Raw genomic sequence first — 57,091 nt, forward strand, 5'->3', positions numbered from 1 at the left:
CTACAGCGCCCGGTTCCTCTGGGGCGCGTTCGGCGACAGGCCCACCGTCTCCGAGCGCTCCTTCGACGCGCCCTCCGCGGCCTTCATCGCCGCCCCCGTGGCGCTGGCTGCCCTCAGCCTCGCCCTGGGCGCGGTCCCCGCGGCAGCCGACGCCCTCGCGCAGGGCTACGCCCACGCGCTGCCGACCGGCGAGAAGCCGTACCACCTGGCGCTATGGCACGGGGTGACGCCGCCGCTGCTGCTGACCGCCGCCGTGGTGGCCGCCGGCGTGCTGCTGTTCGCCAAGCGCCGGACGGTGGGCCGGATCCAGAACGCCATGCCGCGCTGGCCCGACGCCGAGTACGGCTACCACCTGTTCATCCACGGCATCTACAGCGTCGCGCTGAGCGTCACCCGGCGCACCCAGAGCGGCTCGCTTCCGGTGTACCTGGGCATCATCCTGGCCGTGCTGCTGGTGCTGCCCGGCGCCCGGCTGGCAGCGGGGCTGATCACCGGCGAGATCGCCGTCCCTGGCACCGACGAGGGCCTGCGGATCTGGGACAGCCCGCTGGAGCTGCTGGTGACGGCGGTCATCGTCGTCACCGCCGTGGCCACCGTGCGCGAGCACCGGCGCTTCCCGGCACTGATCCTGCTCAGCGTGCTGGGATTCGGCATCGCCGGGCTGTTCGTGCTGCACGGTGCACCCGACCTCGCGCTGACCCTGGTGCTCGTCGAGACCCTCACCACGATCATCCTCGTCTTCGTGCTGCGCCGACTGCCCTCCACCTTCAGCGTGCGGCCCGACGGCTGGGGCAAGCGGCTGACCGTGCTGCTGTGCGCGGCGGCGGGCACCTTCATCGCGCTCGCGCTCTGGCTGATGACCGCAGCGCGCACAGCCGACCCGGTCTCCGCCGAGTACGCCGACCTGGCCGAGAAGGCCGGCGGCACGAACCTCGTCAACGTGATCCTGGCCGACTTCCGCGCGCTGGACACCCTCGGCGAGATCGTGGTGCTGGCCACGGCGGCGGTCGCGGTGGCGTCGCTGGTGCTGCTGAACCGGCGCGACCGGATCGTCGACGAACCTGCGGCCGAGAACGAGAACGAGAACGAGGGCGAAGGCCCCGATGGTGCGGTGAGACCGGCCGGGCCCGAGCCCGCGGGCACGGGCGCGCTCGCGCTGCGGCGCCGCGCCGCGGACGCCGAGGCCCCCGGGACGGAGCCCTCCGAGCACGATCCTGTACGCGAGGGGGAGGCCGGCGCCGCGGACGCCGACGAGGCCTCAAACACCGGCACCGGCACCGGCACCGGCACGGGAGCCGACGACGAGGGGAGCGACGATGACCGAGCATGAACCGGTCCGCCCCGAGCCCAGCCCCGGGCGCGCCGACGGGGAGTGGGGGCGCTCCGACCGCAGCGGCGCGCCGCCCGAGGACTGGGAGGCGCCCCGGGAGCGCTGGCTGAGCACGGGTGTGCGGCCGGCGTTCGGACCGCGCTCGGTGATGCTGGAGGTCTCCGCGCGGCTGCTGACTCCCGCCATCCTCACCTTCTCCGTGTTCCTGCTGGTCTCCGGGCACGACCGGCCGGGCGGGGGGTTCGCCGGCGGGCTGGTGGCCAGCATGGCCTACGTACTGCGCTACATCGCCGGCGGCCGGCACGAGCTGCGTGCGGGCATGCCGATGCTTCCCAACAGCCTGCTCGCCCTGGGGCTGCTGCTGGCCTGCGGCACCGCGGCCGCTCCGCTGCTGCTGGGGCACCCGGTCCTGGAGGTCCACAGCTACACCGCACACCTGCCGGTCTTCGGCAAGGTCAAGTTCGCCAGCTACCTGCTATTCGAATCGGGGGTGTTCCTCATCGTCGTCGGGCTGGTGCTCTCCGTCGTGGCCGCGCTGGGCGCGCGCATGGAGGCCGAGGAAGAGGAGGCCCGCGACGGCGCGGGCGCGGGCGCGGGGGGAAACCCCGGATGAGCGCCCCCGGCTTCATCCTCATCGTCGCCGTCGCCGTCCTCTACTCCAGCGGGTTCTACCTGCTGCTCCAGCGCTCCCTGATGCGCGTGGTCTTCGGGATCGTCGTCCTCGGCCACGCGGCGAACCTCTCGCTGATGCTCACCGACCGCGCGATCACCCTGCCGCCGCTGCTGACCGGCAAGGAGGGCCCCATCTCCGACCCGATGCCCCAGGCTATGGCGCTGACAGCCATCGTGATCACGTTCGGCGTGACGACCTTTCTCCTGGCGCTGGCCTACCGGGTGTGGCTGGGCGACGACAACGACGAGGTGCCCGCCGACTTCGAGGACCGCCGCATCGGGCGACTCTCGGAACCGGAGGACTCCTCGTGAACGTGCTCCTCGCCGTACCCGCAGTGGTTCCGCTGCTGGGCGCCGCCGCAACGCTGCTCCTGCGGCGTACCCCCCGCCTCCAGCAGGGGGTGGCCGTGGCCGCGCTGGCCTCGGTCGCAGCGGCCGCGGCGCTGCTGCTGCACGCCGCCGCCGACGGCACGGTCCTGACCAGCCAGGCAGGGGGCTGGAAGGCGCCGCTGGGCATCACCCTCGTCGCCGACCCGCTCTCGGCGCTGCTCCTGGCGGTGTCGGCGGTGGTGCTGCTGGTGGTGCAGTTCTACGCCATCGGCCAGGACACCGCCGGGCTGAGCCGCGCCATGCCGCAGGTGTTCCACCCCATCTACCTGGTCCTGACCGCCGGGGTATGCCTGAGCTTCCTGGCGGGCGACCTGTTCAACCTCTTCGTCGGCTTCGAGATCATGCTGACGGCCAGCTATGCGCTGATCACCCAGGCGCCCACCCGGGCGCGGGTGCGCGCCAGCATGATCTACACCGTGGTCAGCCTGACCTCCTCGATCCTGTTCCTCACCGGGATCGCCCTGGTCTACGGGCTGACCGGCACGGTCAACCTCGCCGACATCGCGGTGAAGCTGGGCGGCGCCCCGGCCGAGCTGCGCATGGTCCTGGCGCTGCTGTTCCTGGTGGTGTTCGGCATCAAGGCCGCGCTCGTACCGATGCACTTCTGGCTGCCCGACAGCTACCCGGTGGCCATCACCCGCATCTCGGCGATCTTCGCCGCCCTGCTGACCAAGGTCGCGGTCTATGCGATCATCCGCAGCCAGACCCTCCTCTTCGGCCGCGACGACATCTCCGCGGTGCTGCTGTGCATCGCGGTCGCGACCATGGTCGTAGGCATCCTCGGCGCGCTGGTGCAGGACGACATCAACCGGCTGCTGTCCTTCGCGCTGGTCAGCCACATCGGGTTCATGATCTTCGGCCTCGGCCTGAACTCGGTGGCCGGCATGGCGGGGGTGATCATCTACCTGGTGCACCACATCGTGGTCCAGGCCAACCTGTTCCTGGTCAACGGGCTGATCCGGCAGTTCGCCGGGCACTCCTCGCTGCGGTCGATGCGCGGGATGACCACGGTCTCGCCGATGCTCGCTGTGTTCTTCTTCCTGCCTGCCATGAGCCTGGCCGGACTCCCGCCGATGTCCGGCTTCATGGCCAAGGTCGCCCTGTTCCAGGCCGGCGTCGGCGCCGGCGGCTGGCTCGTCTACACCGCGATCGCCGCGGGGGTCGCCACCAGCCTGCTGACGATCGTGGCGATCTTCCGCGTCTGGGTCCGCGGCTTCTGGGGCACTCCGATGCCCGACATGATCGAGGCCCGGGTGCGCCTCAAGAGCGGCGCCCACCTGGGCGGGCTGCGGATCATGGCGATGGCGACGGGGGCGATGGTGGCCTTCGGGCTGTTCGTGGCCGCGGCGGCCGGCCCGCTGTCGGAGCTGGCCTTCGTCGCCGCCCACGATCTGATGAACGGAGCCGCCTACATCGAGGCGGTGCTGGGAGAGGGGGCGCGGTGAGCGGGCGGCGGCCGACGGGCGCGGCGGCGCGCAGCCTTCCCCAGCGGCTGCTGAGGCGGATGGCCACCGTGGTGTGGCTGACCGCCATGTGGGTGATCCTGTGGGGCGACGCGAGTCCGGGAACGGTGCTGGCGGGCGCGGGCGTGGCTTCGGGGTGCTACGCGGCGGCGCGGCTGCCGGACCTGCCCGTCCGGCTGACCGTCCGGCCCCTGCGCACGCTGCTGCTGCTCTGGCACATCGCCGCCGACCTGCTGACGTCGAGTCTGCGCGTCGCCGTCCACGTGCTGTGGCACCCCAAGCGCATGCGCGGCGTGATCGTCGAGGTGCCGATGCGCACCGACTCCGACCTGCTGCTTGCGCTGACCGCCGCCGGGCTGTCGCTGATCACGGGCAGCCTGGTCATCGAGCTCAACCGCGAGGAGGGCGTGCTGTACGTGCACGGCACCCCGATCCACTCGGAGCGGTCGGTGCGCAACCTGCGCCGGCAGGTCCGCCGGACCGAGGAGCTGTTCGTGCGCGCGTTCGGCACGTCGTCCGACATCGAGCAGTTCGAGCGGGAGGAGCGGCTGATGCTGGAGGCCGAAGCGGCCGATCCCGCCGAGGGGGAGGCATGAACATGCTGGACTACGCCTACACGGCGACCTTCGCGCTGCTGGGGGCTGGGGTGCTGCTGACCATGTACCGGCTCGTGCGCGGGCCGTCGGTGATGGACCGGATCGTGTGCCTGAACACCACATCGGTGCTGCTGGTCAGCTTCATCGCGGTCGAGGTTGCGCTGCGCGGCGACACCGCCTATATCGGCGTGGTGATCACCTTCGCGCTGCTGGGGTTCGTCGGCTCCCTGACGGCGGCCCGCTTCGCCGAGAGGAGGGCCCATGACCGGGGCTGACATCGCGACCGCGGTGCTGCTGCCGCTGGGAGCGGCCTTCGCGTTCGTCGGAACGCTCGGCCTGGTGCGCTTCCCCACGCTGCTGGGGCGGGTGCACGCCGCCACCAAGCCCGACACCGTGGCCCTGGTGCTGATCCTGGCGGGCGCGGCGTTCCAGCTGGACGACGTCCGGGGCGCCGCCTGGCTGGGTCTGGCTGCGCTCTTCCAGTTCCTCACGGTCCCGGTGCTGGCGCAGACGCTGGGCCGCGTGGCCTACAGCCGCGGCGAGATCAGCTCCGAACACCTCGTCGCCGACGAGCTGGCCGACGCGGTCGAGCGGTCGCGCGAAAGGGGCGACGGCGGCGGTGCCTGAGGGGCAGCGGCGGCGGTCCCCGGCGGACGCCTGTGCACAGCCGCCGCGTTCGGACACCGGACTCTGGTAGCAAGGGTGCCATGGTGACCCCTGCGCCCTCCGGGGCGGAACCCGCGTCTGTGCCTCCCGCCGACCCCGCCGCGGCGGTCGCGGACCCCGCCGCCGACGCCGCGCTGCGTGAGGCCGCCGAGGAGCGCCTGCGCGCGCTCGCCGGCGAGTCCGCGCGGCTGCGCGAGGACCAGTGGAGCGCCATACGCGCCCTGGTGGCGGAGCGCCACCGCGCCCTGGTCGTCCAGCGCACCGGTTGGGGCAAGTCGGCGGTGTACTTCGTCGCCACCGCGCTGCTGCGCGCCGCCGGCGCGGGGCCCACGGTCATCGTCTCCCCGCTGCTGGCTCTGATGCGCAACCAGATCGCCGCGGCCGAGCGCGCCGGCATCCGCGCCCGGACCGTCAACAGCGCCAACCTGGACGACTGGGAGGCGGTCTACACCGAGATCACCGCGGGCGAGGTCGACGTGCTGCTGGTCAGCCCCGAGCGGCTGAACAACCCCGACTTCCGCGACCGCGCGCTGCCCCGCCTGGCGGAAGGCGCGGGCCTGCTCGTCGTCGACGAGGCCCATTGCATCTCCGACTGGGGCCACGACTTCCGCCCCGACTACCGGCGCATCCGAACCCTGCTGCGCGGTCTGCCGCCGCAGACGCCGGTGCTTGCCACGACCGCCACCGCCAACGGCCGTGTCACCCGCGACGTCGCCGAGCAGCTGGAGACCGGCGACGGCGCCGCCACCCTGGTGCTGCGCGGCGGGCTGGACCGGCCGAGCCTGCGCCTGTCGGCGGTCGACCTGCCCGACACCCCCGCCCGATGGAGCTGGCTGGCCCGCCACCTGGCCGAGCTGCCGGGCTCGGGCATCGTCTACGCCCTCACCGTCGCCGCGGCCGAGGACACCGCCGCCTTCCTCACCGAACTTGGCTACGACGTGCGGGCCTACACCGGCCAGACCGACCCCGAGGAGCGCCGCCGCGCCGAGGACGCCCTGCTGGCCAACCGCACCAAGGCGCTGGTGGCCACCAGCGCGCTGGGCATGGGCTTCGACAAGCCCGACCTCGGCTTCGTGGTGCATCTGGGAGCGCCGCAGTCGCCGATCTCCTACTATCAGCAGGTCGGCCGCGCCGGGCGCGGCCTGGAGCGCGCCGAGGCGGTGCTGCTGCCCGGCCGCGAGGATCGCGAGATCTGGTCCTACTTCGCCTCGATGGCGTTTCCCGCCGAGGAGACCGTGCGCCAGGCTCTGGACGTGCTGGCCGAGGCGGGCGAGCCGATGTCCCTCCCGCGCCTGGAGACCCGGGTCGACCTGGGGCGCAACCGCCTGGAGCAGATGCTCAAGGTCCTCGACGTGGACGGCGCCGTGCATCGGGTGCGCGGCGGGTGGACCGCCACGGGCCGGCCGTGGGAGTACGACTCCGAGCGCTACGCCGCGGTCGCGGCCGCGCGCCGCCGCGAGCAGCAGGCGATGCTCGACTACATCGGCACCGACACCTGCCGCATGGAGTTCCTGCGCCGGCAGCTCGACGACCCCGGGGCCGAGCCGTGCGGCCGGTGCGACAACTGCGCGGGCTCCCCGTTCGCCGCGTCGGTCGCCGCCGAAGACCGCGACGCCGCCGCCCGCCACCTCGACCGGCCGGGCGTGGCGGTTGCCCCGCGCAAGCAGTGGCCCACCGGTATGGCCGCGCTCGGCGTCGATCTGTCCGGCAAGATCCGCGCCGAGCGGCGGCCCGCCGAGGGGCGCGCGCTGGCGCGGCTCACCGACATCGGCTGGGGTACCGAGCTGCGGCGGCTGCTGAACCCCGAGACCGCCGACGCGCCGATGGGCGACCACGTGTTCAAGGGCGTCGTCGACGTGCTCGCCGCCTGGCCGTGGGAGCGCCGGCCCGCCGGCGTGGTGGCGCTGCCGTCGCTCACCCGCCCGCGGCTGATCGCCGACCTCGCCGAGCGGCTGTGCGGGGTCGGCCGCCTGGAGCCGGTCGGCGCACTCGCCTACGCCGAGCCCGAGGCGGGCACCGGAGCGCGCCGCCACAACCGTGCGCAGCGGTTGGCGCAGGTGTACCGGGCCCTCGCCGTGCCGCCGGAGGTGGCGGCGGCGGTCGGCCGACTGGGCGGCCCGGTCCTGCTGGTCGACGACCACACCGACACGGGCTGGACACTGGCGGTGGCCGCCGGCCTTCTCAAGGACGCGGGCGCCGAGGAGGTCCTCCCCCTGGTCTTGGCCGCCAAGAGCTGACAGCCCCGGGGGCCGGCCTAGTCGCCCAGGTCGGGGCGGGCCCCGGGTTGGTGGAGGGCGCGGGCGGCGAGGGCCTGCGCACGGGTGAGCGAGTCCTTGGGGTGCTTGCCGGCCAGCCAGGACGGCAGGAACCCGGCGATGAAAGCGTCGCCGGCGCCGATCGAGCCCGGCGAGGGCTCCACCGGTTCGGCCGGTACGGTCTCCAGGTCGTCGCGGGTCTTGGAGGCCCACAGGGCGCCCTCGTCGCCCAGCTTGATCACGACGCTGGGGTACCAGGCGGTCAGCACCTTGGCGGCCGCCTCGGGCTCCTCGCGGCCGGTCAGCACCTTCGCCTGCTGGGGGTTGGCGAACAGCAGCCGCGCCCCGTTGGTCCAGTCCAGGAAGTTCTCGGCTCCGGCGCGCTCCAGCGGGGCGTGCGAGCCGCCGTCCACCGAGATCGACATCCCGGTCTCGCGGGCCATCCGCAATGCCATCCGGGCAGCCCGGCGCGAGTCGGGGTTGATCAGCGTAAAGGCGGACATGTGAAGGTGGCCGTCGGGGCCGAACACGTCGCGGGGCAGGTCCTCGGGCTGCAGGCGCGCGTTGGCGCCCGGATCGCTGAGCATGGTCCGGTCGCCCTTGTGGGTGATCATGACCACGCAGGTGCCGGTCGGCCGCTCGGGGTCCATGACGAGCCGGGAGTCGATCCCGTAGCCCATCAGCTCCATCTCGCGGGTGCGTCCGGTGATGTCGGATCCGCGCCGGCCCACGAAGGTGGTGTCGACGCCCTCCATCGCGAGCCAGGCCGCCACGTTGGCGCCGGACCCGCCGCCGTAGGTCTGGACCGAGGAGGGGGTGTCGCTTCCGCGTGCGAGCGGGTAGAAAGCCCGCGCGACGCTGTCGGTCATGAGGTCGCCGATCACGACCACTCGTGCCATTGCCTTGCCCACCACCTTGCGGTCCCGAATGGGGGACTATGCGCGACCATGCCCGAAGAGCCTGTGTGCTGACAGACGTTAACAGGTTAGGGGGAGACGTCGGGTAACGAAGTGGCAGAGCTGCGTGATATCGGACCCGCTGCCCGAAAACTCGTCGGTGGTGACCGGATCGCGAGCCCGGACCGAACGGGCGGCATGACGTCCGCCACGGGCTCCGACGACTCGAATAGGCTCAAAACGTGCAGTCATACCCGAACCACTGGGAAGCCGACGTGGTCCTCACCGACGGCGGCACCGCGCACCTGCGCCCCATCACCCCTGATGACGGCGACCTGCTGCGCGCGTTCCACAGCCGCCTGTCGCCGGAGACCATCTACTACCGCTTCTTCGCGCCCTACCCCAAGCTCTCCGCGCGCGACGTGGACCGCTTCACCAACGTCGACTACGAGAACCGCGTGGCGCTCATCGCCACCATCTCCGACGTCATGGTGGCGGTCGTGCGCTACGACAAGGTGGCCGAGGACGAGGCCGAGGTCGCCTTCGTGGTCGAGGACGGCCACCAGGGCCGCGGTCTGGCCTCCGTGCTGCTGGAGCACATCGCCGCGGCCGCCCTGGAACGCGGCGTGAGGCGGTTCATCGCCGACGTGCTTCCGGAGAACCGGCGGATGATCAACGTGTTCCGCGAGGCCGGGTACACCGCCCAGCAGTCCTTCGACGAAGGCGTCATCCGCCTCACCCTGGACCTGGAGCCCACCCACGACGCCGAAGAGGTCATGCGCGCCCGCGAGCAGCGCGCGGAGTCGCGCTCGATCGCCCGGCTGCTCTTCCCCGGTTCGGTCGCGGTGATCGGCGCCAGCCGCACCGCGCACACCATCGGCCAGTCGGCGCTGCGCAACCTGCTCGACGGCGACTTCAAGGGCCCCGTGTACCCGGTGCACCCCACGGCCAAGGCGGTGGCGGGCGTGCGGGCCTACGCCAGCATCCTCGACGTCCCCGACACGGTCGACCTCGCGGTGGTTGCCGTCCGCGCCGACACGGTCGTCGATGTGGTCGAGGAGTGCGCGCAGAAGGGCGTCCACGGGCTCGTGGTCGTCAGCTCCGGGTTCGGCGAGGCCGGTCCCGAGGGGCGCGAGCGCCAGGACGAGCTCGTGCGCACCGCCCGCGCCGCCGGCATGCGGGTGATCGGCCCCAACTGCCTGGGCATCGCCAACACCGACCCCGAGATCTCGCTCAACGCCACCCTCGCGCCCTATGTGCCGCCGCGCGGGCCCATCGGGTTCTTCTCCCAGTCCGGCGCGCTGGGCCGGGCCATCCTGCAGAGCGTCGCAGGGCGCGGCATGGGGTTGTCGACGTTCGTCTCAGCCGGCAACCGCGCCGACGTCTCCGGCAACGATCTCGTGCAGTACTGGCAGGAGGACCCCGCAACCAAGGTCGTGCTGCAGTACCTGGAGTCGCTGGGCAACCCCCGCAAGTTCACCCGGCTGGCGCGGCGGCTGGCCAAGCAGAAGCCCGTGGTGGCCGTGCGCAGCGGCGGCTCGTCCCAGGGTGTGCCCAGCGGGCACGCCGCAGGCGCGCTCGCCCTGCCGGACTACGCGGTCACCTCGCTGTTCGAACAGGCGGGGGTGGTGCGCGTGGAGGACATCACCCAGATGTTCGACGTAGCCCAGCTCTTCGCCTACCAGCCCCTCCCGTCGGGGCCCCGGGTGGGCATCGTCGGCAACTCCGACTCCCTGGGGCTGCTGGTCAAGGACGCCTCCGTGCGCCAGGGTCTGCGCCCCCGCGAGCCGGTGGCCCTGGGCCCCAACGCCACCGCCGAGGACTTCGACGAGGCGCTGACCGCGGTGCTGGCCGACGACTCCGTCGACGCCCTGGTCGTGGTCTTCATCCCCGCCCTGACCCCCATCTCCGACGACGTCGCCGAGGTCATGCGGGCCAAGGCCGCCGCGGCGGACAAGCCCATCGTCACCACCTATCTCGGCTACCAGGGGCTGCCCGCCGAGCTGCGCCGGATCGGCGAAGGAGGCGAGACCGCGGCCGGCTCCGTCCCCTCCTACCCCGCGCCCGAGGACGCCGTGCGGGCGCTGGCCTACGCCACGCGCTACTCGCTGTGGCGCAACCGCGAGAGCGGCCGCCACCCCGAACTGGCCGACATCGACGGCGCGCGCGCCCGCTCCATCGTCGACCGGGCGCTCGGCAAGCGCGGCGAGGAGCAGCAGGAGAAGGACCAGACGATCTGGTTCACCAGCGAGCCCGTGCAGAACGAGGAGTCCGCCGCCGACCGCGAGACCGCCTACGCGCTGCTGTCGTGCTACGGCATCGACGCCGTGCCCTACATGCCGGTCGCCACCGAGCAGGAGGCCGTTCGCGCCGCCGAGGAGCTGGGCTACCCGGTCGTGGTCAAGGCCAACGCCCCCGACCTGCGGCTGCGCGCCGGCGGCACCGGCATCCGCGCCGACCTGCGCTCGGCAACCGACGTGAGCGGCGCGTTCACCGCCTTGAACGACCGGCTGGGCGCCGACGCCGACCTGGTGGTGCAGCCCATGGTCGTGCCGGGCGTGCCCACGGTCGTCCGCGCCGGCGAGAACCCCTCGTTCGGCTCGGTCGTGGGGTTCGGACTGGCCGACGTGACGGCGGAGCTGCTCGACGACCGCGCGTTCCGTCTCGCCCCGCTCACCGACACCGACGCCGCGGACCTGGTGCACGCGGTGCGCGCAGCGCCGCTGCTGTTCGGCCTGCCCGCCGGAGCGACCAGCCTGGCCGAGCAGCCCAACGTCGAAGCGCTGCAGGAGACGCTGGTGCGGGTCTCGCGGCTGGTCGACGCCTTCCCCGAGGTCGCCCACATCGAGTTGGACCCGGTGATCGTCAACTCCGAGGGCGCCCACGTGCTGGGCGCGCGTGTGTGGCTACGGGAGCCGCCCGACCGGCGAATGGACTCCGGGCCGCGGCGGCTGCGCAACATCACGTTCTAGAAGGCCGGCCCGCCTGTGCGGCCGGGTCGGCCGGTGTACCGGCCGATCAGGCCGGTTCGGGCTGGGGTTCGGGCTCCGGCGGCAGCGGTCCCGGCCCGGGGCCCGGTCCCGGGTCCGGAGGATCCGGGACCGGGTCGGGCGGCAGCGGCCCCGGCAGGGGCGGGCCGCCCGGCTCCGGAGGGTCCGGCACTGGTGGCACGGTTGCGTACATGCCACGGGGACTACCCGCAATCGCGGCGGTTTCCACTTCCGCGCGCCGTCCGACGTGCGGGTGTCGGCCGGGCGCGCGACGATCCGCCGGGGCGAGCGGGTGCGATCCGTCCTCAGAAGAAGGCAGGATGGAACCATGAGGAAAACGCGTGCCGTGTCCACCGACTGGCGCTTGGAGGTCGAGCGCAGCGGCTACTACCCCGCCCTGGTGATCGACGCCGTCGCCACAGCCCTCGGCGACGAAGGGGCCGAGGCCTTCGTCGTCCACCACGAGGCCACCTTCGACCCCGCTCTGGAGATGCGGCGGCACATCACCGTTGTGATCCTGACCCCGACCCGGCTGGTCGTCTGCCACACCGACGAGCACCCGCCCGCTGAAACGGGGGGCCGCCCGCACGCGTCGACCACCACCGACGCGATCCGGCTCGGCAACATCCAGTCCGTGGCGCTTACCCGGGTGGTCTCCGACCCCGCGAACTACGTGCCGGGCACCATGCCCAGCGAGGCGGTCCTGAGCATCGGCCTGGGCGTCAGTCCCGGAGCCATCGCCAACGTCGACCTCGAACCCGCCTCGTGCAACGACGAGTCCTGCGAGCTCGACCACGGCTACACCGGCGCCATCACCGCGGAGCCGCTGACGGTCCGGGTCAGCCAGACCGCGGACGGCGCCGAATCGGTGACCAACCTGATCCACTTCACCGACGCGCTGTGTGAGGCCACCGGTACCTGAGGAGCCCCCGCGTGCGGGCGCGGCCGTGCGCGCCGGAACGGGGACGACGGGACCCGGATCCGCGGGCGGGCGGAGCGGACCGGGGAGCGCGGCCGGACGGCCCGGACCGCCACGCGTGCCGCTGCGCGATCCGAGCCGTGCACCACGGGGCAAGCAGCCGCCAGGCGACACGAGTGAGAGTGAAGGGAACTCCTGTGCCCGTCCGCACCGACGACCTCAGCACACCCCGCTACGAGGCCTCGCTGGCCTCGCTGACCACGTCGGTCCTGGCATCCCTCGGCGTCGCGGGAGAAGCCGATCCGCTGGGCCTGCCGCCGGTGCGGCGTGCCTGCGTCCTGCTGGTCGACGGGATGGGCTGGGAGCAGCTGCGCGAGTACCGCGTGCACGCGCCGTTCCTGGCGGCCCTTCTGGAGTCCGGCGCCGCCATCGCCGCCGGGTGCCCCACCACCACCGCCACCAGCCTGGCCACTGTGGGCACCGGTCTGGTGCCCGGCCACCACGGCATCGTCGGCTACCAGGTCGCCGTCCCCGGTACCGAGCGCCTGCTCAACCAGCTGCGGTGGGGTGACCCCGAGGTCGTCCCGGAGGACTGGCAGCCGCACGCCACCGCCTACGAACGCGCCGAACGCGCCGGTGTGCGCACCGCCTACATCGCCGACGAGGCCTACCGGGGCAGCGGGCTGAGCCGCGCCTCGGCGCGCGGCTCCCGCTACGTGGGCGCCGACAGCATCACCGAGCTGGCCGTGCGCGCCGGCGAGGCGCTGGCGGGCGACGACCGGGTGCTGGCCTTCGTCTACCACTCCGACCTCGACTCCTACGGCCACCTTTGCGGCGTCGACTCCCCGTACTGGCGGCTGCACCTGGGCTACGTCGACCGCCTCGCCGAGCAGATCGCCGACTCGCTGCCGCCCGACACCGCGCTCTACATCACCGCCGACCACGGCATGGTCGACACCGCTCACGACACCCGCATCGACATCGAGGCCGGGCCCGCATTCAACGCGGGGGTGCGCCTGCGCGCCGGCGAGCCGCGCCTGCGCCAGATCTACACCCGCCAGGGCGCGGCCGCCGACGTCGCCGCGGCCTGGCGCGAGCTGCTCGGCGCGCGGGCCCGGGTCCTCACCCGCGACGAGGCGCTGGCGGAGGGCCTCTTCGGCGACGTCGACGAAGCGGTGCGGCCGCGCATCGGCGACGTCCTCGCCTTCGCCCGCGGCAACACCGCCCTCATCGCACCCGAGTCCGAGCGTACGATCAGCCGGCTGGTCGGCCACCACGGCTCCCTGACCGCCGCGGAGCTGCGCGTGCCCCTGCTGCGCGTCACCACCGCGCGTTAGGTGGGCGGGCGGCGGACGAGCCGGGGCGCGGTGCCCCTCTTCTGCGGAGTCGGCCGCGCCGTCTAAGGTGGCGGTCGTGGACACTGTGGACATCGGAGCCCCCGCTCCCGACTTCGAGCTGCATGACCAGGACGGCACGACCCGCACGCTGCACGGGATGCTGGCCGAGGGCGGCCCGGTGGCGCTGTTCTTCTACCCTGCGGCGATGACGGCCGGGTGCACGGCCGAAAGCTGCCGTTTCCGCGACCTCGCCGCCGAGTTCGCCGAACTCGGCGCCCAGCGCGTGGGGATAAGCGCCGACGATGTCGCCACCCAGCGGGCCTTCGCCGAAAAGAACGGTTTCGACTACCCGCTGCTGTCCGACCCCGGCGGCGCGGTCGCGCGCGCCTACGGCGTCCGCCGCGGGGGGCCGCTGGCCGCGCTGTCGCCGACCCGCCGCAGCACGTTCGTGATCGGCACCGACGGACGGATCCACCACGTCGTGCGGAGCGAGGTGCGCATGCAGGCCCACGCCGACGGCGCCCTGCGCGCTCTGCGCGAGCTCCGCCGGCGCGGCGACGCGTCGCAAGGGCGCGAGGACTGAGGCGGCGGCCGCACAGCGGGCCGCACCCCCGTCGGCGCCTCCACCGGCCGCCGATCGGGTCCGGGGCCCGGCCCGCACGGCCGCGGCCCCGCAGACACCGGCGAACCCGCCGGTGGGCACGGGTCAGCGAACACGGAAGGGGCCGCCGGAACATGGCGGAGCAGAACGAGGCGGCGACCGGGTCCCCGGCCGCGGCGTCCGGAAACCCGGGAAGCGGCGCCGGAGGCGAACGGCCCCCGGTGCGCAGGACAGCGGAGCGGGGCGTCGCGGTGATCACCCTGGACTCCCCGGCCAACCGCAACGCGCTCTCCGCCCGCCTGCGCGCCGGCCTGGCGGCCGAGCTGGCGGCCGCGATGGCCGACGACGCCGTGCGCGCGGTGCTGCTCACCGCCGAGGGTCCGGCCTTCTGCGCCGGTGCCGACCTCAAGGAGATCGCAGCCGAACGCGCCGGGAATCCGCCGGCCGTCTCCGCGCCGGGCATGCCCGAGCTGTTCTCGGCGATCATGGACGCCCCCAAGCCGGTGGTCGCCAAGCTCAACGGCCCCGCCCGCGCGGGCGGAATCGGGCTGGTCGCTGCGGCCGACATCGCCATCGCCCCCGAGGACGCCACCTTCGCGTTCACCGAGGTGCGCATCGGCGTCGTTCCGGCGATCATCTCGGTGCCCGTCGCCGCCCGCATGCACGACCGGCAGCTCGCCCGCTACTTCCTCACCGGCGAGACGTTCGGCGCCGCCGCGGCGGCCGACGCCGGCCTGGTCACCTCGGCGGTCCCCCGAGGGGAGCTCGACCAGGAGGCCGAGGCCGTGCTGGGCGGCTTCCGCAGCGCGGCGCCGAGCGCGCTGAGCCGGACCAAGCGGCTGCTGGGCAGCACCGGCCCGGCGGGGCCGGACGCGCGCGCGGCCGCGTTCACCCGTATGGGCGAGCTGTCGGCCGAGTACTTCGCGAGCGAGGACGCGGCCGAGGGCCGTGCAGCGTTCCGGGAAAAGAGATCGCCGAGTTGGGTGCTGTAATGGACGACGTGACTTACTCAGGAGATACGCGGGTCGGCGGACCCGCCGACGTACGTGAACTGCCGGAGCTCACCATCAGCAAGCTGGCGGTGGGGCCCATGGACAACAACGCCTACCTGCTGCGGTGCCGCCGCACCGGCGAGGCGGTGCTGATCGACGCGGCCGCCGAGGCCGACCGCATCCTGGAATCGCTCATCGGTGAGGACGGCCTGGCCCGCGCCATCACCACCCACCGCCATCCCGACCACTGGGGTGCGCTGGCCGAGGTGGTCGGCACCACGGGCGCACGCACCGTCGCCCACCCCGACGACGCCGACGAACTCCCGATCTCGGTGGACGAGCCCGTCGCCCACGGCTCGCGCATCCCCGTCGGCGAGTCCGAGCTGCGGGTCGTCCACCTGCGCGGGCACACCCCCGGCTCGATCGCGCTGCGCTACGACGAGCCCGGCGGCCGTACGCACCTGTTCACCGGGGACAGCGTGTTCCCCGGCGGTGTGGGCAAGACCTCAAGCGCCGCCGCGTTCCGGTCCCTCATCGACGACGTCGAGGAGCGCGTGTTCGGTGTCCTCGGCGACGACACGTGGGTCTACCCCGGCCACGGCAAGGACACCACCCTCGGCGCTGAGCGTCCCAGCCTGCCCGAGTGGCGCGCGCGCGGCTGGTAGCGCAGGCCTTCGGCGCCCCGGTGGTCGCCCGCCCGGGCAGGCGACCACCGGGCGGAACCGGGGTCGTTACGGGAGCCCGTGGGGCTCCTCGGACTCGTCCTCCTCGCGGACCGCACTCTCCTCGGCGCTGTAGGCCCGGCGGTCGGCGCCGGCGTCGCGCGCGACCATGGAGTCCTCGCGGTCCTCGCGCACGCCTTCGTCGGACTCGACGATGCGCACACCGCCCGTGTCCTGCTCGGGACCCGGGGGTGGGGACGCCTCGGCCGGGCGGGCCGTGCTGCCGAGGGCGCCGGGCACGTCGGGCTGCTCCCGGGCGAGCGCCTCGTCGAGCGGCTCGCCCGACTCCTTCTCTGTGCCCGTCGAGCCGGACTCGTCGATCGCCGCGGGCACTCGGCCCGGCAGCGCCTGGTCCTCGGTCGTGTCCTCCTGGGCCGGCAGCCCGGCCTCCTCCCAGTCCGCGGCGGTCTCGTTGACCGGGTCGGCCGGGGGCTCGTTCTCCTCCGGGCGGTTCTCGCTCATGCCCCTCCACTATCCCCGGGGCGGGAGGTCTATTCGCCCGCTGACGCGGGGTACGCCCGCACGCCGACGGCCGCGCGGACCGGGCCGACCGGCCGACCGGTCAGAACGGGAAGGCCTGGTCGGGCAGCGGCCGGCGGGCGACGAAACCGAGGTCGGTGCGGTGGTACCAGCCGAGCTCGGCCTCGCCTTCCAGCCAGCACAGCCGCACCGAGACACCGTCGAGCATGGCGGGGAAGTCGATCAGCAGCGGGGCGATGCCCTTGACCTCGATGCCGTTGTCGACGAACCAGCTCTGCAGCTCCATCAGCCGCGCTTCGGCGGCCTTCATCTCGGCGCGCCCGCCCAGCGCCGACTCGCCGCCCCGCAGGTCGGAGGCGAGCTCGGCGAGGTCGGCGCGCAGGGTGACCAGCTCACCGGCGGTGTGCCGGACTTCGGGCATCAGCTCGCGGGCCTCGGCGAGGGTGAACACGCGCGGCTCGTTGCCGGATCCGGAGAACGGATCGGCGGGGGGCGGTGCGGCATCGTCCATACCCGCACGCTAGACCATTCCGGGAGCGCGGATCGCGGGGGCGGGATCGGGAGCACCCGCCGGCGCCGGGTTCCTCATCCCGCGCCGTAGCAGACGAATCCGGCGCCGGCGAGGTGGTCGGCCACGGCGCGCGCCGGTGCGACTCCCGCGCGCAGCGCCGCATGGAATGCGAGCATGGCCGGTCCGATCCCGTGGTCGCTGACCGGCAGCACGCCGGCGACCACCACCCGGCCGCCCATCGCGAGCAGGGCCGCGGCCATGCCCAAGGGCGCACCGGAGCACGCCGGGGCCGAGCCGCCGACCCAGCACGACGACAGCACGGTCACCCGCGGCGCCCGGGACAGGCGCTCGACGTCGTAGGCGAACAGCGGACCGTCCTCCAGCTGTATAGCCGAGAGCATCGGGGACTGCGCCGACACCGAACCGTGGGCGGCCAGGTGGGCGACGTCGGCGTGCTCCAGACCGCGCAGCACCGCGCCGACCCGGACCGCCGGGCCGCGCAGCGCCTCGGCCACCGGATATACCGGCGCGAGTGCGCGCACCTCGCCGACCGCGCCCTCCGGCGCCCCGCCGGCGGCCAGCAGTGCGCGGGGGACCGCGGCGCTCCTGCCGCCGAGGTGCTCGTCCGCGTCCCCGCCGCAGCGGGCCAGCCACGCGCTGCCGGACGGCACCACGCTGACTTCCCGGCCCCGCAGGCTCGGCAGCATGCCCCACGGCAGCGCCTGAGCGGCCGGGGACGGCACGACGATCAGCGGCCGGTCGCCGACGGCCTCGGCGACCGGCGCGAGCAGCAGGCGCTCGACCCGCTCGGCGGCGGGCGCGACGCCGTCGCGCGCCGCACGGCCGCGCCGACCTTCAGCCAGCACCCGCACGCGGGCGGCGTAGGCCAGCTTCGCGGCCGCGTCCTCGACGGCACCCGCAGACGGCAGCGGGTGCAGCCGTGTGCGGCCGTCGACCACGGTGATCGCGGCGTCGGCGCCGTGCACGCGTGCGTAGCGGACGAACGCACGTCCCGCCAGCCGCTCCTCCAGCGCGTGCGCCGCCGGGAGGCCGGTGTCGCCGGGATCGGCCGCTCCGGTGCCGTCGGCGGCCATGCAGGCGGCGTGCCACTGGGCGCCGGCCAGGGCGTCGGCGAGCGCGGACAGCTCGCGCCGGATCGGCGCTTCGCCGATGCGGGCGCGGGCGTGAGCTTGCCGGTAGCGCTCCAGCAGGCGCAGCCACGCGGTGTCGCGGCACGGCCCCGCCGGAACGGCCGGAGCCGACGCGAACTCGACCCACTCCAGCGCGGCGGCGGCGTCGCCCTCGCGGATGGCCGCCCGCGCCCCGGCCGCGGCCACCTCGCGCCGGTGGGCGCGGGCGTGCACGAGCAGCTCCAGGTGCCGGACGGGCCGGAGACCGCCGGCGCGGCCGCCCAGCCGCCCCCGCGCCGCGCGGTGGTCGCCCGCTGCGAGCGTCCTCAGCGCCGCCGCCTCGCGGGCCGAGGGCAGCATCGCCGACACCGGGCCCAGCGGGGCGCTGTGCACGCAGTGGGCCAGCGCCGTCGCCGTCTCGGCGGTGTCCGAGCAGTCGGCGCCGGCCCAGGCGGGCGGCGGGCCGCCGCCGGAACCCGCGTCCTCGCGGCCGGCGCGCGGGCGGTGCGCGGAGGTTGCGTCTTCCGGCAGCCCGGAGCGCCGGGGACCGTCTCCGGAGCGCGCCGAGGATCCCGGGCGGCCGGGGCCGCCGCGCTCGCCCCGGCGGGCCGCTCGCGCCGCAGGCGGGCGCGAGAACCGCCGTGCGGCCGAGCGCCGATCGGGCGCCGCACTGTGGTGTGCCGACCATTCGACCAGGCCGGCCAGCTCGGCCCAGAGCGAGTCGGCCGGGAAGGCGCGCCGCAGCCTGCGAGCGAGGCCGCGGGCCGCGCCGGTGTCGCCCTGGGCCAGCAGCACCTTGGCCCGCAGCAGCCCCGAGGTGGCGGCCTCTGCGGTCGCGCGTCCGCCGCGGAACAGACCGGCGGCGGCGCCCAGGTCGCCCAGGCCGCCCAGCGCCCGCCCGGCCTCGCGGTGCATCCCCGCGGCGAGCAGTGCATCGGCGTGGTCCATGCGGACCGAGGGGCGCCGAACCGGCGGAACGAGCCGCTCGGCTGCACCGAAGCACGAGACCGCGCGGGCGAGGTCGCCGGTGCGCACAGCAAGGCAGCCGAGGTTCTGCAGCGCGACGCCCCGCAGGCACGCCTGCCCGGCCTCGGCGGCCCCGGCGAGTGCCCTCTCCAGGTCGGCGGCGGCCTCGTCGAGCCGTCCCGCATACATCAGCGCGAGGCCGCGGTTGCTGAGCACACCGGGAAGCAGGTCCCCCTCGGTGTCGCCGTCCAGCGCGGCCAGGGCGGCGTCGAACCCGGCGAGAGCCGCGCCGAAGCGCCCGCGCTGAGCTGCAGCGAGTCCGTGGTGGGTGAGCACCGTGGCGCGCGCCGAAGAGGTGTCGGCGCTCAGCCGGACGAGCGCCTCGGCCGCCACGCCGCCGCTGCCGCGCAGCGCCAGCAGCCCGAGGCGGGACGCGCGGGCGTGTGCCGCGCTCTCGGTGTCGCCCGCCCGTGCGGCGACGGCGGCCGACTGGCGCAGCAGGCGCTCGGCGGCGGCCGGCTCGCCGAGCTCGCGGCGGGCCACCCCCAGCATCCGCAGAGCGGCCGAGCGTGTTGCGGGGTCGCAGTCGCCGTCGAGCACCTGTTCGGCCCGGCGCCTGGCGAGGTCGGGGTCCCGGGCTACGAGTGCCACCGGGTGGGAAGCGCCGTCGAGCCGCCCAGAGGCCATGGGGAGTGCCTTTCGCCGTGGGTGCGGGGGAGTGCGGAGGAGCGGATGAGGGGGACACGCGGCCGCAGCCCGCCGTTTCCGGTGCGCGGCGCCACAGACAGTACTAAGCCGGTTACGCGCGCGTGTAGGCCGAAGAGCCGTCCTGTCGGATTCGCCCCATAGGCCGCCCGCCCGTGTCGCCGTCAACCGGGACATACCACCCCGCAGGACCGCGCCCGGAACCGTGTCGGATGGCCCCCCGCAACCCCCGGCCGCGGCCCGCGCCGGCAGTCTGCCGCCACGGCCCGCGAAGTCCGGGCACCCGGGCGCGAGCCCTCGCGGTGCCCGGCGGCGGGGTTCGAAGACGGGAGTTCGGGGGCGGGTCGTCGCTCCGGGGGCGGATCAGATGGTCATCCAGGGGGTGGTCACCGGAATGCCGTCGGGGTGGTGCAGTATGAGGCTGACCGGACCCGCCGGGACCTCGGCGGCCACGAAGGCGCCGTGCTCGTCGACCGGGAACAGCGCGCTGCCCCGCGGGGTGCGGACCTCAGCGGATGTGGCGCCCGGCGGGTCGACCCCTCCGACGAGGGTGCGGCGGTCGTCGAGCGGCGTAACCTCCAGACCCAGCGCCGCCCCGGGGGCGTCGAAGCGCAGGTAGCGGGGCGCGTCGGCGGGGGCGGCGTCGCGGACCGCCGAGGGCGGCGCCTCCGCGGAGTCGTCGGTGACCTCGGTCATCACCGCGTCGTCGCGGCGCGCCGCATAGGCGGACATGGCTGCCGTCCGCACCTCGGCGCCGACCCGGCCCGCGGGTCCGTGCTCGGCCTCCAGTTCGGCGGCGAGGCGGTCGAGATCGGGCTCGCCGACGTCGCCCTCTGGGCGCTGAACGGGGAGCGGGCTGTCGGGGGCGCGGTCGCTGCCGGTCATTAGGGTTATGCGGCGGGAACCCCGGCCTTCAGGCCGGGGAGGGCGCCGCTCCCTCCTTTCTGGTGGTGTATCCGTAGCCGTCCGCCCGCTGGACACCCGGTCGGAGCCGCCGCGGCTGCGGGGGTGGATGTGGTCCAGGTTCAGCGGCACCCCGGTGGGTGCCGCAGTAGGCGCAGGTCCGGTCGAATTGGCCCGGAGGTATTCGCGGACCTCGTAGCCGTGCAGGGTGCCGCGCTGGTAGTCGGCCACTTCCAGGGGCTGGTAGGTGGACAGGGCGTGGGTGTCGAAGGCGGCGCGCACCGCGATTCCGGTGTGCTCGGACCCCGGGTCGATGCCGAGTTCGACACCGTCGACCTCGGAGTTCTCCACGGTGCGGTCGGTCAGTCGGAGGGTGAAGGGGGTGTGGCGGTGAACGACCGCCCGGCCTTTGGCCACGAGTTTGCGGGCGCGCGCCGGGTGGCACGGCTGCAACGGCCGGCGGTTCTTGTCGAGCACGAACACATGCTGGGGCACCTCACGGTGCGCCTCCCCGGCCCCGGAGGGGTCGGGGAGGCGGCTCCCGCCCCCCGTTCCGTCCCTGTTCCCGGGGTTGTCTGCTGGGGCGGGTTCCAGAGCAGGCCGCTGAGGAGGCACGGCCTGGTGGGTCTTCTGTCCTGTGCGGAACGTAGCCAACGTGGTCACCTCCAATGGTGTTGGCTGGTGCGGGTAACGGCGGGCCTCCACCCCGGGGGTGCGCAAAGCCCCCGCCTTCAATCGGGGGAACCCGTTGCGCGGAGTACCTTCCTGGTGCCCTGTGGCCGTGCCGGTCTGCTGCCTACTGCCGGCCGGTGCCCGACCGGCGCGGCGCGGAGCCCTCTTGGGCCGCGGGCGCCGCCCGATCGTCGCGGCCGTTTCGGCCGTCCCGTCGGCGGCCGTTCTCGCGGCCGTTCCCGTAGCCCTGATCCGTGAGCGCCCGCTGGAGCCGGCGCCGGACCCGGCGGCGTACGGCGGGCACATCCGCGGGACTCAGCCCCGCGAACTCGGCGACCTCGGCGGCCGGGGACCGCGGCGCGTGCAGCTCCAGAACCGCCACCGTCCGGTCGGGCTCTCCCAGCGCGGCGATGGCGCCGCGCACCAGCCGGTCGCGCTCGGCCGCGACGGCCGCCGCCTCGGGGCTGCGGTGGTCCACTGCGTGCAGCCGCTCGGGATCGGAGGGCGGCGACCGCCGGGCGAGCCTGCGGAGTCTGGCGCACTCGCGCCGGGTAGCGGTGGCCAACCAGGGGCCGACGCTCTCCGGAGCGCGGATCCGCGAGAGGTGCTCCGCCAGGTTGGACCACACGGTCTGCTCGGCGTCCTGGGCGTCGTGCGGAGACAGGCCGTGGCTGCGCACGACGGCGTGGACGCGTGCGGCGAACCGGTCGACCAGCGCCTCCCACGCCACGTCGTCGTCGCACAGGGCGCGCTTCACCAGCTCGCCCGTCGACACCTCGGCGTAGGACTGGTCAGCCACCCGCACCCCCAGTAGACTCACTGCTCCCGCCTCGCGCGCACGGCAACAGTAGCCGCTCGCCTGAGGGGAAGCGGGGAAAACGCCGGATCCGCCCGTGGTGGACCTGGTGCCGATGGTGCCGATGGGGCACAATAGGCTCAGGAAAATCCAGGACGGACAAGCTCCTCTTCGGGTACGAGGGCGTCGGGGAAGCGCACTCGTTCGTATCAGGAGGTTCGGTGTCCGCACGTGGCGTCTTGTACGTCCACTCCGCGCCTGCGGCGCTGTGCCCACACGTCGAGTGGGCGGTCGCGGGTGTGGTTGGCGTGCCTGTGAAACTCGACTGGAGCGCCCAGCCGGCGGCTCCCGGTGCTCATCGCGCCGAACTCAACTGGCAGGGCACTCCGGGCACCTCGGGTGCCATCGCCTCGGCACTCAACGGTTGGCAGAAGCTGCGCTACGAGGTCACCGAAGAGGCCACTCCCGGTTGCGACGGTGTGCGGTACAGCTACACGCCGACCCTGGGCATCTTCACGGCCGTCACCAGCGCCGCCGGCGAGGTGATGGTCTCCGAGTCGCGGCTGCGCAACGCCGTCGAGCGCGCCCAGGCCCAAGAGGGCGTCGACCTCGTGAACGAGTTGGACCGGCTCACCGGGCGGGTCTGGGACGAGGAGCTCGAACCGTTCCGCTACGCGGGCGACGGCGCACCGGTCCGCTGGCTGCACGCCGCGGGCTGACAGACTGTTGGGCAACCCCAACCCCCGTTGATCTTGTAGCTATCGTGATGTAAAACGATTTTCAGTGGCGATAGCTACAAGATCAACGGTGATTAGTGCCCGTCGCGGTGCCGGTCGCCCGCCGTGCCGGCGATCGCGCCCGCCAGGGTGAACAGGAACATGAACCCGATGGGGATCATCGGCCAGAAGAGCAGCGGCTCGGCGGCGATGACGCTCGTGACGCCCCAGATTCCGATGAGGATCACCGAAATGGCGGCCAGCCCGCGCCAGGGCTCCAGCCGGTCGTGCCATTCGGGAGTGAGGCGCCCGTTGCGGACTTCGGGCTCGGCGGGCTCGGGGACCGCCGGGGGCGCCGGGAGGTCGCGGGTCAGCGGCCACAGCTCGCCCATGGTCTTCGCGCGGATCGCCGCGTTCAGGCGCTCCTGGTACTCGTCGAGGTCGAGCCGGCCCTCACGCAGGGCCACGGCCAAGCGCTCGGCGCAGGCGTCGCGGTCGGAGTCCGCGGCCCGCATCCGGTCCGGGGGCAAGTGCTGATCGTCCATGCTCGTCGATCCCTCCAGCCGGAGTGGTGACGCTCATCTGCGCGACCCGGAGCTCTCATCGGGCCAGATGGCTGCGGCGACCAGGATCGCCGCCCAGATGCCCAGCGGCACCAGCGGCCAGTACGGCAGCAGGTCGCCGCCCATGACGCTGGTGACACCCCAGATGCCGGTCATGATGACCGCACCGCCGAGCCACCATCGCCACTCGTCTACCCAGTCCTTCCACGGAGATACCAGGGCGGAGCGGGAGGAGCCGGCGGGCACCGGTGCGGTGTCGTCGCGCTCGGTCGGGGGCGGAGGCTCCGGGAGGTCTGCGGTGAGCGCCCGCAACTGACCCACGACCACGGCGCCCATGGCCTCGTCCAGTCGGCGCTCGTACTCGTCGAGGTCGAGACGGCCCTCCGAGAGCGCCGTCGCAAGGCGTTCGGCGCAGGCATCGCGGTCGGTATCCGAAGCGCGGAACCGACCTTCCGGGACGCGTTCCTCGTCCAACGCCCACCCCCTGCCGCACGATGATGGGAATTTCACGATACGCCGCGCACGCGCGGGAGAAAAGCGGCAGGGCGAGGGGCGGGTGTGCAGCGGGGGATGGGCGGCGGCGGCCGGGGTCAGCGGCGGCAGCCGCCGCCGGAGTAGAGCACCACGGCCCAGATGGCGAGCGGCATCGCAGGCCAGAAGTACTGCATGTCGCCCGAGGCGACGCTGGTGAACAGCCAGATGGCGATCATCACCACGGCGCCGCCCGACCAGGCGTGCCACCTTCCGGCGCGCTCCCGCCAGGAGAGCGGGGCGCTCTCGATCCCGGTGCGGGCGAGGTCGACCGGTCCGCTGGCGGGGGTGTCGGGGTCGGGGAGGTCCGCGGTCAGCGGGACGAGCTCGCCCCTGGTGACGGCGCCCATCGCCGAGTCGAGCCGAGTCTGGTACTCGGCCATGTCCAGTCGGCCCTCCGACAGCGCGGTGGAGAGCCGGCGCGCGACGGTGTCGCGGTCGGCGTCCGAAGCGCGGAGCTCATCGTGCGGCGTGATGTCGGCACTCACCTTTCACGCCTCCTCCCGGTCTCTCCGATTCCCTTTCGCCCACTTTAGACGCGGACGAGCGCCGCGGGGATCCTTCCCGAGGCGGGGTTTCCGCCCGGCGGGTGAGGTACTTCGGTACCAGCCGCCGGGCCCGGCGGAGGAGGGCGCCTAGCCGTGGTCGCGCGTCATGCCGGGCGATCCCGATCAACCAGGACCTTCTGGGCCCTACCTCGCGCCGCCGCCTCGCCCGCGGTGCCAGGCCGCGACGTCGGCGCAGGTGCCGCCGTCCGCCGCGCCGATCACACCGGCGCCCTCGAAGGAGCCGGTGTAGCCGAAGCGGCCGCCGTCCAGCCGCAGGACCGCGCCGCCCGCCTCCTCAAGCACCAGCGCCGGTGCCGCGACGTCCCAGTCGCGCACCGCGACGTCCTTGACGAACAGGTGGGCGCCGCCGTCGGCGATGCGGCACAGCTTCAGCGCGATGCTGCCGGACTCCAGGTAGCCGGAGCAGCCGAAGCGCTCGTAGGCGGCGCGGGCGATGCCGCGCGGCTCGGGCGTGTTGTCGGTGAGCACCCCCGCTCCGGCGTCCGGTGCCGACACCAGCAGGCGCTCACCGTCCACCGCCGATCCGCGACCGCGCACCGCCGTATAGCAGTGGCCGGACTCGGGCGCGTAGACGGCCGCTGCCACCGGCCGCCGGCCCTCGACCAGCGCCGCCTGGGTGACGTAGCCGCTGAAGCCGTGCACGTAGCTGGCGGTGCCGTCGACGGGGTCGATCAGCCAGTAGCGCTCGGGACGCCGGCCCGAGAGCCCGGCGGGGTCCTCCTCGCTGATCACGGGTACGTCCGGGGCGGCCCGGCGCAGCCGGGCGCTCAGCTCCTCATGGGCCATGGCGTCGGCCCGCGCCTTGAACTGGTCGCCTTCCCATACGCCCGACGTGGCCCGGGGGTCGGCGCGCCAGGCACGCAGCAGCGCCCCCACCTCGCGGACCGCCTGCTCGGCGGGGGCCAGCAGCGCGGCCGCCCCCGCATCGGCGCCCGCGGTCCGCCCGGCCTCGGCGCCGGCGCTCACGAGCCGACCACACCCACGGCCGGCTCGGCAGCGGCGGGGGGAGGAGCGGGGGTCACGCCGGCGCCGGCGAAGCGGGCCTCGTCGACGAAGTCGTCGGACCACCGGCGGACCATGACCACTCCTTCGCGCCAGTCGTCGTTCAGGCGGGGGCCGCCCACCGTCGCCTGGCCCAGCAGCCCGCCGACCTCGTCGACGCCGGCGGCCAGCGTGAGCGGGGACGTGGACGAGAAGCGCGGGTTGATCTCGAAGATCCGCGGCTCGCCCTCGGAGTCCAGGGCCAGCTGCACGTTGAAGGGTCCGTCGGCGCGCAGCTCCCGCTGGACCGCACGGCATACCTCGTCGATGCGCGCGTGCCGCCGGGTGACGGCGTACTTGGTGACGCCCACCTTGAGGACCACCTCTTTGGGCACTACCGCCTGCACCGAGCCGTCGCGCCAGACCGCCACCGAGACCGTGTACTCGGTGCCGCAGACGGCGTCCTGGGCGATCAGCTCGTCCGCGGGGCGGTCGCTCCCGGCCAGCAGTGCGCCCAGCCCCGCGGCCGACTCCAGCCGTACGACGCCGCGGCTGCCGCGGCCGGAGCGCGGCTTGACGATGATCGGCTGCCCGGGCGGGCCGGCCCATTCGGCGGCCCGCCGGGTGAGCGGTACCGGCAGTCCCGCATCGTCGAGGCGGCGCATCAGGGTGTACTTGTCCAGGCAGGTGGCCACGAAGCCGGGACGCGGCAGCAGCACCGCGATGCCGTCGTCGGCGAGCCGCGAGACCGCTACCAGCTCCTCGTCGACCAGCGGGACGACGGCGGAGGCACCCTCTTGGAGGCAGATGCCGCGTATCTCGGGCAGGTAGGCCTCGCTGGAGCCCGGCGGAACCGTATAGCACCGGTCGGCCAGGTACAGGCCGGGGGCTGCGGGGTCGATGTCGGTGGCCACGACGCGGTAGCCCTGCCGCTGGAGGTGCTGGATGGTTCCGGGGGTCTGGGGAGCGCCTGCGGTGGTGACGACGACGGTGGGCTGGCGGGGCTCTTCTGCAGCGGACACCGATGGACCTTTCCGTTGAGGCCGGCTCTTGCGGTGCGATCGGTTCGGGGCTGCTGGGTGCGGTACGCGGCGCGGCCGAGCACCGCCCCCCTGCGGGGCGGCGTCCCCCATGGCGGGCAGGTGGAGCGGAGCGTTCCGATCGGGCGGTGGCGGTTGACGGGCGGATATGAGCCGTCCCATCGAGCCTAGACCGCCAACGCCGTCTGAAACCGCAGGTGGCCGGTTCCGGTTCCCAGGACAACCGAACAGGGGTGCCCGGCGTAGTGGGCGGGCACCGAACATGCCGGAGATCCGCGGGCGGGCCGCGCGCCGCGCGGTACCCGGTCGGCGTGTCGCCTGCGGCCGCTACCGCGGCGTCGGGGCCCCGCCGTTGGAAGCGTCGAGCAGGCCGTGGTCGACCAGGAACGACACCAGGCCGTCGCCGCCCGCGTAGTGGTGGACTGAGATACCCAGGCGCTTGGCCGCGAGCACGTTCTCCTCGCGGTCGTCGACGAACGCGGTTCGCTCGGGGGCGGTGCCCATCGCCTCCAGCACGTGCTCGTAGATCTCGGCTTCGGGCTTGCACAGGCCCAGGTCGCAGCTGAAGAACAGCGCCTCGAAGCTCGCCGTCACCGGCGAGTGCCGCAGCGCGGCGGAGATGTCGACCGGCGCATTGGACAGCAGCGCGGTGCGCACGCCGCGTTGCATCAGTCGGTCCAGCACGCGGGCGGTGTGCTGTCGGACGTGCAGCCAGGAGCCCACGTCCAGCGCCCACATCCCGTGCAGCGTGGCGGTGTCCCAGTCGGCGCCCACGCGCCGGGCGACGGCGCCCCAGTACTCCTGGGCGCTCCTCCCGCGGTCGTAGGCGCGGCGCTCGCTCCAGTAGGCCGGCCACAGGTCGTCTGCCGGGACCCCGGCCAGCCGCTCCATCCGCGCTCGGTCCTCGGGCGGCGGAGAGAGGGAGATGACGTCGCCGAAGTCGAAGACGACCGCTTCGATGCCCGCGTCCCCGGTATCCATGCCGGCAAGCACCCCGTCCGTGTCGGAGATCCCCGTGTCCGCACGGAGACTACGCGAGGAAGGTGAACACCGCCCCGGCCCCCGGCGGGGCCGGGGCGCACCGGCCCCCTCTATGCGCGGGGCCCGGAGGTCACATCTGCTCGTGGACCGGTGCGATGAGGGCGCGGCCGATCGAATGGAAGAAGAGGTTGAAGCCCAGGAACGCCGGTGTGGCCGTCCCGTCGAGACCCAGCGACTCCACGTCGACCGCGTGGACCGCGAACATGTAGCGGTGGGGGCCGTGGCCCCCGGGCGGGGCCGCGCCGATGTAGCGCCGAGCGCCGGCGTCGTTGAGCAGGGTCAGTGCCCCCGAGGGCAGGCCCGAGCCGTTCTCGTCGCCGGCTCCGGCGGGCAGTTCGGTGGTGTTGGCGGGGATGTCGCAGACCGCCCAGTGCCAGAAGCCGCTGGCGGTGGGCGCGTCGGGGTCGAAGCAGGTGACCGCGAAGCTCCGCGCGCCCTCGGGGTGGCCGGTCCACGACAGGTGTGGCGAGACGTCCTCGCCGCCCGCGCCCATGATGCCGCTGACCTGCGGCGCGGGCAGGGGCTTGCCGTCGGCGACGTCGTCGCTGACGACGGTGAACGCCGGGACGGCGGGGAGGAATTCGTAGGGGGAAGGCGGCTGTGGCACGTCGAACCTCCTGGAGCGGTCGGGGGCGGCCGGGGCGGGACGCCCCGGGCCCCTGCCAACCAACGGACACCCCCACACCTATCGCGTGTGCCGCGTGTTCGCTAACGCGTGTCGACGTACTGGAAGACCTCGGCGAGGCGCCCCTCGTCCAGTCCGCCCGCCGCCGCGTTCTGGGCGAGCCACGGCCGCAGGCGTCCGGCCAGCTCCCCGACGTCGCCGATCTGGCTGGCATGGCAGGACAGCGCGGCCAGCTTGCGGTCGAAGACGCCGGTGACGTCGGTGTAGCGGTCGGGCGAGGGGCCGTGCGCCAACCACACCTCGGGCACCTTCCACGGCGCCAAGCCCTCGTCGGCGAGCAGCTCCGGGTGGGCGTGCGGGTTGCGGGCGTCGGGGAAGACCGCGTTGATACCGGCCTCGCCGGTGGCCAGGTGGTCGGGATGGCTGGGCGCGATCCGCCGCCAGTCGCGTTCGGGGCTGGGGAGGACCACACGCTGCGGGCGGACCATGCGGATGACCCGGGCGATGTCGCGGCGCAGCTCCAGGGTGGGCAGCACGCGGCCGTCGGCGTACCCCAGGAACCGGACGTCGTGCACGCCCACGGCCGCCGCGGCCTTGCGCTGCTCGTCGCGCCGCAGCGCCGCCATGGCGTCGCCGTCGAGTGTGCGGTCGTCGCCGCCCGCCTCGCCGTCGGTCACCATCAGATAGGTCACCTCGACCCCGGCGTCGGTCCACAATGCCACCGTGCCGGCGCAGCCGAAGTCGACGTCGTCGGGGTGTGCCATGACGGCGAGCGCCCGCTCGACCCCCTCGGCGTAGGCGGTCCAACCGCCAGCCTCGTTCCCGTTCGGCATCGGCGCCCTCCTTGGTCGCGTGCTGCAGGGCCGTCGGTCGAAAGGCCCTCCACGGAACAGCGTCGGCGGCGCCCGGACGATTCCGCTGCCCGCCGCGCCGACCGGATGCGGTCACCGCCGGCGCAGCGCCCGGGCCGCGGCGAGGTAGGCAAGGGCGGCCAGAACGAACAGCGCTTTGGGAGCCAGCCACACCGACCCCAGGCCGTAGGCGGCGAAAGTGAGCACCGTCACCGACTCGGCGCCGAACCCGGCGAAGGATGAGACCGTGGCGCGGGCCTCCTCGCCGACGCTGTCCTGGAGCTCGGCCTCAGCGGCGGCGCCGGCCCACTCGCTCACGCCGAAGGCGACGGCGAGCAGCAGGAGCCCGGCGGGGTGGCCCGATCCGGCGCCCGCGGCCATGCAGCAGGCCGCGGCTACCAGAGCCAGGGCGGTGTGGCGGGTGCGGCGCCCCGCCAGCCAGCCGCCCACCACCGCACCCGCCGAGACGCCGAGTAGAGCCAGCGGGACGGCGGGCGTGCTCAGCCCGGTCGAACGGGCCAGCAGCGGCACGTACTCGTCCATCGCCCCGGACAGGCCGACCAGCACCGCGAGCACCAGCAGCGCGCGGCGCGCCGGGCCGGAGGCGCGGATCTCGGCCGACGCGCGCCCGGCCACCCCGGCGGCCGAGGCGACCGCCGAGCGCAGCGGCCGGGACGGGCGGCGGCCGCGGCGGGCGGCGCGGCGGCGCGCGGCACGGCGTGCGCGTTCGCCGCCCGCGGGCAGCGCCCGGCCTGCGGCCGCGCACAGCAGCGTGGCCAGGATGCTCGCCGCACCCGCTGCGGTGTAGCCGCCCCAGGCCAGGACGGGCATCGCGGCCAGCGAGGCGGCCATGACCGCGGTGGTGCCGGCGGCGCGGGAACGCCCGATCAGCCGGGCGTAGGCCGCGGTCACCCACGCGGCGGCCGCCGTGGGCCCCGGGCCGCTCCGGTCGTGGGATCCGGCGGCGCCGGGCGCGGCGGGGCGGGCCAGGTGCGTGAGCTCGGTGTAGACCAGCGCCTCCAGGGCGCCTGAGCGTAGGGACGCACCCGCACCCCAGAGCACGAAGCCCACGGCGAAGGCGGCGTAGGAGGGGGCGAACGTCCACAGCGCGAATGCCGCCCCGCCGAGCAGGGGTGCCAGGGCGATCAGCGCGCGGCGGGAGCAGAGGTCGGCCAGCACGCCGGAGGGGATCTCCAGCAGAAGGCCGGTCACCGACCACAGCGCGAACAGCGAGGAGATCTGCGCGGGGCCCAGCCCGGAGTCGGAGAACAGCAGCGCGTAGACCGGGTACAGGAGGACCAGGTCCTCCAGGAAGGTGTACGCGTACAGTGCGCGGGCGAGCGGCGCCTCGGCTGCGGATGAGGATCAATGTCGCTTGTGCATATCCCACACACTAGCCGCGGGGCGGCCGGGGCGCACGGGCGATTCCGCGGCACGCCCCCTCCGCGGGGAACCGGCGCCGCGCCTCCCCGCCCCGTGCGGGGCGGCGCGGTACTGTGAAACGGCCGCAACGCCTCGATCGACGCCGCCGACCGAAACCGCCGCCGAGCGCGGGCGCAACGGCGGCGGCACCGGCCGGGGAGACCGCCGACTGGAGACAGCCGATGCCCCGTAAACGCCATCCGGTCGCCCGCGTGCTCCTGCGTGCGCTGCTGGGCCTCCTGGGCGCCCAGCTCGCCGTGGTCCTGGGCCTCGTCGCCGTCAACCAGTGGCGCAAGCGGGTGCGGCCACTGCATGCCGACTTCCCGCGCACGGCGCCCAAGGCGCTGCCGGTCGGCGCGAGTGAACTCACCGTCTACACCTACGGCGAGGACCTCTACCGCGACATGCTGGAGGCGATCCGCGGCGCCCGCCACCGGATCATGTTCGAGTCCTTCATCGTCAAGGGCGACGCCACAGGGCGCCGGTTCAAGCGCGCGCTGATCGAGGCGGCCGAGCGCGGCGTCGAGGTCTACGTCGTCTACGACGCCTTCGCCAACCTCGTCGTGCCGCAGCGGTTTCTCCGGTACCCGGAGGGCATCCACACGCTGGCCTATCCGCTGTTCCGGCCGGGCGTGCTGCTGCTGGACGTGCGCAAGTCCGGGCGCGACCACCGCAAGATCCTCACGGTCGACGGCGAGGTCGGCTTCGTCGGCGGCTACAACATCGGCTCGGTCTATGCCACCCAGTGGCGCGACACCCACCTGCGCGTCTCGGGGCCGTCGGCGTGGGAGCTGGAGAACGCGTTCCGCGACTTCTGGAACATGCTGCGCACCGAGGACCAGCCCGTCATCGCCGACACCGGAACGCCGGAGTGGGCGCCCACGATCCGCGCCCACCGCAACGTCCCCGAACTGCTGATCTATCCCATCCGCGGGATGTACCTGGAGGCCATCGACCGGGCGCGCGAGCACATCTACATCACCCAGGCCTACTTCATCCCCGACCAGGAGATCCTGCGCGCTCTGATCAGCGCCGCCCAGCGCGGGGTTGACGTGCGCATCCTGGTGCCGGAGCACTCCAACCACGTCGTCGTCGACTGGCTCTCCCGGGGGTTCTACGGCGAGCTGCTGCGCGGCGGCGTGAAGCTGTGCCTCTACCAGGACGCCATGGTGCACGCCAAGACCGCCACCATCGACGGCCGCTGGTCCACCGTGGGCACGGCCAACGTCGACCGGCTCAGCCTCACGGGCAACTACGAGATCAACGTCGAGGTCTTCGACGACGATCTGGCCTCCCACCTGGAGCGGGTCTTCGCCAACGACACCACCAACGCCCGGTTGCTCACGCCCGAGGAGTGGGCCGGGCGCCCGCTGGTGGCCAAGCTGTGCGAGCTGCTGCTGACGCCGCTGCGCCCGCTGCTGTGACGGAGCCCACCGGCGCGCGTCCGGTGCCACTTCCGCCGGGGGCGGTCCACCCCTTTCGGCAGTGCCGCCGCGTGCGGCCCCCGCGGTAGCGTCGCGGCCATGGGACAGCCGGGGGCGGCCGCCGCACGTGCGGGCAAGGAGCTGCTGCGGCCGCTGAGCGGGCGGCCGACGCGGCGCACCGCCGTCCTGGACCTGCTGCTGTGGGCGGTGCTGTGCCTGCCCTTGCTCAGAGGGCTGGCCGCCGTCGTCGACGGGGTCCGCGCCGGGCTCTTGGAGACACCGGGCCAGGCGGCGGCGGCAGTCGTGCTGCTGGGCGCCGCGGTAGCCGCGAGCCGCCCCTACCCGCTGGCCGCCGCGCTGCTGGCACTGGCGGTGTCGGAGGCGGTGGCACCGAACGCGACGTTCGCCGCGGCGGTCCTCTGCTACCTCCTGGGACGGCGCGACCCGCGGGCGTGGCTCGCGGGCTCGGCCTTCGCGGCGTCGGCCGCCGTGCTCGCCGTCCGGATGGTGCTCGAACCGCAGTTGCTGCTCGACGTGCCAGGCATGGGGATCGCCTACGTGTTCACACTCGTACTGCCGTGGATGCTCGGCAGCTACCGGCGCCAGCGTGCGAACCTCGACGACGCCGGCTGGGAGCGTGCGCGTCAACTGCAGCGCGAGCAGCGCATCGCGGCGGAGGAGGCCAGGCTGCGCGAACGCTCCCGCATCGCGCAGGACATGCACGATTCGCTGGGACACGAGCTGAGCCTGATCGCGTTGCGGGCGGGCGCGCTGGAGCTGGCGCCCGACCTGGCCGAACGGCACCGCACCGCCGCCGGGGGCCTGCGCGAGAGCGCCACGACGGCCACCGAGCGCCTGCGCGAGATCGTCGGCGTGCTCCGCGAGTCCGGCCGGCCCGGCACCGAGGCGCCCACCGCGCCGCCGGGAGAGGAGATCGCCGATGTCGTCGAACGCGCGCGGCGCTCGGGCGTCGACGTGGCCCTGGAGCGCTCCGGTCTCTGGGACGGCGTCGCGCCGATGGTCGACCGGGCGGCCCACCGGGTCGTCCAGGAAGGACTGACCAACGCCACCAAGCACGCCCCGGGCGCGCCGGTGCGTGTGGCGCTGGAGCGCGCCGAGCACGGGACGGTCGCCAAGGTCGCCAACGGCCCGCCCCCGGAAGGCGGGCCATCGGCAGCCGACGCGCCGGGCGGAGGTCGAGGGCTCATCGGGCTCGCCGAGCGGGTCCGATTGGCCGGCGGGACACTGGAGACGGGCGAGCGCGGCGGCGGCTTCGAGATCGTCGCGCACTTCCCGTCGGCGGGGGGCACGGCGGCCGCCGAGTCGGTCGGCGAGCCGGAGTCCGACGCGCCGGACGAGCATCGGCGCGCTGTGCGGCGCAGCCTGCGCCGGCGCACGGCCGCGATGGCGGTCGCGGCCGTGGTCCTGGTCGCGCTCGGCGTGCTGGCGGCTGTGGGCAGCGAGTACCTGCGCGCAGTCGGCGCGACGCTGCCGCCGTCGGACTACCGTTCCCTGCGTGTGGGTGCCCCCGCCGCCCAGGTCGAACCCCTGCTGCCGGGGCGGCAGTACGAGCCTGCGGCGGCCGAAGACGACAGCGAGGCGGCGGAGCGGTCCGACTGCCGCTACTACCGGTCCGCCCCCGACATCTTCGGCGGCGGGTTCGGGGTCTACCGGCTCTGCTTCGACGGCGGCGGGCTGGTCTCCAAGGACACGCTCCCGGGGCCCCGCTCCGACACCGGTGTGTGAAGACCCGCCGGGGCGGGCGTCCCGAGCGGTGCGGTGCAAGAAAGGACGTGGACCGGGATGATCCGGGTGCTGCTGGCCGACGACGAGGCGATGATCCGTGCGGGGGTGCGCGCGATCCTGGAGACCGACGGCGGCGTCGAGGTCGTCGCCGAAGCCGCCGACGGGCGTGAGGCGATCGAGCTGGTCCGCTCGCACCGCCCCGACGTCGCGCTGGTCGACATCCGCATGCCCCGCCTCGACGGGCTCAGCGCGGCCGCCGAGATCCGCCGCGAGGTCCCCTCCACCGCCGTGGTGATCCTGACGACCTTCGACGAGGACGCCTACATCTCACGCGCGCTGGCCGACGGAGCGGCCGGCTTCCTGCTAAAGGCGGGCGACCCGCGCGAGCTGGTGGCGGGCGTGCACGCGGTGGCCGACGGCGCCGCCTACCTCGCGCCCCGGGTCGCCCGCCACGTCATCGACGAGCTCAGCGGCGGCCGGATGGGGCGCGGCGCCGAAGCCCGCGCCCGCGTCGCCGAACTGACCGAGCGGGAGCGCGACGTGCTGGCGCTGGTGGGGTCGGGGTTGTCCAACGCCGAGATCGCCCGGCGCCTGTACCTGGTCGAGGGCACCGTCAAGAGCTACGTCAGCGCCGTCCTGAACCGGCTGGGCATGCGCAACCGGGTGCAGGCGGCGATCCTGGCCTACGAGGCGGGCCTGGTCGAGACCGACGCCTGACGAGCGACCGGCACAGCACCGTTGATCTTGTAGCTATCGTCACTGGAAATCGTTTTACTTCACGATGGCTACAAGATCGACGGGTTCGGGCGCCGCACCGGGTGGGCGCGGCGGCCCGTCCCGTCTCGGGCGGGCCGCCGGCGCCGATACCGTGGTCAGGCGTCGCGCTTGGCCATGGCCGCATAGCCGACCGCCAGGGTGAGTGCCGCCCATCCGGCCATCAGGAGCGCTCCGGTGCCCCAGCCGTAGGGATCCGTCGTGCCGGCCATCAGCGGCATGCCGGCGTTCGCCGGCATGTAGTTCACGACGTCGGTGAGGGTCTCGCTTCCGACCATCTGGCTGACCATCGGGATCGCCATCAGTACGCCGACGACCGTGGTGATGGCGCCCGCAGTGCTGCGCATCAGCAGTCCCAGACCCATGGTGAACAGCGAGATCCCCAGCATGTAGCCGCCCACGCCGACGATCCCGTGCACCACGTGCGCCGCCTCGAAGGTCATCGCGTCGCCGTAGACCGCCGCCGTCGCCGCGATGGCAGCCGCGCCGGCCGCGCACCCGGTCGCGAAGACCGCCACCGCGAGCACGGCGGCCTTGGCGACCAGCATGCGGATGCGGTTGGGCACCGTCGTCAGCGTCGTGCGCATCGCTCCGGTCGCGTACTCGCCGGTGACGATCAGCGAGGCCGCGGCGACCACCGCGAACTGGCTGAGGACGATGGCGGTGGTCGCCAGAGCGTTGGCGGTCATGCCGTCTGTCGAGTCGCCCGCCTGCAGCGCCAGCGCCGCGAGCAGGGCCGTGCCCCCCGTCGCCAGTACGGCGATCCCGAGGCACAACCAGGTGGAGCGCAGCCCCCACAGCTTCGTCCACTCCGCCGCGATCGCGCCGGGCAGTCCGCCGCCGCTGTGCTGCGGCGCGGCCGGCCGCGCCTGGTCCGTGGTCGCCATCGTCACACCCGCTCCCTGTCGTCGGTGCCCGCCGCCTGCTCGGCGCCCGAGGGGGCGCCGAACTCCACGCTGGAGGCGGTCAGCTCCATGTACGCCTGCTCCAGCGACGCCGCGCGCGGGCTGAGCTCGTTGAGCCGCACCCCCGCCTGGTGGGCGACGCCGCCGACGCGGTCGAGCGTGCCGCCCGTGACGATCAGCTCGTCGCCGCCGTGGCGCTCCACGCGCATCCCGGCCACCAGCAGCTGCTGCTCCAGCTCTTCGGGCTGGGGCGTGCGCACGCGCACCGCCGTGAGCGAGCTGGCCTCGATGACCTCGGAGACCGGTGCGTCGGCGATCAGGCGGCCCTTGCCGATGACCACGAGGTGGTCGGCCGTCTCCTGCATCTCGCTCATCAGGTGGCTGGAGACGAACACCGTCCTGCCCTCGGCGGCCAGCGAGCGCATCAGCCCGCGGATCCACCGCACGCCGTCGGGGTCGAGGCCGTTGACCGGCTCGTCGAACATCAGGATCTCCGGGTCGCCCAGCAGTGCGCCGGCGATACCCAGCCGCTGGCCCATACCCAGCGAGAACTTTCCGGCCCGCTGGTCGGCGACGCCGCTCAGGCCCACGGTCTCCAGCACCTCGCCGACCCGGCGCAGCGGCAGCCCGTTGCTGCGGGCCATCGCGGTGAGGTGGTTGCGGGCGGTGCGGCCGGGATGCACCGCCTTGGCGTCCAGCAGCGCGCCGACCCGCCGCATGGGGTGGCGCAGCTCGGCGTAGGGCCGCCCGTCGACCAGGGCCTCGCCCGCAGTGGGGCGGTCCAGCCCCAGCACCATCCGCATCGTGGTCGACTTCCCGGCCCCGTTCGGACCGAGGAAGCCGGTCACTCTGCCGGGGGAGAGATCCACGGAGAGCCGGTCGACGACGACCTTGTCCCCGTAGCGCTTGGTCAGGTTCCGCAGGCGTATCACGGCGTCCTCGCTTCGTGTGCTCATAGGGTTCTCGTCGTCCTCGTTGCGCCGACGCCACGACACTAGGGACCGGGCGCAGGGCGGCGCAGTGCGCGAAGGACACAGGCCGGCCCCCACTTTCGGCGGAGACGCGGCCGCCCGCGCCCTTCCGGAGGAGGAGGCCGACCGCGTCCCGTCCTGCTTAGGCTGGCGGAATGCGGGAGCATCCGGTGGGCCTGCGGGCGGTGGCCGCCCGCTGGCGGGGAGCGGCGGCGGACGCCGGGCTGTGGGCCGGCAGCGTCGCGCTCGTCGCCCTGGAGACCGACAGCGTGCGGGCCGCTCCGGCCGCCGAGGCCGCGGTCATGGCGGTAGTCCTGGCCGCCGCATTCGCGCTGCGGCGGCGGGCCCCGTTCGCCGCTCTCGGGGTGGCGCTCGCGGCCCTGGTCGTCCAGGCGGTCATCATCGCCCTCACCCTGGTCTCGACGCTGGTACTGAGCTACGCGGCGGTCTGCGCGGCGCTGGCCTTCTCGGCCGGGCGGCGCTCGGACCGGACCGCGCCGATCGTCGCGATGTTCGCCACGGCGGCGCTGGCCACCCTGATGGCCTACACGGTGACCTGGATCCGTGTCGGCGACGCCCGCGAGACCCTCACCGGCGTCACCGACTGGGCGGGCGGCCTCGCCGTGCTGGCCGCCGCTGTCGTCGCACCCTGGCTGCTGGGCCGCTACCGGCACCGCCACGCCGAGCTGCGCACGGCCGGCTGGGAGATCGCCGAGCGGATGGAGCGGGCCCGCGACCTGGACGCCGAACGCGCCCGGCTGCGCGAGCGCGCCAGCATCGCCACCCGGATGCACGACTCCCTGGGGCACGACCTCGCGCTGATCGCGGTGCGCGCCGCCGCCCTGGAGATGGCCCCCGAGGGCGGCGGCGCCCGTGAGGCGGCGGCCGGGCTGCGCGCCGCTGCGCACGACGCCAACCTGCGGCTGCGCGAGATCATCGGCGTGCTGAGGGAGGACGCAGAGCGGAGCGCCTCCGGCGGCGGGGACGGCGGTGAGGACATCGCTGCGCTGGTCGACCGCGCGGTCCGCGCCGGTCTGGACGTGCGGCTGGTGCGCGAGGGACCCGACCTCGACCCCGCGACCCCGGCCGGGCGGGCGGCGCACCGCGTCGTCCAGGAGGCGCTGACCAACGCCGCCCGGTACGCCCCCGGCGCGGCCGTGACCGTGCGACTGGACCGGGGGGCGGACGCGACCGCGGTCCGGGTCTCGGACACGGGCGCGGCAGGCGGCTCCGCGCCGCGCGCTACCGGACCCGCCGGCGGCTCGGGGCTGGCCGGGCTGTACGACCTGGTCGAAGGGATGGGCGGCGGGCTCAGCGCGGGTCCGGGAGCGTCGCCGGACGGCGCGGCCGCGCCGTCCGGCGCATCGTCCGGCGGGGACGGATTCACCGTGGCCGCGCATATTCCGGACACAGCCGAGCCGGCTCCCGGGGCCGGGCCCGAGGGCACGGCGACCGAAACGGCGCAGCGGCTGAGCGGGGCGCGCCGCAGCGCCCGCCGGCGGCTGGCCGCCGCGCTGGCGGTCCCCACGGCCCTGGCCGCGGCCGTTGTCGCGTGCGGCTTCGCCGTGCTCGCCTACGTCGGCACCAACTCGGTCCTGCCCGCGGAGGACTACGCGCGGCTGAGCGTCGGCCAGAACCGCGCGGCCGTCGAACGCGAGCTGCCCCGCTTCGACTACCCCGCCCGCGACCTGGTGGACCCGCCGCCCGCCCCGCCCGGGTCCGCCTGCCGCTTCTACCTCGTGGAGTGGGAGAACGGGCTTCCGCCGGTGTACCGGCTGTGCTTCGCCGACGGGCGCCTGGCGGCCAAGGACCGCATCGCCCGCGAGTGAGAGCGGAGCACCGCGGCCCCGCGCGTTCCGCGCCGAGGCGGCCGATAGGCTGCCCTCCCCACCCGGCCGGGCGGGGAGGGGCGGGAAGGAAGCGAGGTGCGCCGGTGATCCGCGTCGTTCTGGCCGACGACGAGACGATGATCCGCGCCGGCATGCGGGCCATCCTCACCGCCGACCCCGGCATCGAGGTGGTCGGCGAGGCCGCCGACGGCGCCGAGGCGATCGGCCTGGTAGGCGAGCACCGCCCCGACATCGCCCTGCTCGACGTGCAGATGCCCGGCACCGGCGGCCTGGCGGCCACCGCGGCCATCACGGCGGACCACCCCGGCACCGCGGTGGTCATCCTCACCACCTTCTCGGAGGACGCCTACATCGCGCGGGCGCTCAGCGGCGGCGCCAGCGGGTTCGTGCTCAAGACCGGCGACCCGCGGGACCTGGTCGCCGGGCTGCACGCCGTGGCCAAGGGCGGCGCCTACCTGTCGCCGGAGATCGCCCGGCGGCTGATCGCCGAGCTGGGCGCCGTGGGCACCGCCGGGCGCATGTCGCGCGGCGCCGCCGCCCGCGAGCGCATCGACCGCCTCACCGAGCGCGAGCGGGGCGTCCTCGCCCTCGTCGGCGAGGGCCTGTCCAACGAGGAGATCGCCGCCCGGCTGGGAATCGTGCCCGGCACCGTGAAGGTGCACGTCGGCTCCATCCTCACCCGCTTGGACGTGCGCAACCGGGTGCAGGCCGCGGTCCTCGCCTACGAGGCCGGGCTGGTGCGCGGCGGGCCGCCGTCCGCCGCCGGGTGAGCACCCGGCCCGCCGGACGCGGCGGTGCGCCCGCTCCCGCCCTATGCAGAAAGGGGTAGGGGACGGCCGACCTCCGGTCCATGCGGCCGCCGCGGCAGCGCGGCGAGGATTCCGGCATGCCGATTACACGATTCTCACCGACCCGCCGCCGTACGGTCGCCTACACCGCTGCGGCCGCCGTCATCGCCGCGGGGTGCGCGGTACCCGCCACCGTCGCGGCCGTCGCCTCCCCCGGCCCGATCCGCCTCCACCCGCCCGAGCCCACCGGTCCGCACGCTGTGGGCCGGGCCGACCTGCACCTGGTCGACGAGAGCCGGGGCCACCCCTGGGTCGAGGGTGCCAAGCAGCGGGACCTCATGGTGTCGGTCTGGTACCCGGCCGAGGACTCCGGGGGCGAACCGCCCCCCTACATGCCCGCGGCCGTCGCCGGCGTCCTGTCCGGAGAGCTGGAGCAGCTGGGCGTGTCCCGCGACGCGGTGGACGTCGCCGGCACGACGACCGACGCGCGCGCCGGCGCCGACGTGGCCGACGATGCCGAGGACCTCCCCGTCCTGCTCTACTCCCACGGGTTCAACCAGTCCCGCCACCAGGCGACCGCGCAGCTGGAGGAGCTGGCCTCCCAGGGCTACGCGGTGGTCGCCATGGACCACCCCTACGAGTCCTCGGCGGTGGAACTGCCCGGCGGCCGCGTCATCCGCGACGCCATACCCGAGGCCGGAGCCGACACCATGCGGACGGCGGTCGCCACACGGGTCGCCGACACCCGCTTCGTGCTGGACGCCGTCGAGGAGATCGCCGGCGGGGGCGACCCCGCCGAGGGCGGGCAGCCGCTGCCGGACGGGCTGGGGGCGGCTCTGGACCCGTCGTCGGTCGCCATGTTCGGGCACTCCGCCGGCGGGCTCACCGCCGCCGAGGCGATGCTCGTCGACGACCGGATCGACGCGGGTGTGAACCTGGACGGCAGCATCGCTTACCACGTCGGCGACGAGGAGTGGGCCGACGCGACCCTCCAGGGAGCCGAGCGGCCGTTCATGATCTTCAGCGGCGGCCTCTCCGGCGGCAGCGGCGACCCGCACACCAGCGAGTACTCGCCGGACTGGCGGATGTTCCGCGCGGCCTCCACCGGCCCGTTCCTGGAGCTGCACATGCCCGACGCCGAGCACATGAGCTTCATCGACACCCAGTGGATGACCGCGCAGATCGAGGAGGGCCTGGACCCCGACGGCCGCGCATGGGAGGACGGCGTCGAGTCGGCGGTGGGCACCGTCGGCGCCCGCCCGAGCATCGCCGCCCAGCGCGCCTACCTCACCGCGTACTTCGACGAGCACCTGCGGGGCCGGGAGCGGCCGCTGCTCGACGGCCCCTCCGCCGAGTACCCGGAGGTCGAGTTCGTCGAGTGAGCGGCGGACCTTCGCACGGAGCGCGCGGCCGCGGCCCGGAACCCCGGGCCGCGGCCGCGCGCCGCTGCGGAGCGGCGCCGTCAGGCGTCCCTACCTTGGTGATCGGGCTGAGCGAGCCATTCGCAGGGTCGGCTCATCCAGGGGTGCCGGGTGTGGCTTTCAGGCGTCTGCCGTGGCTGTGGCCTCCTGCGATTCGCCGCCCGGTACCCTACGGCGACTCGCACTCCGGGAAGGTGAGCGGCACCCTTCACCGCCCCACTCGCCAGAGCCGACGCCTCCACGCGTCTCCTCCACCTTCGCGTTGATCAGGGTCCGATGCTGCGACGAAACCCGTCGCTGCTACGACTGAAAGCGCGCTGAAGGCGAACGGCACGGCCAAGCCGTCACGGCACTCGCACGCCGCAGGGTCGACGTCCTGTGGGCAAAGCCGCGTGACGGACGGTGCTGCGAACGCATACCGTCCGTCACGCCGACTGCTTGGCATCTCATCAGGCGTCGCGGACGCGCAGTTCGGTATAGCCGACAATCAGGGCGGCGACGGCCCAGCCGATGACGGTGGCCAGGTTGACGGCGCCGTCGTGCGGCGCCGTGTAGAAGCCGGCGTCCCCGCCGGCGTAGACCTCGACGGCCGCCGTACCCGGCAGGTAGGCGGCGGCGTCGTTGAGCGCCTGCAAACCGCTGAGCTGCAGCACCAGGGGGATGCCGAGCAGCAGCAGGAACCCGGCGCCGATGGTGCCCGCCGTGCCGCGCATCGCCGTGCCCAGGCCCACGAACAGCACCGCCAGCAGAGCCATGCAGACTCCCGCTCCCAGCACCGTGGTCGCGGCGTATTCGGCCTCGAGCGGGGCGTAGGAGCCGACGACGGTCCACAGCACGCCGATGCCCAGCGCGGTCGTCGCCGATCCCGCGGCGAAGGCCAGGCCGGCGGTGACGGCGGTGCGCGCCGCCAGGACCAGGCCGCGCCGGGGCACCGTCTGCAGGGTCGCGCCGATCGCGCGGGTGGAGTACTCGTTGGTGGCCGCGATCGCCGAAAGCGTCAGCACCACGAACTGCACCAGATAGAACACGCCCTGGGAGGAGAGCTGAGCGTAGGAGAACTCGCTGGCGGCGACAGGGTCCTCCGCGAACCGCTCGGCCAGGGAGATCCCCATGAACAGCGAGAACGCGGCCATTACAGCGAACCCGAGGCCCACACACCACCACGTCGTGCGCAGCGTGGCGAGCTTGGTCCACTCCATGGCAAGGGCGCGGGCCAGGACCCGCGACGTCCGCGGGGCGGCGTCCGGGGCCGCCGCGGCGGTTCGGGCGGAGAGGTCTGCGGTGGCGGTCATACTCGCTCCCTTGCGGCTGGTGCTGTTTCCGGGCGGGCGCCCGTTCCTCCGGTGCCGCCGGTGAACTCGGTCGCTGTCTCGGTGAGTTCGAGGTAGGCCTGCTCCAGCGACGCCTCCTCGCGGTAGAGGGTGTGCACTCGCGCTCCGGCGGCGTGCGCGGCGTCGCCGACCTCCTCGGGGGCGAGCCCGCGGACCCGCAGTTCTCCCTCGCGGCCGGACTCGACCTCCACCCCCTGGCCGGCCGCGCCGCCCGTCCGGACCAGCCGCGCCGCCAGCAGGCCGGCGTCGGGCGTGCGCACGGTGGTCGTCGTGTGCGACCACGCGGCGATCACCTCGGCCATCGGCGCGTCGACCAGCAGCCGCCCGCCGCCGACGACCACCAGGTGGTCTGCCACCAGCTGCATCTCGCTCATCAGGTGGCTGGAGACGAAGACGGTGCGGCCCTGGGCCGCGAGATCGCGCACCAGTCGGCGGACCCACAACACCCCGTCCATGTCCAGCCCGTTGACCGGCTCGTCGAAGACGAGGGCGGCGGGCTCGCCCAGCAGCGCGGCGGCGATGCCCAGCCGCTGGCGCATGCCCAGCGAGAACCCGCCGATCCGCTTGCGGGCCACGTCGGCGAGCCCGACCTCCTCCAGCACCTCGGCCACGCGCGTGCGCGACACGCCGCCGCCGCGCGCGAGCGCGAGCAGGTGCGCGCGGGCGCTGCGCCCGGGATGGACGGCCGAGGCGTCCAGCAGCGCACCGACCTCGCGCGTCGGTTCGGGGATCTCGGTGTAGGGGCGGCCGCCGACCAGGGCGGTGCCCGAGGTCGGCCGGTCCAGCCCCAGCAGGACCCGCATCGTGGTCGACTTGCCCGCCCCGTTGGGGCCGAGAAAGCCGGTCACGCGTCCGTGCGGGACCTCGAAGGTGAGGTCGTCCACGGCGGTGGTCTCGCCGTAGCGTTTCGTCAGATGGCGTACTGTCAGCACTTGCGCGCCTCTCGTCGTCGTTGTGCGACAAGCGACGCTACGGACGGGCGTTGCGCAGCACATCGGTTGTTCGTCGCCGCGGGGCTATGCCCTTGGTCATAGCCCCTGCTGGTTCGGCGACCCCAGCGCTCAGCGGCGCGCCCGCCGGCGTCGGCGCGCTGTTCGACGGGGCCGTGCATGCGGTGCAGATCGATGGCGGTGTTGACCAGCGCGATGTGCGAGAGCGCCTGCGGGTAGTTGCCGACGAGCAGGCCGGAGGAGGCGTCGTACTCCTCCGACAGCAGCCCCACGTCGTTGCACAGGCCCAGCAGCTTCTCGAACAGCTCGCGGCCCTCCTCCACCCGGCCAGCGCACCACCTGGTCGCGGTACTCACCGACACCCGAAGCCGGCGGCGTCGGGATCCCCCCGCCTTGGCGCGGGCGTACACGGCGTCTCTGCTGCACGGGAGCGGCCGCGGCGCACTGCGCTGTCCGCGGCGGGCGACCGCCCGCGCCGGATCGGCGTGTCATCGGGGGATCGTGTGCGGAGCGGGGCACGATCGGGGGGATAACCGGCGCCCGCTGCGGATAGGGGCGCTTGCGGCGCCGGGCACGGTGCTTCGGAGCCGCGTGCGCGCCGCGGACCCCTCGCGCCGGCGGGGCCGGTGCGCACGCCGAGACGGACGGGAGGTGCGAACCGGGTGGATTCCTTCTGGCCCGCGCTTGCGCTGCTCGGTGTCTCGGTCGCCGGCGTCCTCGGCGTGTACGGCGCCGCCGCGCTGGTCCGCGGCGGCGGACCGCTGGAGCGCGAACCGTACATGGGAGGCGGCGCCGTCACCGAGCACGCCGTGTCGCGGTTCCACGTCCGCTGGTACGCGGTGACGCTGCTCTTCCTCGCCTTCGACATGGAGATGGTCTTCATGTACCCGTGGGTGCTCGTCGTGGCGGAGAAGGGCGTGCACGTGGTCGTGGAGATGTTCGCCTTCCTGGCGGTGCTGCTCGCCGCTGTCGTCTACGCCTGGCGGGAGGGGGCCTTCCGGTGGAGCTGACGGCGGGCACGAGCCGCGGAAACCCAGGCGCGGGCGGGTTCGCGCAGTGGCTGGCGCGCTTCGCGGCGCAGCGGCCGCTGCTGGTGACCGCGGTCGGCGGCACCGGATGCCGCCTGGCCGTGGAGCGGGTCATGCGCGAACGCGGCCTGCGCGGCGCGCTGGCCCCCAGCGAGGCCGACACGCTGTTGGAGTGCGGCCCCCCGGGCACGGCGGCCGACGGGGCAGCCGAGCGGGTCTGGGACCAGATGGGCGAGCCGCGCGCCCGAGTCCGGGTGAGGGCGGCCGACGAAGCCGCGGACCGGATCGACGAGGCCCGCGCGGCGCTGCTCGACCTTCCCGCCCAGCGCCGCGCGGCGAGGCGCCGGCTCGGTGCGGACCGCGCCGAAGCGCATGCTGACCAGCACGACCAGCACGAGCGCTGCCAAGGCGACCAGCACGCCCCGGGCGGACACGGCGGACACGGCGGTGGCAAGCTTCCCGGCGGGATGGAGATGGCCGATCGCGGGGACGACCGCGACGGGCTGAAGCTGGACCGGCTGCACATCGCCGTCGGCCCCGCCCAGTCCGACTGGCCCGCCGGGCTGGTGGCGGAGCTGACCGTGCAGGGCGACGTGGTGCAGGAGGCCCGGCTGCACACCCATGCGCACGCCCCCGGAGGCGCGGCGGTCTTCTGGGACCACACAGCACGCGAGGTCCTCGACCCGGCGGCCGTGCGGTTCCGCGCCGCCGCTGCCGCCGACTCCCTCCAGCGGTTCCTCGCCGTCGCCGGCTGGCCCTCGGCGGCGGCGACCGGACGGCTCCTGCGCGATCATCTGCTTGCCCCCGAGGAGGTCGTGACCGGTCGGCTGCGGTTCACGCGGTGGCTGCGCCGGGTGCGGTCCTCGCGGACGCTGCGATGGTCGGTACGCGGCCTCGGTCGCGCTCCCGACCGCCTGCCCGACGCCCCCTCCGGGAGTCTTCCAGCCGTCGGAGGGGACGGCGGCGTCCACCCCGCCTCCGGCTTCCTCACCCGCGGCTCCCCGCTCCCGACCCGCCTGCGCGGCGACGTGGCCGAGCGCATCCGGCACTGGTTCGACGACATCGCCGCCGTGGTCATGCCGGACACATCCGACACCTTCCTCGCGCCGCCGATCCAGCGGGAACCCGGTGGTCCGCCCTCGGGCGGCCCGCTCTCCGCGCCCCCGTTGCCGCCGCTGGGCCGGGAGCGCGCCGACTGCGCACTGGCCGCCACAGCGGTGCTGCCCGGCATGCTCGTCGGCGTGGACCTGGCAGCGGCGCGGCTCGTGGTCGCGTCGTTCGACCCCGACATGGAGGCGCTCGCCGCCTACGGGGGTGAGACCGGGCATGGGTGACACCGCCGGCGTCACGAACTGGTGGGGCCTCCTCGCCGCCCCCGCGCTGCTCGCCGCCCTGGCCTACGCCGCTGCCGCCGGCTCCGCCGCGCTGAACCTGCGCGCCTCCGGAGGTTCGGCCTCCCTCGCCCTGGCCGCGCCCGCCCGCGAGGCGGCCGGACTGCTGCTGCGCCGCCCGCGCACCGTCCCCGGCGCCGACACGCTGCTGTGGCGCGCGGGGATCGCGACGGTGCCCGTCGCGGCGGTGATGGCGGTGCTCGTCGTCCCGCTCGGTGGCCCGGCCATCGCCGACCTGTCCATCGGCGTCGTGTGGTTCAACGCCATGGAGGTCCTGCTGTGGGGCGGAATGTGGCTGGCCGGCTGGGGCGCGAACTCGGTCTGGGGACTGGTCGGGGGCTACCGGTACCTCGCTCAGGGGCTCGCCCACGAACTGCCGCACATGTTCGCGCTGACCACCGCGGCGCTCGGCGCCGGCTCGCTGCGCGTGAGCGACATCGCCGCAGCACAGCGGGACCTGTGGTTCGTGCTCGTGATGCCGGTCGCCTTCGCGGTGTACCTGGTCTCGGCTCTGGCGATGTCGCTGCGCCCGCCGTTCGACCATCCCGCGGGTGCCGACGCCGCCGGCGGCGCGGCGGCCGAGCCCGCCGGGCCGGACCGGCTCGTGCTACTGGCCGGGCGCCACCTGATGCTGGCCGCCGCTGCGGCGATGGCGGTCCCGCTGTTCCTCGGCGGCGGGGCCGGCCCGCTGCTTCCGGGGTGGACGTGGTCGCTGTTCAAGACCGCCGCCGTGCTCGCCCTGCTGGTCTGGGCCGGCGGCCGGCTGCCGACGGTGCGCATGGAGCGGTTCGCCGAGGCGGGCTGGGTGGTGCTGCTTCCGCTGGTGCTGCTGCAGGCGCTGGCGGTCTCCGTCCTCGTCGTTGCGGGAGGAGTGTGATCGCGGATGGCACAGGTGGCAGAGTGGACCGTCTTCGCCGTCTGCGCGGTGGCGGCGGTGGCCGCGGGCGCCGCCGTCTTCCGCGTCGACTCCATGGCGCGGGCCACCTTCGCGCTGCTGGCGTCGTTCGTCTTCACCGCCGTACCGGTGCTGCTGCTCGGACTCGCCTACCTCGGCGTGCTGATCGTGCTGATGATGACCATGGAGATGCTGGTCATGGCCGTCTTCATGATCATGTTCATGATGAACCCGGCCGGGCTGGCGCCGATGTCGATGGTGCACAACACCAAGGGCGCCCTGGCCATCTCCGGTTCCGTGTTCTGCGCCCTGGGCGCCGGGATCCTGCTGGTTCCCTGGCCGCGCGCGCCCGCGCCCCCGCCGCCCGCCGACCCCGCACTGCAGCTCGGTCGGGCGATCACGGGCGACCACATGCTCGTGATGATGGCGGCCGGTCTGGTGCTGTTCGCGACCATGGTCTCGGGGGTGGTGCTGGCCACCGACCGGGGCCGCTACGACCGCTTCGGCGACGACCTGCGCAGCGGCCCCGACGACCCGGTCCGAGGGGGTGTCGGCCGGTGACGCTCGAGGCGTTCCTGCTGCTCGCCGCCGCGCTCCTGGCGGTGGGGCTCTACGGCGCGCTGAGCCAGCAGTCCGTCGTCATGGTCATGATGGGCCTGGAGTTGATGGTCAACGCGGTGATGGTCGCCGGCGCCGCCGTCTGGTTCTTCTCCTCGCCGCAGCTGCCCGACGGCCAGGTGCTGGTGCTGGCGGCGATGGTCGCCATGGCCGTGGAGATGGCGATGGGCTTCGCGGTGACGATCGCGATCTTTCGCGCGCGCGACGTGGACATGACCGACGCCGCCGACGACCTGCGAGGCTGAGCCGATGAACGCGGCGGTTGCTGCGGATGCGGCGCTGTGGGCACTGGTCGGGCTGCCCGCGCTCGCCGGGGCGGTCCTGCTGCTGGGCGGGCGGTCCGCCGAGCGCTCCGCCGCGCCCGCGGCGGTGGCGGTCGCCGGCGCGCTGGCCGTGCCGGCCGTGCTCGCCGTTGTCGGGCGCCCGGCGGTCACGGCGCCGGGACTGCCCGGCATCGGCTTCGGGCTGGCCGTGGACGGATTGGCGGCGGTCGGGGTGTGCGCCCTCGTCGTCGTCCTCCTGGCCGTGACCCTGTTCTCCGCGGGCGAGCGCGAGGGCGCGGGCGGGCGCTCCCGCTACTACGGGCTGCTGCTGGTCTTCGCCGCCGCCATGCTGGCCGCGGTCACGGCCACCGACCTGCTCACCCTGCTGATGTCCTGGGAGGCCATGGGCGCGACCTCCTACGGGCTGATCGCCTTCCACTGGCGCGACCCGCGCACCGGCTCCTCGGCGGCCGTCTCCTTCCTCACGACCCGCACCGCCGACCTGGGCATGTACGCCGCTGCGGGGGCCGCGCTGGCCGGCGGCGCCGGCGGCCTCGACCTGGCAGCGCTGGACGGGTTGAGTGCGCCCTGGAACCACGTGGCCGCGGGCGGGCTGCTGCTGGCCGCCCTGGGCAAGTCCGCCCAGCTGCCGTTCAGCTTCTGGCTCTCGCGCGCCATGGACGGACCCGGCCCGGTCTCGGCGCTGCTGCACTCGGCGACGATGGTGGCTGCGGGCGGCTACCTGCTGCTGCGGGTCGAGCCGGCGCTGGCCGCGGCCGGGTGGGCGGCCGCCGCGGCCGCCTGGATCGGCGTGCTGACCGCGCTGCTGATGGGCGCCGTCGCCTGCTTCCAGCGCGACCTCAAGCAGCTGCTGGCCGCCTCGACCAGCGCCCAGCTCGGCTTCGTCGTGCTCGCGGCCGGAGTCGGGGGTGTGGCCGGGGGAGCGGCGCAGTTCGCCGCACACGCCGCCGTCAAGAGCCTGCTGTTCCTGGCCGCCGGCGCCTGGCTGGTCAGGCTGGGCACCGAGGACCTCGGGGGGCTGCGCGGAGCCGCGCGCCGGTACCCCGTGGTGGGAGTGTGCTTCACTGCGGGCGCGCTGGCGCTGGGCGGGACGCCGCCGCTGTCGGTGTGGGCGGCCGAGGACCTGGTGCTGGCGGCGGCCGGCCTGCCGGGCCTGTACACCGCCGGACTCGCGGCGTCGGTGACGGCGGCGGCCTACGCGGGGGTGGCCCTGGCGGCGGTGTGGGCCCGCCCCGGCTCCGGTGCGGAGGCGGACGCCGTCGCGGGTGCGGGCGCGACCGCACCGGGCGGCGCGGGGCGCCGGCTCGCGCAACGGCTGCCCCTGGCGGCCCTCGCTGCCGCGGCGGTGGCGCTCGGCGCGCTGGCCCTCCCGGGTGTCGAGCACGCGTGGAGCACCTTGCTGGGCCGTCCCGGCGCGCCCGTGCCCGGTCCCGCGTCGATGGCGGTGTCGGCGCTGACCGCGGTGGCCGCACTGGGCGCGGCGGCGTGGGCGGTCACCCGCTGGGGGCTCCCCGCGGCGGCCCCCGGGCGCTGGGCGCACGGACTGGGCGACTGGCTCGGGTTGGAGCGCGCCGCGCGCACCCTCGCCGCGGCGCCGGTGCTGGCGGCCGCCCGCGGGCTGGCGGCCTTCGACGACCGGGTGCTCGACCGCGCGGCAACGGTCGCGGCGGCGGGTGTCCTGCGCTTGGCCGGCGCCGTGGGCGGGCGCGTGGAGCCGGCCCTCGACGCGGCGGTCGCGGTCGTCGCGGCCGGGGCCCGCAGACTCGGCGCCTTGGCGCGCCGCCCGCAGACGGGCCTGGCCCACCAGTACTACGCCCAGGCCGTGACGGTCCTGGCTGCGGCGGCGCTGCTCCTCGCGCTGGCCGGCGCGGTGGTGTGACCGGTGGACCTGACGAGAGGAGGCGCGCCGACCGCGCGGGGCATACCGACCGCGCGGAGCATGGCGGCTGCCGGGGCGCGACGGCCGCCGGGCCATCCGAGCTTCGCAGCGCGCCGCAGTCCGTGAACGCGACGAAACCGCAGAGGTGATCCGTGCTTTCCGCCGTCGTCTTCCTCCCCCTCCTGGCCGCGGGTGTGCTGATGGCGCTGCCGGGGCTCGCGCGGCGGGCGGTGCAGGCCGTTTGGGTCGCCGCGGCCGCGGCGGACCTGGCGCTGGTGGCGGTGGTGTGGGCCGGTTACCTCGGCGCGCCCGCCGCCGTCGGGGGCGGCGCCGGCTTCGCCGGACCGATCGCCTACGAGACCGACCTGGCGTGGATCCCCAGCGTCGGCTCCGGCTACCACATCGGCGTCGACGGCCTCTCCCTGCCGCTGGTGGCGATGACCGCCGTCCTGTTCCTGGCCTGCGCGGTCTACTCGCTGCGCGCCCGACAGCCGCGGCCGCGTGGCTACGCGGCGCTGTTCCTGGCGCTGCAGACGGCCTCGACCGGGCTGTTCGCGGCCCTCGACCTGCTGCTCTTCTTCGTCTTCTTCGACCTGTCCATCGCGCTGATGTACTTCGTCATCGCCGGATGGGGCCACGGCGATCCCGCGGGCTCGGCGCTGCGCTTCTTCCTCTACACCTTCGTCGGCTCGCTGGCGCTGCTGGTCGGGTTCATCGCCCTCTATCTGGCCGCCGACCCGCACACCTTCGACATGGTCGAGCTGGCGCGCCAGACCCCGCTGGACGGCAGGGCCGCGGCGGGCGGAGCCGTGCTGCTGGCCGTCGGCGCCGGCCTGGCCGTGAAGACGCCGCTCGTGCCCTTCCACACGTGGCTGCCGCCCGCGCACACCGACGCCCCCGCGGCCGGGTCGGCCATCCTCGCGGGTGTGCTGCTGAAGATGGGCGCCTACGGCTTCGCGCGCATCGCGCTGCCGATCCTGCCCGAGGCCTGGCGCGCGTGGGCGCCCGCCATCGCGGTGCTCGGTACGGTCTCGGTCCTCTACGGAGCCCTCGTGGCGCTGGCCCAGAACGACTTCAAGCGCATGGTCGCCTACACGTCGGTCAACCACATGGGCTATGTGGTGCTCGGTCTGGGCGCGGCGGGCACCGCCGCCGCGGGGTCCGCGTCCGCGAGCGCCGAGCTCGCCATCAGCGGTGCGGCCGTGCAGCTGGTCAGCCACGGTCTGCTGACCGGTGCGCTGTTCCTGCTCGCCGGTGTGCTGCACGAGCGCGGCGGCGTCTACGACATGGGAGCCTACGGCGGGCTGGCCGCTCCCGCGCCGCGCTTCGCCGCCCTGCTGACCGCGGCCGCGTTCGGCTCCCTGGGGCTGCCGGGCCTGTCGGGCTTCATCGCGGAGTTCCAGGTCTTCACCGGCGGCCTGGGCCTGGCTCCGGCGGCCACGGCGCCGGCGCTGCTCGGCATCCTCATCACCGCCGCGCTCCTGCTGCGTGCGATGCAGCGGATCCTCCTCGGCGGCCTCCGGCTGCCGAGCGGCACCGGGTTCGCCGACCTGCGCGCCGAGGAGACCGCCGCGGTCGTGCCGCTGCTGGCGCTGTCCGTTGTGATCGGGCTGGTGCCGCGCACCCTGCTCGACGTCCTCGCGCCGGCGGCCGATGCCCTGGCCGTCCTGGTGCTGCGGTAGGGGAGCCACGAAAATGACCACGACGACGCTCATCGCGCTCGCTCCGGAAACGGCCCTGGCCCTTGCCGCGGTCGCCGGGCTGCTGGTGGGCGGTTGGCTGCCGCGCCGCCGGCAGTGGGCGGTGCGCGCGCTCGCGCTGGCCGCCGTCGCCGCGGGCCTGGTCGCCACGGGGTTCGCCGCCGCGGGTCCGGCGCACACCGCCGCGTCGGGCTCCTACGCGGTCGACATCGGGCTGCACGCCGCCCGCGCCGCCGTGCTCGCGGGAACCGGCCTGGTGGTGCTGGCCGGGACCGACGGCCTCGCGGGCGACCGCCGCGAGAGCGAGGCCTACGTCCTGCTGCTGCTCGCGGCGGCGGGTGCGCTGGTGATGGCCGGCGCGAACGGGCTGCTGCTCCTGGTGATGGGCTACCTGCTGGCGAGCGTCCCGCTCTACGCATTGGTCGCCTTCGGCAAGGACGCACGCGGCACCGAGGCGGGCCTGAAGTACTTCCTGCTGGGCGCATTGTTCAGCGTGGCCCTGCTGGGCGGGACGACCGTGCTGCTGGCGGTCGGCGGCGCGACCGGCTACCCGGCGCTGGCCGTCGGACTGCCCGGCGCCCACCCCGCGGCCGCCGCCGCCGGTGCCGTCGCGGTGCTGGCGGCGCTGCTGTTCAAGGCGGGGGCGGTGCCCGCACACTTCTGGGTGCCCGACGCCGCCGAGGGCGCGCCCGCGCCGGTGGCCGCGTTCATCACCACCGTGCCCAAGATCGGCGCGCTGGTGGCGGCCTGCCGGCTGGGCGCCGCGCTGCCGCAGGAGGCGATGGGGAACTGGTCGCTGCTGGTCGCCGCGGTGTCCGCCGCGGCCATGGTGCTGGGCAACCTGGCCGCCTTCGCCCAGGACGGCGTCCGCCGGCTGCTCGCCTACTCCGCCGTCGGCCAGGTGGGGTTCCTGCTGATGGCGGTCGCCGCCTCCGCGCGGGCGCAGGAGACCGCCCTGCCGGGGCTGCTGTACTACCTGGCCGCCTACACCCTCACCAACGTCGGCGCGTTCGCTGCGGTGTGCGCGCTGCCGCGCGCCGAGCGCCTCGACCAGTGGCGGGGGCTGTTCGGGCGCCGCCCCTGGCTCGCACTCAGCCTCGTGGTGTGCCTGCTCGGCCTGGTCGGCACGCCGCCGACCGCGGTTTTCGTCGGCAAGCTGACCGTGTTCACCGCCGCGTTCGATGCCGGGTTGGTCTGGCTGGTGGTCCTGGCCGCAGCGACGACTGCGGCCAGCCTCTTCTACTACCTGCGCTGGATCCTGCCGCTGTTCCAGACTTCTCGGGAGGGCGGCGCGGACTCCGCCGCGTCCGGGCCGGCCGGAAGGTGGAGCTCGGCGGTGGCGATCGCCGCGGCGGCGCTGTCGCTGCTGCTCGGTGTGGCCGCGGGCCCGGTGCTGGACTGGCTGGGCAGCGGCGTACCCGGCATATCACCGTCGATCTTGTAGCTATCGTCACTGGAAATCGTTTTCCTTCACGATAGCTACAAGATCAACGGGGTTGCCCTACTCGGCGGCCCGCTCGCGGTCGCGGATGCGCCGTCGCTGCGGGACGACCGTGTACTTGGGGTCGGCGGCCGAAGCCTGCCCGGCCCTGAAGACACCGAAGCGGGTGCAGGCCGAGCCCGCCACCAGCGCGGCCCCCGCCACCGCCGATACCGCCCGGCTGCGGCCGCCGAACAGCGCGACGACGGCGCCGCCGACCGTCAGCGCTGTGGCCGCGCGCATGAGTGTCCCGCCGGTCCCCTGCTTGTAGGGCTCGGCGACCATGCCCATGCGCTTCTCCATGACCGCCAGCGCCGCGTTCTCCAGCGCGGCCCCGGCGACGGCCGCGCGCCGCGCCGGGCCCGCCTGGCCCACCGGCGCCGCGACCATGCCCGCGCCCCCGGCCGCGGCAGCGGCCGAGCCGACGAAAACGAACGGCATCTCCCGGTAGCCCTCGTGCCAGGCGGGCACCGCCGTGTTGCAGATAAGCGGCGCGGTGTAGGCCGCCACGGCCGGTCCGAGCACTCCGGCGCCCAGCCCGGCCAGGCGGCCCGGACCCGGGAGCAGGCCGGTGGCCTGCGAGGCCGCGGCCGCGGCCGCCAGCGGGCCGTAGCCGGCGAGGATCCACGACCCCACGCTCATCGGCGAGGTCCACTTCATCACCCGCAGCATGTTCAGGAAGCGCTCCGGTCGGCCGAGGTCGTGGATGAGCGCCGCGAGCGATCCGGACACCGCCGCCAGCGCCGTGTAGCGCAGCGGCCGCGCGAGGTCCGGCCGCCCCGTGAGGTCGGCCCCGGCCGCGAGCGCCGAGGAGGCGCCGGCCAGTCCGCCCAGGAACAGGTAGCCCGCGACGTCGCGGGCCTGCCACGTGATCTGGTTCAGCACCGGCCGGTCGTAGTAGGACCGGAACTCCGCGCCGTCGGCGCGGCCGCCGCCTGGCCGCCGTTCGCGCCGGTGCCCGTCGAGGGTGGAGACCGCTCCCGTCACCGCCTCGCGGGCGGGCCGGGAGCCGCGGATACCCTCCTTGGTCACGTCCGATGTGCTCAACGCCGCCCTCCCAGGAACGTCGCGGTGACTCCGGCCAGCAGCGCCGCGGCGGCGATGCCCGCGTGGCGCCACATCGACGGCAGGTCGCGGGTGGTCACCACCGGATCCGGCGGCAGACCGTAGACCTCGGGTTCGTCCAGCAGGAGGAAGAACGCGCCGTCGCCGCCGACACCGTCGCCGGGGTCGCGGCCGTAGAGCTGCGCGGACTCGACGCCCGCCTCGTGTAGGCCGCGGAGCCGCTCGTCGGCACGTTCGCGCAGCTCGTCCAGGTCCCCGAACTGGATGGAGTCCGTCGGGCAGGCCTTGGCGCACGCCGGCTCCATCCCGTCGCCCAGCCGGTCGTAGCACAGCGTGCACTTGAACACCCGGCCGTCGTCCTTGCGCTGGTCGATGACGCCGTAGGGGCAGGCCGGGACGCAGTAGCCGCACCCGTTGCAGATGTCCTCCTGCACGACGACCGTGCCGTACTCGGTGCGGAACAGCGAGCCGGTGGGGCACACGTCCAAGCAGGCGGCGTGCGTGCAGTGCTTGCATACGTCCGAGGACATCAGCCAGCGGAAATCGCCGCGCTCGTCCTCGCCGGGGGACGATCCGGGCAGCTCGAAGGAGGGCATGCCCAGGTCGACCGGGTCGGGCGCTCCCTCGGGCCGGCCCACTCCCGTCTCCTGCACGCCGATGGGCTTGCGCTGCTCGATGAAGGCCACGTGGCGCCAGGTGTCGGCGCTGAGGCCGCCGCTGTTGTCGAAGGACATGCCGGTGAAGTCCAGGCCGTCCTCGGGGACCAGGTTCCACTCCTTGCAGGCGACCTCGCAGGCCTTGCACCCGATGCACACGCTCGTGTCGGTGAAGAAGCCCATGCGCGGGCGGGCGTCGCCGGGTCCCGGCTCCGCGGCGCTCTCGGCGGCGCCGGTGCGCGCACGCGACTGCTCGTCCAGGGCCATGCCTCATACCTCCGTTCCGGTCCGGTCGTCCACACCCGCGCGGCGCTGGTACTCCAGGACGAGCCGGCGGCGGTCGGCGCCGCGCGGTCGCCGCCCGGGCCGGATGTCGGCGGTCAGCGCCTTGACCTCCTGGATGTGCACGTTGGAGTCCAGAGCGATCGACGAGAGCTCGTTGAACGCGTCGCCGGTGGTGTAGCCGTTGGGTCCCCAGTGGTAGGGCATCCCGATCTGGTGCACCGTGCGGTCGTGCACCCGCAGCGGCACCATGCGGTCGGTGACGAGCACCCGCGCCTCGATCGCGTTGCGCGCCGAGACGACGGTGGCCCACCCGCCGTGGGCCAGGCCCCGCTCGCGGGCCAGCTCCGGCGAGACCTCGCAGAAGAACTCGGGCTGCAGTTCGGCCAGGTAGGGCGTCCAACGGCTCATGCCGCCTGCGGTGAAGTGCTCGGTGAGCCGGTAGGTGGTCACCACGTAGGGATAGACCTCCGCCTCCGGCGTTTCGGGGTCGGGGTGATAGCGGTTCTCCGGGTGCGGGTAGACCAGCCGCGCCGGGTTGCGGCTCTGCCCGTAGAGCAGGTTCGGAAACGGCGACTCCTGCGGTTCGTAGTGGGTGGGCAGCGGCCCGTCGGTGAGCCCGGCCGGAGCGTAGAGCCAGCCCTTGCCGTCGCCCTGCATGATGAAGGCGTCGGTGCCGCTGATGGCCGCCACGCCCTCGGCATCCTCGGGCGGCGTGTAATCGGGGCTCTTGCCGGCCTCGAAGTCGGGGATGTCGTGGCCGGTCCACCGCCGGTGCTCGCCGTCCCACCACACCAGCGCCTTGCGCTCGCTCCATGGAGCGCCGTCGGCGTCGGCCGAGGCCCGGTTGTAGAGCACCCGCCGGTTGCCGGGCCAGGACCAGGCCCACTCCGCGGCGATCCAGTCCTGCTCGGTGTGCGGCTTGCGGCGGGCCGCCTGGTTGACGCCGTCGGCGTAGACCCCGCAGTAGATCCAGCAGCCGCAGCTGGTCGTGCCGTCGGCGCGCAGCTCCGTGTAGTCGGAGAGGTGCTCGCCGCCCGGGCCGTAGCCGTTGATCTCGGCCAGGACCGCGGCCGCGTCCGGTTCGGCGCCCTCCTCCAGTGGGTAGTCCCAGGTCAGGTGCAGGATGGGTCGGTCGCGCGGGTCGGTGGAGCCCGCCAGCTTCTCCCGGATTATGCGGCCCAGGTGGTACATGAACCACAGGTCGCTGCGGGCGTCGCCCTCGGGCAGCACCGCGCGATCGTGCCACTGCAGGGTCCGGTTGGTGTTGGTGAAGGTGCCCGATTTCTCGGTGTGGGCGGCGGCGGGGAAGAAGAACACCTCGGTGCCGATGTCCTCGGTGCGCATCTCGCCCGACTCGATCTCCGGGCCGTCCTGCCACCAGGTGGCACTCTCGATCAGCGAGAAGTCGCGTACCACCAGCCAGTCCAGGTTGGCCATGCCCAGCCGCTGCGCGCGGGCGTTGGCCGAGCCCACCGCCGGGTTCTCGCCCATCAGGAAGTAGCCCTTGCACACCCCCCGCATCTGCTCCATGACCGTGTCGTAGGTGCTGTGCGAGTCGCCGATCCGCGGCAGGTAGGAGAAGGCGTAGTCGTTGCCGGGCGTGGCGTGCTCGCCCCACCAGGCCTTCATCAGGCTGACGAGGTAGGCGTCCATGTTCGCCCAGAAGCCGTTGACCGCGGCGTCGGCGACGCAGAAGTCCGCCAGCGTCTGGTCCTCGTGGGCGTGTGGCATCGGGATGTAGCCCGGGAGCAGGTTGAACAGGGTGGGCACATCGCTGGAGCCCTGGATGCTGGCGTGGCCGCGCAGCGCCTGGATGCCGCCGCCCGGCCTGCCGATGTTGCCCAGCAGCAGTTGCAGCACCGAGGCGGCGCGGATGTACTGGGCGCCCACCGTGTGCTGGGTCCAGCCGACCGCATAGCAGAAGGCGGAGGTCCGGTCCCGGCCGGAGTTCTCGATCAGCAGGTCGCCCACCCGCTCGAAGACGTCGCGGGGGATGCCGCAGATCTTCTCGACCGCCTCCGGGGTGTAGCGGGAGTAGTGCCGCTTGAGGATCTGGAAGACGCAGCGCGGATGCTGCAGGGTCGGGTCGGTCTCGGGCGTACCGCCGATCGCGGCGCCGCCCGCGCCCTGCTGCTCGGGCCGGCCGGCGGCGCCGGACTCCTGCGGCTGCCGGACGCGGTACTCGTAGTCCTGGTCGCGCTTGCCCGACGCGGGGGCGATGTCGGCGCCCCCGTAGTGCCAGCTGTGCATGTCGTAGCGGCGCTTGTCCTCGTCGAAGCCGGAGAACAGCCCGTCCAGGTCCTCGGTGTCGCGGAAGTCCTCGTTGACGATCGTGGCGGCGTTGGTGAAGGCGAGCAGGTAGTCGCGGAAGTAGTGCTCCTCGCCGATGACCCGGTTGATGATTCCGCCGAGGAAGGCGATGTCGGTGCCGGCGCGGATCGGCACGTGCATGTCGGCGAGGGCGCTGGTGCGGCTGTAGTGCGGGTCGACGTGGATCACCGCCGCGCCGCGGGCCTTGGCCTCCATCACCCACTGGAAGCCGACCGGGTGCGCTTCGGCGTAGTTGGAGCCCTCGATGACGATGCAGTCGGAGTTCTGCAGGTCCTGCATGAAGGTGGTGGCGCCGCCGCGCCCGAACGATGTGCCCAGCCCCGCCACGGTCGAGCTGTGGCAGACGCGCGCCTGGTTCTCGATCTGCACCACGCCCAGCGCCGTCAGCAGCTTCTTGATGAGGTAGTTCTCCTCGTTGTCCAGCGTGGCGCCGCCGAGGCTGGCGAGTCCCAGGGTGCGCGCGGTCGCGACCCCGTCCTGTTCGTCCTGCCAGCCCTCGCGCCGCGCCTCGATCACCCGGTCGGCGACCATGTGCATGGCCTCCCAGAGGTCGATCTCCTGCCAGTCGGCGCCGTGCGGCGGCCGGTACAGCACCGTGTGGCGGCGCGAGGACCCGGTGGTGAGCTGGAGGCTCGCCGAGCCCTTGGGACAGAGCCGGCCCCGGCTGATCGGCGAGTCGGGGTCGCCCTCGATCTGGACGACCTGCTCGTCGCGGACGTAGACGTTCTGCGCGCAGCCGACCGCGCAGTAGGGGCAGACCGACTTCACCACCCGGTCGGCCTCGGCCGTGCGCGCTCGCAGCGCGGCGGTGGCCGCCGACTTGGCCGCGGCCCCGCGGCCGGAGGGGTCGCCGCCGGTGAGCTGCCGGTAGACCGGCCATGACTCGATCAGTGTGCGAACGCCCATCGCCTATCCTCCGCCTGGTGGACTGGTCGCGCCGACGGGCACGCGGATGCCACCGCTGTGCTCGTGGGGCGCACGGCCGCTA

General features: G+C 74.2%; 52 protein-coding genes (1 of these 52 running past the window's edge). 29 read left to right on the top strand and 23 right to left on the bottom strand.

Annotated features, from left to right (window positions below; all coding sequences use genetic code 11):
- The 8 genes from mbhE to RM446_RS16220 form a co-directional block, all read left to right on the top strand.
- Positions 1 to 1,330, top strand: partial view of a hydrogen gas-evolving membrane-bound hydrogenase subunit E gene (gene mbhE, locus RM446_RS16185; protein ID WP_311546142.1) — the 3' portion only. The gene continues 1,292 nt to the left of window position 1, outside the view; only the last 1,330 of its 2,622 coding nucleotides appear in the window; the start codon falls outside the window, past its left edge; it ends in the stop codon at positions 1,328 to 1,330.
- Entirely contained in the window at positions 1,317 to 1,943 is a 627-nt protein-coding gene (locus RM446_RS16190; protein WP_311546143.1) for an MnhB domain-containing protein, read from the top strand. Before mbhE ends, RM446_RS16190 begins: the two co-directional genes overlap by 14 nt.
- On the top strand, positions 1,940 to 2,314 hold the full coding sequence (locus tag RM446_RS16195; protein ID WP_311546144.1) for a sodium:proton antiporter: 375 nt from the start codon (positions 1,940 to 1,942) through the stop codon (positions 2,312 to 2,314). Before RM446_RS16190 ends, RM446_RS16195 begins: the two co-directional genes overlap by 4 nt.
- Positions 2,311 to 3,837, top strand: a complete 1,527-nt coding sequence (locus RM446_RS16200) for a Na+/H+ antiporter subunit D (RefSeq protein WP_311546145.1) — start codon at positions 2,311 to 2,313, stop codon at positions 3,835 to 3,837. Before RM446_RS16195 ends, RM446_RS16200 begins: the two co-directional genes overlap by 4 nt.
- A complete protein-coding gene (locus RM446_RS16205) occupies positions 3,834 to 4,451 on the top strand; it encodes a Na+/H+ antiporter subunit E (protein ID WP_311546146.1) in 618 nt (205 codons plus the stop codon). The genes RM446_RS16200 and RM446_RS16205 overlap by 4 nt, the downstream gene beginning before the upstream one ends.
- Positions 4,448 to 4,726, top strand: a complete 279-nt coding sequence (locus RM446_RS16210) for a monovalent cation/H+ antiporter complex subunit F (RefSeq protein WP_311546147.1) — start codon at positions 4,448 to 4,450, stop codon at positions 4,724 to 4,726. The genes RM446_RS16205 and RM446_RS16210 overlap by 4 nt, the downstream gene beginning before the upstream one ends.
- The gene (gene mnhG / locus RM446_RS16215; protein WP_311546148.1) at positions 4,713 to 5,078 is read left to right on the top strand and encodes a monovalent cation/H(+) antiporter subunit G; all 366 of its coding nucleotides are present in this window, start codon (positions 4,713 to 4,715) and stop codon (positions 5,076 to 5,078) included. Before RM446_RS16210 ends, mnhG begins: the two co-directional genes overlap by 14 nt.
- Positions 5,079 to 5,158: 80 nt before the next feature.
- The gene (locus tag RM446_RS16220) at positions 5,159 to 7,354 is read left to right on the top strand and encodes a RecQ family ATP-dependent DNA helicase (RefSeq protein WP_311546149.1); all 2,196 of its coding nucleotides are present in this window, start codon (positions 5,159 to 5,161) and stop codon (positions 7,352 to 7,354) included.
- Between the two features lie 17 nt (positions 7,355 to 7,371).
- On the opposite strand, the gene RM446_RS16225 is transcribed toward RM446_RS16220, so the two are convergent.
- Positions 7,372 to 8,262 (bottom strand): carbohydrate kinase family protein, encoded by an 891-nt coding sequence (locus RM446_RS16225; RefSeq protein WP_311546204.1) that lies wholly within the window; start codon positions 8,260 to 8,262, stop codon positions 7,372 to 7,374.
- Between the two features lie 248 nt (positions 8,263 to 8,510).
- On the opposite strand from RM446_RS16225, the gene RM446_RS16230 reads away from it, so the two are divergent.
- The 6 genes from RM446_RS16230 to RM446_RS16255 all read left to right on the top strand — a co-directional run bounded on the left by RM446_RS16230 (position 8,511) and on the right by RM446_RS16255 (position 15,772).
- Entirely contained in the window at positions 8,511 to 11,240 is a 2,730-nt protein-coding gene (locus tag RM446_RS16230) for a bifunctional acetate--CoA ligase family protein/GNAT family N-acetyltransferase (RefSeq protein WP_311546150.1), read from the top strand.
- Positions 11,241 to 11,604: 364 nt separating this feature from the next.
- The gene (locus RM446_RS16235) at positions 11,605 to 12,180 is read left to right on the top strand and encodes a DUF5998 family protein (protein WP_311546205.1); all 576 of its coding nucleotides are present in this window, start codon (positions 11,605 to 11,607) and stop codon (positions 12,178 to 12,180) included.
- Positions 12,181 to 12,374: 194 nt separating this feature from the next.
- Entirely contained in the window at positions 12,375 to 13,514 is a 1,140-nt protein-coding gene (locus RM446_RS16240; RefSeq protein ID WP_311546151.1) for an alkaline phosphatase family protein, read from the top strand.
- 76 nt (positions 13,515 to 13,590) lie between these two features.
- Entirely contained in the window at positions 13,591 to 14,097 is a 507-nt protein-coding gene (locus tag RM446_RS16245; protein ID WP_311546152.1) for a peroxiredoxin, read from the top strand.
- A gap of 152 nt (positions 14,098 to 14,249) precedes the next feature.
- On the top strand, positions 14,250 to 15,107 hold the full coding sequence (locus tag RM446_RS16250) for an enoyl-CoA hydratase-related protein (protein WP_311546153.1): 858 nt from the start codon (positions 14,250 to 14,252) through the stop codon (positions 15,105 to 15,107).
- 8 nt (positions 15,108 to 15,115) lie between these two features.
- Positions 15,116 to 15,772 carry an MBL fold metallo-hydrolase gene (locus RM446_RS16255; RefSeq protein WP_311546206.1) on the top strand — a complete coding sequence of 219 codons (657 nt, stop codon included), beginning with the start codon at positions 15,116 to 15,118 and terminating at the stop codon, positions 15,770 to 15,772.
- A gap of 66 nt (positions 15,773 to 15,838) precedes the next feature.
- Here the strand turns inward: RM446_RS16255 and RM446_RS16260 are convergent, their stop codons facing one another.
- The 5 genes from RM446_RS16260 to RM446_RS16280 form a co-directional block, all read right to left on the bottom strand.
- On the bottom strand, positions 15,839 to 16,291 hold the full coding sequence (locus tag RM446_RS16260) for a DUF5709 domain-containing protein (protein ID WP_311546154.1): 453 nt from the start codon (positions 16,289 to 16,291) through the stop codon (positions 15,839 to 15,841).
- 100 nt (positions 16,292 to 16,391) lie between these two features.
- A complete protein-coding gene (locus RM446_RS16265; RefSeq protein WP_311546155.1) occupies positions 16,392 to 16,820 on the bottom strand; it encodes a DUF2203 domain-containing protein in 429 nt (142 codons plus the stop codon).
- 74 nt (positions 16,821 to 16,894) lie between these two features.
- Positions 16,895 to 19,603 (bottom strand): CHAT domain-containing protein, encoded by a 2,709-nt coding sequence (locus RM446_RS16270; protein ID WP_311546156.1) that lies wholly within the window; start codon positions 19,601 to 19,603, stop codon positions 16,895 to 16,897.
- 381 nt (positions 19,604 to 19,984) lie between these two features.
- Positions 19,985 to 21,001: an RRXRR domain-containing protein gene (locus RM446_RS16275; RefSeq protein WP_311546157.1), complete on the bottom strand. Its 1,017-nt coding sequence runs from the start codon at positions 20,999 to 21,001 to the stop codon at positions 19,985 to 19,987.
- Between the two features lie 319 nt (positions 21,002 to 21,320).
- Positions 21,321 to 22,016, bottom strand: a complete 696-nt coding sequence (locus RM446_RS16280) for an RNA polymerase sigma factor (protein WP_311546158.1) — start codon at positions 22,014 to 22,016, stop codon at positions 21,321 to 21,323.
- A gap of 197 nt (positions 22,017 to 22,213) precedes the next feature.
- Between RM446_RS16280 and RM446_RS16285 the strand changes: the two genes are divergently transcribed.
- Positions 22,214 to 22,711, top strand: a complete 498-nt coding sequence (locus RM446_RS16285; protein WP_311546159.1) for a DUF3145 domain-containing protein — start codon at positions 22,214 to 22,216, stop codon at positions 22,709 to 22,711.
- A 92-nt stretch (positions 22,712 to 22,803) separates the two neighbouring features.
- Here the strand turns inward: RM446_RS16285 and RM446_RS16290 are convergent, their stop codons facing one another.
- From RM446_RS16290 to RM446_RS16330, 9 genes are all read right to left on the bottom strand, one after another.
- The gene (locus RM446_RS16290; RefSeq protein WP_311546160.1) at positions 22,804 to 23,253 is read right to left on the bottom strand and encodes a DUF1707 SHOCT-like domain-containing protein; all 450 of its coding nucleotides are present in this window, start codon (positions 23,251 to 23,253) and stop codon (positions 22,804 to 22,806) included.
- A gap of 33 nt (positions 23,254 to 23,286) precedes the next feature.
- A complete protein-coding gene (locus RM446_RS16295; protein WP_311546161.1) occupies positions 23,287 to 23,745 on the bottom strand; it encodes a DUF1707 SHOCT-like domain-containing protein in 459 nt (152 codons plus the stop codon).
- Positions 23,746 to 23,861: 116 nt separating this feature from the next.
- On the bottom strand, positions 23,862 to 24,290 hold the full coding sequence (locus RM446_RS16300; RefSeq protein ID WP_311546162.1) for a DUF1707 SHOCT-like domain-containing protein: 429 nt from the start codon (positions 24,288 to 24,290) through the stop codon (positions 23,862 to 23,864).
- A gap of 204 nt (positions 24,291 to 24,494) precedes the next feature.
- Positions 24,495 to 25,280 carry a 3'(2'),5'-bisphosphate nucleotidase CysQ family protein gene (locus RM446_RS16305; RefSeq protein ID WP_311546207.1) on the bottom strand — a complete coding sequence of 262 codons (786 nt, stop codon included), beginning with the start codon at positions 25,278 to 25,280 and terminating at the stop codon, positions 24,495 to 24,497.
- A gap of 53 nt (positions 25,281 to 25,333) precedes the next feature.
- Positions 25,334 to 26,374: an ATP-grasp domain-containing protein gene (locus tag RM446_RS16310; RefSeq protein ID WP_311546163.1), complete on the bottom strand. Its 1,041-nt coding sequence runs from the start codon at positions 26,372 to 26,374 to the stop codon at positions 25,334 to 25,336.
- A gap of 345 nt (positions 26,375 to 26,719) precedes the next feature.
- Complete coding sequence (locus RM446_RS16315) at positions 26,720 to 27,373, bottom strand: HAD family hydrolase (RefSeq protein ID WP_311546164.1); 654 nt, start codon at positions 27,371 to 27,373, stop codon at positions 26,720 to 26,722.
- A gap of 130 nt (positions 27,374 to 27,503) precedes the next feature.
- Positions 27,504 to 28,040, bottom strand: a complete 537-nt coding sequence (locus RM446_RS16320; protein ID WP_311546165.1) for a YbhB/YbcL family Raf kinase inhibitor-like protein — start codon at positions 28,038 to 28,040, stop codon at positions 27,504 to 27,506.
- A 101-nt stretch (positions 28,041 to 28,141) separates the two neighbouring features.
- Positions 28,142 to 28,891, bottom strand: coding sequence for a PIG-L deacetylase family protein (locus RM446_RS16325; protein WP_311546166.1), 750 nt, complete (start codon positions 28,889 to 28,891; stop codon positions 28,142 to 28,144).
- 111 nt (positions 28,892 to 29,002) lie between these two features.
- On the bottom strand, positions 29,003 to 30,121 hold the full coding sequence (locus tag RM446_RS16330; RefSeq protein WP_311546167.1) for an MFS transporter: 1,119 nt from the start codon (positions 30,119 to 30,121) through the stop codon (positions 29,003 to 29,005).
- 392 nt (positions 30,122 to 30,513) lie between these two features.
- Between RM446_RS16330 and RM446_RS16335 the strand changes: the two genes are divergently transcribed.
- From RM446_RS16335 to RM446_RS16345, 3 genes are all read left to right on the top strand, one after another.
- Positions 30,514 to 31,755, top strand: coding sequence for a phospholipase D-like domain-containing protein (locus RM446_RS16335; protein ID WP_311546168.1), 1,242 nt, complete (start codon positions 30,514 to 30,516; stop codon positions 31,753 to 31,755).
- A gap of 99 nt (positions 31,756 to 31,854) precedes the next feature.
- Entirely contained in the window at positions 31,855 to 33,501 is a 1,647-nt protein-coding gene (locus tag RM446_RS16340; protein WP_311546169.1) for a sensor histidine kinase, read from the top strand.
- A 57-nt stretch (positions 33,502 to 33,558) separates the two neighbouring features.
- On the top strand, positions 33,559 to 34,218 hold the full coding sequence (locus tag RM446_RS16345; RefSeq protein ID WP_311546170.1) for a response regulator transcription factor: 660 nt from the start codon (positions 33,559 to 33,561) through the stop codon (positions 34,216 to 34,218).
- 155 nt (positions 34,219 to 34,373) lie between these two features.
- On the opposite strand, the gene RM446_RS16350 is transcribed toward RM446_RS16345, so the two are convergent.
- Both RM446_RS16350 and RM446_RS16355 read right to left on the bottom strand, forming a co-directional pair.
- On the bottom strand, positions 34,374 to 35,162 hold the full coding sequence (locus RM446_RS16350; protein ID WP_311546171.1) for a hypothetical protein: 789 nt from the start codon (positions 35,160 to 35,162) through the stop codon (positions 34,374 to 34,376).
- A gap of 2 nt (positions 35,163 to 35,164) precedes the next feature.
- Positions 35,165 to 36,112, bottom strand: coding sequence for an ABC transporter ATP-binding protein (locus RM446_RS16355; protein ID WP_311546208.1), 948 nt, complete (start codon positions 36,110 to 36,112; stop codon positions 35,165 to 35,167).
- A gap of 194 nt (positions 36,113 to 36,306) precedes the next feature.
- On the opposite strand from RM446_RS16355, the gene RM446_RS16360 reads away from it, so the two are divergent.
- The 3 genes from RM446_RS16360 (at position 36,307) to RM446_RS16370 (ending at position 40,171) form a co-directional block, all read left to right on the top strand.
- Complete coding sequence (locus RM446_RS16360; RefSeq protein ID WP_311546172.1) at positions 36,307 to 37,980, top strand: sensor histidine kinase; 1,674 nt, start codon at positions 36,307 to 36,309, stop codon at positions 37,978 to 37,980.
- A gap of 104 nt (positions 37,981 to 38,084) precedes the next feature.
- Positions 38,085 to 38,771 carry a response regulator transcription factor gene (locus RM446_RS16365; RefSeq protein WP_311546173.1) on the top strand — a complete coding sequence of 229 codons (687 nt, stop codon included), beginning with the start codon at positions 38,085 to 38,087 and terminating at the stop codon, positions 38,769 to 38,771.
- A gap of 116 nt (positions 38,772 to 38,887) precedes the next feature.
- Complete coding sequence (locus tag RM446_RS16370; RefSeq protein WP_311546174.1) at positions 38,888 to 40,171, top strand: alpha/beta hydrolase family protein; 1,284 nt, start codon at positions 38,888 to 38,890, stop codon at positions 40,169 to 40,171.
- A 488-nt stretch (positions 40,172 to 40,659) separates the two neighbouring features.
- On the opposite strand, the gene RM446_RS16380 is transcribed toward RM446_RS16370, so the two are convergent.
- The 3 genes from RM446_RS16380 to RM446_RS16390 are packed head-to-tail and all read right to left on the bottom strand — an operon-like array spanning position 40,660 to position 42,847.
- Positions 40,660 to 41,502, bottom strand: coding sequence for an ABC transporter permease (locus RM446_RS16380; protein WP_311546175.1), 843 nt, complete (start codon positions 41,500 to 41,502; stop codon positions 40,660 to 40,662).
- Complete coding sequence (locus tag RM446_RS16385; RefSeq protein ID WP_311546176.1) at positions 41,499 to 42,473, bottom strand: ABC transporter ATP-binding protein; 975 nt, start codon at positions 42,471 to 42,473, stop codon at positions 41,499 to 41,501. The genes RM446_RS16380 and RM446_RS16385 overlap by 4 nt, the downstream gene beginning before the upstream one ends.
- Positions 42,467 to 42,847, bottom strand: a complete 381-nt coding sequence (locus RM446_RS16390; RefSeq protein WP_311546177.1) for a glycoside hydrolase family 15 protein — start codon at positions 42,845 to 42,847, stop codon at positions 42,467 to 42,469. The genes RM446_RS16385 and RM446_RS16390 overlap by 7 nt, the downstream gene beginning before the upstream one ends.
- A gap of 306 nt (positions 42,848 to 43,153) precedes the next feature.
- Here RM446_RS16390 and RM446_RS16395 point away from each other — a divergent pair, with 306 nt between their 5' ends.
- The 8 genes from RM446_RS16395 to RM446_RS16430 all read left to right on the top strand — a co-directional run bounded on the left by RM446_RS16395 (position 43,154) and on the right by RM446_RS16430 (position 51,730).
- The gene (locus RM446_RS16395) at positions 43,154 to 43,501 is read left to right on the top strand and encodes an NADH-quinone oxidoreductase subunit A (protein WP_311546178.1); all 348 of its coding nucleotides are present in this window, start codon (positions 43,154 to 43,156) and stop codon (positions 43,499 to 43,501) included.
- The gene (locus tag RM446_RS16400) at positions 43,492 to 44,853 is read left to right on the top strand and encodes a hypothetical protein (RefSeq protein ID WP_311546179.1); all 1,362 of its coding nucleotides are present in this window, start codon (positions 43,492 to 43,494) and stop codon (positions 44,851 to 44,853) included. The genes RM446_RS16395 and RM446_RS16400 overlap by 10 nt, the downstream gene beginning before the upstream one ends.
- Positions 44,846 to 45,787: an NADH-quinone oxidoreductase subunit H gene (locus RM446_RS16405; protein WP_311546180.1), complete on the top strand. Its 942-nt coding sequence runs from the start codon at positions 44,846 to 44,848 to the stop codon at positions 45,785 to 45,787. The genes RM446_RS16400 and RM446_RS16405 overlap by 8 nt, the downstream gene beginning before the upstream one ends.
- Before the next feature lie 6 nt (positions 45,788 to 45,793).
- Complete coding sequence (locus RM446_RS16410) at positions 45,794 to 46,366, top strand: NADH-quinone oxidoreductase subunit J (RefSeq protein WP_311546181.1); 573 nt, start codon at positions 45,794 to 45,796, stop codon at positions 46,364 to 46,366.
- The gene (gene nuoK, locus RM446_RS16415; RefSeq protein WP_311546182.1) at positions 46,363 to 46,668 is read left to right on the top strand and encodes an NADH-quinone oxidoreductase subunit NuoK; all 306 of its coding nucleotides are present in this window, start codon (positions 46,363 to 46,365) and stop codon (positions 46,666 to 46,668) included. Before RM446_RS16410 ends, nuoK begins: the two co-directional genes overlap by 4 nt.
- Before the next feature lie 4 nt (positions 46,669 to 46,672).
- Complete coding sequence (locus tag RM446_RS16420) at positions 46,673 to 48,586, top strand: proton-conducting transporter transmembrane domain-containing protein (RefSeq protein WP_311546183.1); 1,914 nt, start codon at positions 46,673 to 46,675, stop codon at positions 48,584 to 48,586.
- A 152-nt stretch (positions 48,587 to 48,738) separates the two neighbouring features.
- Positions 48,739 to 50,268: a complex I subunit 4 family protein gene (locus RM446_RS16425; RefSeq protein ID WP_311546184.1), complete on the top strand. Its 1,530-nt coding sequence runs from the start codon at positions 48,739 to 48,741 to the stop codon at positions 50,266 to 50,268.
- Positions 50,269 to 50,281: 13 nt separating this feature from the next.
- Entirely contained in the window at positions 50,282 to 51,730 is a 1,449-nt protein-coding gene (locus RM446_RS16430) for an NADH-quinone oxidoreductase subunit N (protein ID WP_311546185.1), read from the top strand.
- A gap of 57 nt (positions 51,731 to 51,787) precedes the next feature.
- Here RM446_RS16430 and nrfD read toward each other — a convergent pair whose 3' ends face one another.
- The 3 genes from nrfD to fdh form a co-directional block, all read right to left on the bottom strand.
- Positions 51,788 to 52,813 carry an NrfD/PsrC family molybdoenzyme membrane anchor subunit gene (gene nrfD / locus RM446_RS16435; RefSeq protein ID WP_311546186.1) on the bottom strand — a complete coding sequence of 342 codons (1,026 nt, stop codon included), beginning with the start codon at positions 52,811 to 52,813 and terminating at the stop codon, positions 51,788 to 51,790.
- Positions 52,810 to 53,670 (bottom strand): 4Fe-4S dicluster domain-containing protein, encoded by an 861-nt coding sequence (locus RM446_RS16440; protein WP_311546209.1) that lies wholly within the window; start codon positions 53,668 to 53,670, stop codon positions 52,810 to 52,812. The genes nrfD and RM446_RS16440 overlap by 4 nt, the downstream gene beginning before the upstream one ends.
- An 87-nt stretch (positions 53,671 to 53,757) precedes the next feature.
- Positions 53,758 to 57,009, bottom strand: a complete 3,252-nt coding sequence (gene fdh, locus RM446_RS16445; RefSeq protein WP_311546187.1) for a formate dehydrogenase — start codon at positions 57,007 to 57,009, stop codon at positions 53,758 to 53,760.
- Positions 57,010 to 57,091 lie beyond the last annotated feature (82 nt).

It is taken from the genome of Streptomonospora wellingtoniae (assembly GCF_031845375.1).
Classification (GTDB): domain Bacteria; phylum Actinomycetota; class Actinomycetes; order Streptosporangiales; family Streptosporangiaceae; genus Streptomonospora; species Streptomonospora wellingtoniae.

Excerpts from the sequence above, each read along its gene's own strand:
- RM446_RS16190 (WP_311546143.1), top strand. The coding sequence starts at position 1,317 with ATGACCGAGCATGAACCGGTCCGCCCCGAGCCCAGCCCCGGGCGCGCC.
- RM446_RS16195 (WP_311546144.1), top strand. The coding sequence starts at position 1,940 with ATGAGCGCCCCCGGCTTCATCCTCATCGTCGCCGTCGCCGTCCTCTAC.
- RM446_RS16210 (WP_311546147.1), top strand. The coding sequence starts at position 4,448 with ATGAACATGCTGGACTACGCCTACACGGCGACCTTCGCGCTGCTGGGG.
- mnhG (WP_311546148.1), top strand. The coding sequence starts at position 4,713 with ATGACCGGGGCTGACATCGCGACCGCGGTGCTGCTGCCGCTGGGAGCG.
- RM446_RS16220 (WP_311546149.1), top strand. The coding sequence starts at position 5,159 with ATGGTGACCCCTGCGCCCTCCGGGGCGGAACCCGCGTCTGTGCCTCCC.
- RM446_RS16250 (WP_311546153.1), top strand. The coding sequence starts at position 14,250 with ATGGCGGAGCAGAACGAGGCGGCGACCGGGTCCCCGGCCGCGGCGTCC.
- RM446_RS16260 (WP_311546154.1), bottom strand. The coding sequence starts at position 16,291 with ATGAGCGAGAACCGCCCGGAGGAGAACGAGCCCCCGGCCGACCCGGTC.
- RM446_RS16265 (WP_311546155.1), bottom strand. The coding sequence starts at position 16,820 with ATGGACGATGCCGCACCGCCCCCCGCCGATCCGTTCTCCGGATCCGGC.
- RM446_RS16270 (WP_311546156.1), bottom strand. The coding sequence starts at position 19,603 with ATGGCCTCTGGGCGGCTCGACGGCGCTTCCCACCCGGTGGCACTCGTA.
- RM446_RS16290 (WP_311546160.1), bottom strand. The coding sequence starts at position 23,253 with ATGGACGATCAGCACTTGCCCCCGGACCGGATGCGGGCCGCGGACTCC.
- RM446_RS16315 (WP_311546164.1), bottom strand. The coding sequence starts at position 27,373 with ATGGATACCGGGGACGCGGGCATCGAAGCGGTCGTCTTCGACTTCGGC.
- RM446_RS16325 (WP_311546166.1), bottom strand. The coding sequence starts at position 28,891 with ATGCCGAACGGGAACGAGGCTGGCGGTTGGACCGCCTACGCCGAGGGG.
- RM446_RS16335 (WP_311546168.1), top strand. The coding sequence starts at position 30,514 with ATGCCCCGTAAACGCCATCCGGTCGCCCGCGTGCTCCTGCGTGCGCTG.
- RM446_RS16340 (WP_311546169.1), top strand. The coding sequence starts at position 31,855 with ATGGGACAGCCGGGGGCGGCCGCCGCACGTGCGGGCAAGGAGCTGCTG.
- RM446_RS16345 (WP_311546170.1), top strand. The coding sequence starts at position 33,559 with ATGATCCGGGTGCTGCTGGCCGACGACGAGGCGATGATCCGTGCGGGG.
- RM446_RS16350 (WP_311546171.1), bottom strand. The coding sequence starts at position 35,162 with ATGGCGACCACGGACCAGGCGCGGCCGGCCGCGCCGCAGCACAGCGGC.
- RM446_RS16360 (WP_311546172.1), top strand. The coding sequence starts at position 36,307 with ATGCGGGAGCATCCGGTGGGCCTGCGGGCGGTGGCCGCCCGCTGGCGG.
- RM446_RS16370 (WP_311546174.1), top strand. The coding sequence starts at position 38,888 with ATGCCGATTACACGATTCTCACCGACCCGCCGCCGTACGGTCGCCTAC.
- RM446_RS16380 (WP_311546175.1), bottom strand. The coding sequence starts at position 41,502 with ATGACCGCCACCGCAGACCTCTCCGCCCGAACCGCCGCGGCGGCCCCG.
- RM446_RS16405 (WP_311546180.1), top strand. The coding sequence starts at position 44,846 with ATGGGTGACACCGCCGGCGTCACGAACTGGTGGGGCCTCCTCGCCGCC.
- RM446_RS16410 (WP_311546181.1), top strand. The coding sequence starts at position 45,794 with ATGGCACAGGTGGCAGAGTGGACCGTCTTCGCCGTCTGCGCGGTGGCG.
- RM446_RS16420 (WP_311546183.1), top strand. The coding sequence starts at position 46,673 with ATGAACGCGGCGGTTGCTGCGGATGCGGCGCTGTGGGCACTGGTCGGG.
- RM446_RS16430 (WP_311546185.1), top strand. The coding sequence starts at position 50,282 with ATGACCACGACGACGCTCATCGCGCTCGCTCCGGAAACGGCCCTGGCC.
- RM446_RS16440 (WP_311546209.1), bottom strand. The coding sequence starts at position 53,670 with ATGGGCTTCTTCACCGACACGAGCGTGTGCATCGGGTGCAAGGCCTGC.
- fdh (WP_311546187.1), bottom strand. The coding sequence starts at position 57,009 with ATGGGCGTTCGCACACTGATCGAGTCATGGCCGGTCTACCGGCAGCTC.